The 57,099-nt window shown below is 69.0% G+C and carries 54 protein-coding genes and 1 tRNA gene (1 of these 55 only partly in view); 30 read left to right on the top strand and 25 right to left on the bottom strand.

Annotated elements, in window-relative coordinates:
* Positions 1 to 50 precede the first annotated feature (50 nt).
* From nirB to AC1DWT_RS15295, 4 genes are all read left to right on the top strand, one after another.
* Positions 51 to 2,546: a nitrite reductase large subunit NirB gene (gene nirB, locus AC1DWT_RS15280; protein WP_206012602.1), complete on the top strand. Its 2,496-nt coding sequence runs from the start codon at positions 51 to 53 to the stop codon at positions 2,544 to 2,546.
* Entirely contained in the window at positions 2,543 to 2,869 is a 327-nt protein-coding gene (locus tag AC1DWT_RS15285) for a Rieske (2Fe-2S) protein (RefSeq protein WP_072941754.1), read from the top strand. The genes nirB and AC1DWT_RS15285 overlap by 4 nt, the downstream gene beginning before the upstream one ends.
* A 124-nt stretch (positions 2,870 to 2,993) precedes the next feature.
* The gene (locus AC1DWT_RS15290; protein ID WP_072941756.1) at positions 2,994 to 5,180 is read left to right on the top strand and encodes an acyltransferase family protein; all 2,187 of its coding nucleotides are present in this window, start codon (positions 2,994 to 2,996) and stop codon (positions 5,178 to 5,180) included.
* Positions 5,181 to 5,273: 93 nt separating this feature from the next.
* Positions 5,274 to 5,861 (top strand): carboxymuconolactone decarboxylase family protein, encoded by a 588-nt coding sequence (locus tag AC1DWT_RS15295; protein WP_095863675.1) that lies wholly within the window; start codon positions 5,274 to 5,276, stop codon positions 5,859 to 5,861.
* On the opposite strand, the gene AC1DWT_RS15300 is transcribed toward AC1DWT_RS15295, so the two are convergent.
* Positions 5,846 to 6,286 (bottom strand): DUF3224 domain-containing protein, encoded by a 441-nt coding sequence (locus AC1DWT_RS15300; RefSeq protein ID WP_072941759.1) that lies wholly within the window; start codon positions 6,284 to 6,286, stop codon positions 5,846 to 5,848. The two genes, AC1DWT_RS15295 and AC1DWT_RS15300, sit on opposite strands and share 16 nt — an antisense overlap.
* A 65-nt stretch (positions 6,287 to 6,351) precedes the next feature.
* On the opposite strand from AC1DWT_RS15300, the gene AC1DWT_RS15305 reads away from it, so the two are divergent.
* Entirely contained in the window at positions 6,352 to 7,152 is an 801-nt protein-coding gene (locus AC1DWT_RS15305; protein WP_072941761.1) for a helix-turn-helix domain-containing protein, read from the top strand.
* 18 nt (positions 7,153 to 7,170) lie between these two features.
* Here the strand turns inward: AC1DWT_RS15305 and AC1DWT_RS15310 are convergent, their stop codons facing one another.
* Together AC1DWT_RS15310 and AC1DWT_RS15315 are read right to left on the bottom strand one after the other, a co-directional pair.
* Positions 7,171 to 7,383, bottom strand: a complete 213-nt coding sequence (locus AC1DWT_RS15310; RefSeq protein WP_072941763.1) for a helix-hairpin-helix domain-containing protein — start codon at positions 7,381 to 7,383, stop codon at positions 7,171 to 7,173.
* 73 nt (positions 7,384 to 7,456) lie between these two features.
* Positions 7,457 to 8,047, bottom strand: a complete 591-nt coding sequence (locus AC1DWT_RS15315; protein WP_206012603.1) for a helix-turn-helix domain-containing protein — start codon at positions 8,045 to 8,047, stop codon at positions 7,457 to 7,459.
* A 48-nt stretch (positions 8,048 to 8,095) separates the two neighbouring features.
* On the opposite strand from AC1DWT_RS15315, the gene AC1DWT_RS15320 reads away from it, so the two are divergent.
* From AC1DWT_RS15320 to AC1DWT_RS15345, 6 genes are all read left to right on the top strand, one after another.
* Complete coding sequence (locus AC1DWT_RS15320) at positions 8,096 to 8,947, top strand: class I SAM-dependent methyltransferase (protein WP_206012604.1); 852 nt, start codon at positions 8,096 to 8,098, stop codon at positions 8,945 to 8,947.
* A gap of 154 nt (positions 8,948 to 9,101) precedes the next feature.
* A complete protein-coding gene (locus tag AC1DWT_RS15325) occupies positions 9,102 to 10,223 on the top strand; it encodes a helix-turn-helix domain-containing protein (RefSeq protein WP_206012605.1) in 1,122 nt (373 codons plus the stop codon).
* A 182-nt stretch (positions 10,224 to 10,405) separates the two neighbouring features.
* Positions 10,406 to 11,563, top strand: coding sequence for a hypothetical protein (locus AC1DWT_RS15330; protein ID WP_072941771.1), 1,158 nt, complete (start codon positions 10,406 to 10,408; stop codon positions 11,561 to 11,563).
* Positions 11,564 to 11,750: 187 nt separating this feature from the next.
* Positions 11,751 to 13,202, top strand: a complete 1,452-nt coding sequence (locus AC1DWT_RS15335) for a TIGR02677 family protein (protein WP_477921286.1) — start codon at positions 11,751 to 11,753, stop codon at positions 13,200 to 13,202.
* A complete protein-coding gene (locus AC1DWT_RS15340) occupies positions 13,199 to 14,593 on the top strand; it encodes a TIGR02678 family protein (protein ID WP_072941773.1) in 1,395 nt (464 codons plus the stop codon). The genes AC1DWT_RS15335 and AC1DWT_RS15340 overlap by 4 nt, the downstream gene beginning before the upstream one ends.
* Complete coding sequence (locus AC1DWT_RS15345; RefSeq protein WP_477921254.1) at positions 14,590 to 18,747, top strand: TIGR02680 family protein; 4,158 nt, start codon at positions 14,590 to 14,592, stop codon at positions 18,745 to 18,747. The genes AC1DWT_RS15340 and AC1DWT_RS15345 overlap by 4 nt, the downstream gene beginning before the upstream one ends.
* A gap of 39 nt (positions 18,748 to 18,786) precedes the next feature.
* Here AC1DWT_RS15345 and mshC read toward each other — a convergent pair whose 3' ends face one another.
* The 5 genes from mshC to AC1DWT_RS15370 form a co-directional block, all read right to left on the bottom strand.
* Complete coding sequence (gene mshC, locus AC1DWT_RS15350; protein ID WP_095863668.1) at positions 18,787 to 20,034, bottom strand: cysteine--1-D-myo-inosityl 2-amino-2-deoxy-alpha-D-glucopyranoside ligase; 1,248 nt, start codon at positions 20,032 to 20,034, stop codon at positions 18,787 to 18,789.
* Positions 20,035 to 20,106: 72 nt separating this feature from the next.
* Positions 20,107 to 20,910 (bottom strand): SCO1664 family protein, encoded by an 804-nt coding sequence (locus tag AC1DWT_RS15355; RefSeq protein ID WP_072941779.1) that lies wholly within the window; start codon positions 20,908 to 20,910, stop codon positions 20,107 to 20,109.
* 3 nt (positions 20,911 to 20,913) lie between these two features.
* Entirely contained in the window at positions 20,914 to 21,507 is a 594-nt protein-coding gene (locus tag AC1DWT_RS15360) for a DUF3090 domain-containing protein (protein ID WP_072941781.1), read from the bottom strand.
* 128 nt (positions 21,508 to 21,635) lie between these two features.
* Positions 21,636 to 22,334, bottom strand: a complete 699-nt coding sequence (locus tag AC1DWT_RS15365; RefSeq protein ID WP_072941784.1) for a histidine phosphatase family protein — start codon at positions 22,332 to 22,334, stop codon at positions 21,636 to 21,638.
* Between the two features lie 40 nt (positions 22,335 to 22,374).
* Positions 22,375 to 23,220 carry an undecaprenyl-diphosphate phosphatase gene (locus tag AC1DWT_RS15370; protein ID WP_477921258.1) on the bottom strand — a complete coding sequence of 282 codons (846 nt, stop codon included), beginning with the start codon at positions 23,218 to 23,220 and terminating at the stop codon, positions 22,375 to 22,377.
* Between the two features lie 232 nt (positions 23,221 to 23,452).
* On the opposite strand from AC1DWT_RS15370, the gene AC1DWT_RS15375 reads away from it, so the two are divergent.
* The 5 genes from AC1DWT_RS15375 (at position 23,453) to AC1DWT_RS15395 (ending at position 28,138) form a co-directional block, all read left to right on the top strand.
* Complete coding sequence (locus AC1DWT_RS15375) at positions 23,453 to 24,382, top strand: aldo/keto reductase (protein WP_072941788.1); 930 nt, start codon at positions 23,453 to 23,455, stop codon at positions 24,380 to 24,382.
* A gap of 96 nt (positions 24,383 to 24,478) precedes the next feature.
* Entirely contained in the window at positions 24,479 to 25,165 is a 687-nt protein-coding gene (locus tag AC1DWT_RS15380) for a biliverdin-producing heme oxygenase (RefSeq protein ID WP_072941791.1), read from the top strand.
* Positions 25,162 to 26,202, top strand: a complete 1,041-nt coding sequence (locus tag AC1DWT_RS15385; protein WP_206012607.1) for a heme/hemin ABC transporter substrate-binding protein — start codon at positions 25,162 to 25,164, stop codon at positions 26,200 to 26,202. The genes AC1DWT_RS15380 and AC1DWT_RS15385 overlap by 4 nt, the downstream gene beginning before the upstream one ends.
* Positions 26,199 to 27,272 (top strand): FecCD family ABC transporter permease, encoded by a 1,074-nt coding sequence (locus AC1DWT_RS15390; RefSeq protein WP_072941795.1) that lies wholly within the window; start codon positions 26,199 to 26,201, stop codon positions 27,270 to 27,272. The genes AC1DWT_RS15385 and AC1DWT_RS15390 overlap by 4 nt, the downstream gene beginning before the upstream one ends.
* The gene (locus AC1DWT_RS15395) at positions 27,269 to 28,138 is read left to right on the top strand and encodes a heme ABC transporter ATP-binding protein (RefSeq protein WP_072941963.1); all 870 of its coding nucleotides are present in this window, start codon (positions 27,269 to 27,271) and stop codon (positions 28,136 to 28,138) included. Before AC1DWT_RS15390 ends, AC1DWT_RS15395 begins: the two co-directional genes overlap by 4 nt.
* Before the next feature lie 10 nt (positions 28,139 to 28,148).
* Here the strand turns inward: AC1DWT_RS15395 and AC1DWT_RS15400 are convergent, their stop codons facing one another.
* A complete protein-coding gene (locus AC1DWT_RS15400; RefSeq protein ID WP_072941965.1) occupies positions 28,149 to 28,502 on the bottom strand; it encodes a hypothetical protein in 354 nt (117 codons plus the stop codon).
* Between the two features lie 184 nt (positions 28,503 to 28,686).
* Here AC1DWT_RS15400 and AC1DWT_RS15405 point away from each other — a divergent pair, with 184 nt between their 5' ends.
* Genes AC1DWT_RS15405 through AC1DWT_RS15415 form a run of 3 tightly spaced genes read left to right on the top strand, consistent with a single transcriptional unit; the run spans position 28,687 to position 31,018 of the window.
* Positions 28,687 to 29,697: an NHL repeat-containing protein gene (locus tag AC1DWT_RS15405; RefSeq protein WP_095863667.1), complete on the top strand. Its 1,011-nt coding sequence runs from the start codon at positions 28,687 to 28,689 to the stop codon at positions 29,695 to 29,697.
* Positions 29,698 to 29,937 carry a DUF5703 family protein gene (locus AC1DWT_RS15410; protein WP_072941800.1) on the top strand — a complete coding sequence of 80 codons (240 nt, stop codon included), beginning with the start codon at positions 29,698 to 29,700 and terminating at the stop codon, positions 29,935 to 29,937.
* Between the two features lie 10 nt (positions 29,938 to 29,947).
* Entirely contained in the window at positions 29,948 to 31,018 is a 1,071-nt protein-coding gene (locus tag AC1DWT_RS15415) for a quinone-dependent dihydroorotate dehydrogenase (RefSeq protein ID WP_206012608.1), read from the top strand.
* A 76-nt stretch (positions 31,019 to 31,094) separates the two neighbouring features.
* Here the strand turns inward: AC1DWT_RS15415 and AC1DWT_RS15420 are convergent, their stop codons facing one another.
* Together AC1DWT_RS15420 and AC1DWT_RS15425 are read right to left on the bottom strand one after the other, a co-directional pair.
* Positions 31,095 to 31,625: a YbhB/YbcL family Raf kinase inhibitor-like protein gene (locus tag AC1DWT_RS15420; RefSeq protein ID WP_072941804.1), complete on the bottom strand. Its 531-nt coding sequence runs from the start codon at positions 31,623 to 31,625 to the stop codon at positions 31,095 to 31,097.
* Between the two features lie 33 nt (positions 31,626 to 31,658).
* Positions 31,659 to 33,011: a M20/M25/M40 family metallo-hydrolase gene (locus AC1DWT_RS15425; RefSeq protein ID WP_477921263.1), complete on the bottom strand. Its 1,353-nt coding sequence runs from the start codon at positions 33,009 to 33,011 to the stop codon at positions 31,659 to 31,661.
* A 111-nt stretch (positions 33,012 to 33,122) separates the two neighbouring features.
* Here AC1DWT_RS15425 and AC1DWT_RS15430 point away from each other — a divergent pair.
* The 7 genes from AC1DWT_RS15430 (at position 33,123) to AC1DWT_RS15460 (ending at position 40,578) form a co-directional block, all read left to right on the top strand.
* Positions 33,123 to 33,208, top strand: a tRNA-Leu gene (locus AC1DWT_RS15430).
* A gap of 72 nt (positions 33,209 to 33,280) precedes the next feature.
* Positions 33,281 to 34,735: an SDR family oxidoreductase gene (locus AC1DWT_RS15435; protein ID WP_072941810.1), complete on the top strand. Its 1,455-nt coding sequence runs from the start codon at positions 33,281 to 33,283 to the stop codon at positions 34,733 to 34,735.
* Between the two features lie 106 nt (positions 34,736 to 34,841).
* Positions 34,842 to 35,258 (top strand): universal stress protein, encoded by a 417-nt coding sequence (locus AC1DWT_RS15440; RefSeq protein WP_072941812.1) that lies wholly within the window; start codon positions 34,842 to 34,844, stop codon positions 35,256 to 35,258.
* 87 nt (positions 35,259 to 35,345) lie between these two features.
* The gene (locus AC1DWT_RS15445; protein ID WP_072941814.1) at positions 35,346 to 35,756 is read left to right on the top strand and encodes a DUF2784 domain-containing protein; all 411 of its coding nucleotides are present in this window, start codon (positions 35,346 to 35,348) and stop codon (positions 35,754 to 35,756) included.
* A gap of 35 nt (positions 35,757 to 35,791) precedes the next feature.
* Positions 35,792 to 37,036 carry a saccharopine dehydrogenase family protein gene (locus AC1DWT_RS15450; protein WP_095863664.1) on the top strand — a complete coding sequence of 415 codons (1,245 nt, stop codon included), beginning with the start codon at positions 35,792 to 35,794 and terminating at the stop codon, positions 37,034 to 37,036.
* Positions 37,037 to 37,298: 262 nt separating this feature from the next.
* A complete protein-coding gene (locus AC1DWT_RS15455; RefSeq protein WP_072941819.1) occupies positions 37,299 to 38,264 on the top strand; it encodes a sulfite exporter TauE/SafE family protein in 966 nt (321 codons plus the stop codon).
* Between the two features lie 133 nt (positions 38,265 to 38,397).
* Positions 38,398 to 40,578 (top strand): malate synthase G, encoded by a 2,181-nt coding sequence (locus tag AC1DWT_RS15460; protein ID WP_477921267.1) that lies wholly within the window; start codon positions 38,398 to 38,400, stop codon positions 40,576 to 40,578.
* 50 nt (positions 40,579 to 40,628) lie between these two features.
* Here the strand turns inward: AC1DWT_RS15460 and AC1DWT_RS15465 are convergent, their stop codons facing one another.
* From AC1DWT_RS15465 to AC1DWT_RS15505, 9 genes are all read right to left on the bottom strand, one after another.
* Positions 40,629 to 41,366, bottom strand: a complete 738-nt coding sequence (locus tag AC1DWT_RS15465) for an anti-sigma factor (RefSeq protein WP_206013481.1) — start codon at positions 41,364 to 41,366, stop codon at positions 40,629 to 40,631.
* Positions 41,359 to 41,937, bottom strand: a complete 579-nt coding sequence (locus AC1DWT_RS15470; protein WP_124393860.1) for a sigma-70 family RNA polymerase sigma factor — start codon at positions 41,935 to 41,937, stop codon at positions 41,359 to 41,361. Before AC1DWT_RS15470 ends, AC1DWT_RS15465 begins: the two co-directional genes overlap by 8 nt.
* Positions 41,938 to 42,035: 98 nt before the next feature.
* Positions 42,036 to 42,836, bottom strand: a complete 801-nt coding sequence (locus AC1DWT_RS15475) for a DUF1295 domain-containing protein (protein WP_206013480.1) — start codon at positions 42,834 to 42,836, stop codon at positions 42,036 to 42,038.
* Positions 42,833 to 44,137, bottom strand: coding sequence for an SAM-dependent methyltransferase (locus tag AC1DWT_RS15480; RefSeq protein ID WP_206013479.1), 1,305 nt, complete (start codon positions 44,135 to 44,137; stop codon positions 42,833 to 42,835). The genes AC1DWT_RS15475 and AC1DWT_RS15480 overlap by 4 nt, the downstream gene beginning before the upstream one ends.
* Positions 44,134 to 45,537, bottom strand: coding sequence for a class I SAM-dependent methyltransferase (locus AC1DWT_RS15485; RefSeq protein ID WP_206013478.1), 1,404 nt, complete (start codon positions 45,535 to 45,537; stop codon positions 44,134 to 44,136). The genes AC1DWT_RS15480 and AC1DWT_RS15485 overlap by 4 nt, the downstream gene beginning before the upstream one ends.
* Entirely contained in the window at positions 45,534 to 46,274 is a 741-nt protein-coding gene (locus AC1DWT_RS15490; RefSeq protein WP_206013477.1) for a DUF1365 domain-containing protein, read from the bottom strand. The genes AC1DWT_RS15485 and AC1DWT_RS15490 overlap by 4 nt, the downstream gene beginning before the upstream one ends.
* On the bottom strand, positions 46,271 to 47,611 hold the full coding sequence (locus tag AC1DWT_RS15495) for an NAD(P)/FAD-dependent oxidoreductase (protein ID WP_206013476.1): 1,341 nt from the start codon (positions 47,609 to 47,611) through the stop codon (positions 46,271 to 46,273). Before AC1DWT_RS15495 ends, AC1DWT_RS15490 begins: the two co-directional genes overlap by 4 nt.
* The gene (locus AC1DWT_RS15500; protein ID WP_206013475.1) at positions 47,604 to 48,251 is read right to left on the bottom strand and encodes an alpha/beta fold hydrolase; all 648 of its coding nucleotides are present in this window, start codon (positions 48,249 to 48,251) and stop codon (positions 47,604 to 47,606) included. Before AC1DWT_RS15500 ends, AC1DWT_RS15495 begins: the two co-directional genes overlap by 8 nt.
* Positions 48,252 to 48,356: 105 nt before the next feature.
* Positions 48,357 to 49,022 carry a fasciclin domain-containing protein gene (locus AC1DWT_RS15505; RefSeq protein ID WP_072948122.1) on the bottom strand — a complete coding sequence of 222 codons (666 nt, stop codon included), beginning with the start codon at positions 49,020 to 49,022 and terminating at the stop codon, positions 48,357 to 48,359.
* Positions 49,023 to 49,229: 207 nt separating this feature from the next.
* Here AC1DWT_RS15505 and AC1DWT_RS15510 point away from each other — a divergent pair, with 207 nt between their 5' ends.
* Positions 49,230 to 49,832: a lipocalin family protein gene (locus AC1DWT_RS15510; protein ID WP_477921271.1), complete on the top strand. Its 603-nt coding sequence runs from the start codon at positions 49,230 to 49,232 to the stop codon at positions 49,830 to 49,832.
* Here the strand turns inward: AC1DWT_RS15510 and AC1DWT_RS15515 are convergent.
* Complete coding sequence (locus tag AC1DWT_RS15515) at positions 49,811 to 51,292, bottom strand: SDR family oxidoreductase (protein WP_206013473.1); 1,482 nt, start codon at positions 51,290 to 51,292, stop codon at positions 49,811 to 49,813. The two genes, AC1DWT_RS15510 and AC1DWT_RS15515, sit on opposite strands and share 22 nt — an antisense overlap.
* 59 nt (positions 51,293 to 51,351) lie before the next feature.
* On the opposite strand from AC1DWT_RS15515, the gene AC1DWT_RS15520 reads away from it, so the two are divergent.
* Positions 51,352 to 52,704, top strand: coding sequence for a TIGR01777 family oxidoreductase (locus tag AC1DWT_RS15520; protein WP_206013472.1), 1,353 nt, complete (start codon positions 51,352 to 51,354; stop codon positions 52,702 to 52,704).
* On the opposite strand, the gene AC1DWT_RS15525 is transcribed toward AC1DWT_RS15520, so the two are convergent.
* From AC1DWT_RS15525 to AC1DWT_RS15535, 3 genes are all read right to left on the bottom strand, one after another.
* Positions 52,685 to 53,053, bottom strand: coding sequence for an MmcQ/YjbR family DNA-binding protein (locus AC1DWT_RS15525; protein WP_206013471.1), 369 nt, complete (start codon positions 53,051 to 53,053; stop codon positions 52,685 to 52,687). The genes AC1DWT_RS15520 and AC1DWT_RS15525 overlap by 20 nt on opposite strands.
* Before the next feature lie 77 nt (positions 53,054 to 53,130).
* Positions 53,131 to 53,958 carry an acyl-CoA dehydrogenase family protein gene (locus tag AC1DWT_RS15530; protein WP_241031334.1) on the bottom strand — a complete coding sequence of 276 codons (828 nt, stop codon included), beginning with the start codon at positions 53,956 to 53,958 and terminating at the stop codon, positions 53,131 to 53,133.
* Between the two features lie 259 nt (positions 53,959 to 54,217).
* On the bottom strand, positions 54,218 to 55,378 hold the full coding sequence (locus tag AC1DWT_RS15535; protein WP_206013470.1) for an RNA-guided endonuclease InsQ/TnpB family protein: 1,161 nt from the start codon (positions 55,376 to 55,378) through the stop codon (positions 54,218 to 54,220).
* Between the two features lie 233 nt (positions 55,379 to 55,611).
* On the opposite strand from AC1DWT_RS15535, the gene AC1DWT_RS15540 reads away from it, so the two are divergent.
* On the top strand, positions 55,612 to 56,352 hold the full coding sequence (locus AC1DWT_RS15540) for an alpha/beta hydrolase (RefSeq protein ID WP_241031333.1): 741 nt from the start codon (positions 55,612 to 55,614) through the stop codon (positions 56,350 to 56,352).
* A 43-nt stretch (positions 56,353 to 56,395) separates the two neighbouring features.
* Positions 56,396 to 56,815: a carboxymuconolactone decarboxylase family protein gene (locus tag AC1DWT_RS15545; RefSeq protein ID WP_095862716.1), complete on the top strand. Its 420-nt coding sequence runs from the start codon at positions 56,396 to 56,398 to the stop codon at positions 56,813 to 56,815.
* Positions 56,816 to 56,824: 9 nt separating this feature from the next.
* On the opposite strand, the gene aztD is transcribed toward AC1DWT_RS15545, so the two are convergent.
* Positions 56,825 to 57,099 carry the 3' end of a zinc metallochaperone AztD gene (gene aztD, locus AC1DWT_RS15550; RefSeq protein ID WP_206013469.1) on the bottom strand. Its footprint extends 913 nt past the window's final position, so 275 of the gene's 1,188 nt are visible here — the last part of the coding sequence; its start codon lies beyond the right edge, outside the window; it ends in the stop codon at positions 56,825 to 56,827.

Consider the following 57,099-nt stretch of genomic DNA (forward strand, 5'->3'; position numbering starts at 1 on the left):
CGTAACGTGCGCGCAGCCGTTACGACACTCCCGGGGCGCAGCCTCTGTGCATGGCCCACACACCGAGTTCGAGCAAGCTGCTGGTCGTCGGCAACGGTATGGCCGGCGCACGCACCGTCGAGGAGATCCTCAACCGTAGCGGGCGTGAGCGTTTCGAGATCACCATGATCGGCGACGAGCCCTACGGCAACTACAACCGCATCATGCTCTCGCACGTCCTGTCCGGGGAGGCGGCTGTCGACGACGAGGACCTGATCCTCAACCCGATGGGCTGGTACACCGCCAACGGCGTCAAACTCCACGCCGGCGACCGCGCGCTGGCGCTCGACCGGTTCGCGAAGACCGTGACGTGCGAGAGCGGCCGCGTCGTCGACTACGACGTGCTCATCATCGCCACGGGAAGCAATACGTTCTTCCCCAACATGGACGGACTGCGGGAGCACGACGGGCGCCTGGCCCGCGGGGTGTTCGGATTCCGGAACATCGCCGACACCAACGGCATGCTGCAGATGGCGCAGGCCCGCGACGACGTGTCCGCGGTGGTCATCGGCGGCGGTCTGCTCGGCCTCGAGGCCGCGTACGGGCTGCGCACCCAGGGCCTCACCGTCAACGTCGTGCACTCCCCGGGGCACCTGATGAACCAGCAGCTCGACGAACGCGGCGGCAGCGTCCTGCGCGCCGAGATCGAGAAACTCGGCGTCGGCGTCCACACCTCGATGCGGACCACCGCCGTGCTGCGCGACGAGGCGGGCCTGGTGACCGGGGTGTCGTTCGTCGACGGCTCCACCCTGGCCGCCGACATGGTCGTCGTCACCGCCGGAATCCGGCCCAACACCGAACTCGCGCGGGCCGCCGGGCTGGTGGTCGAACGCGGCGTCGTGGTGGACGACCAGATGCGCTGCGAGGACGAGGGTTCCGTGTACGCCGTCGGCGAGTGCGCACAGCACCGTGGGGAGACCTACGGCCTCGTCGCCCCGGTGTGGGAGCAGTCGGTCATCCTCGCCGAAGTCCTCACCGGCTCCAATCCCGAAGCGGCGTACGTCGGTACACGCACCACTACGAAACTGAAGGTCGCCGGTGTCGACGTGGCCGCGATGGGCGTCAAGGGACCCGAGACGGCGGACGACGAGTTCATCCAGTACTACGAACCGCGCAGCGGCACGTACAAGAGCCTCGTCGTCCGCGACGGCAAGCTGATCGGCGCCACGCTGATGGGCGACATCAGCAAGGCGGGTTTCCTCACGCAGGCGTTCGACGGCAAGGTTCCGCTGCCCGAGGAGCGGATCGGCATGCTCTTCGACGTCGGAGCCCCGAGCGCCGCGACGAGTGTCGCCGACCTCCCCGACGACCTGCAGGTGTGCAACTGCAACGGCGTGAGCAAGGGCGATCTGGTGGCGTGCGTCCATTCCGGCGCCAAGACGCTCACCGACGTCTGCGCCCAGACCCGGGCAGGCAAGGGCTGCGGCTCGTGCAAGGGACTCGTCGCCGACATCGTGGCCTGCGCCGCAGGCGGCGAACTCGAAGCCGACCCCTCCGCCGACTGGTACGTGCCCTGCATTCCGATGACGAAGCCCGAACTCATCGCGACCATCCGGGAACGCGATCTCCGCGCCGTGTCACAGGTGTTCGTCGAGCTCGCGGTGGACGCGAAGGAGGAGTCGTCCGCGAAGATGCCCCTGGCCTCGCTGCTTCGCACCATCTGGGGTCCCGACTGGGTGGACGAGCGCGGCGCGCTGTTCATCAACGACCGCGTGCACGCCAATATTCAGCGCGACGGCACGTTCTCGGTGGTCCCGCAGATGAAGGGCGGTGTCACCACGCCGGAGCAACTCCGCAAGATCGCCGACGTGGCGGACAAGTACGGCGTGCCGCTCGTAAAGGTCACCGGCGGGCAGCGCATCGACCTGCTCGGCATCAAGAAGGAGGATCTCCCCAAGGTGTGGGGTGACCTCGACATGCCGTCCGGGTTCGCCTACGGCAAGAGCATGCGCACGGTGAAGACGTGCGTCGGAACCGACTTCTGCCGCTACGGTCTCGGTGATTCGACGAGCCTCGGCATCGCTCTCGAGGAGCGGTTCCAGGGCCTGGAGACGCCCGCGAAGCTGAAACTCGCGGTCGCCGGATGCCCACGGAACTGCTCGGAGGCCCTGTGCAAGGACTTCGGTGTGGTCGCGGTCGGCGACGGTCGATGGGAAATCTACGTCGGCGGCGCCGCCGGAGCGCATATCCGCAAGGGCGACCTGCTGGCCACGGTCGAATCACCGGACGCCGTGATCGAACTCGGCGGGCGATTCATCCAGTACTACCGCGAGAACGCGAAATGGCTCGAACGCACGTACGACTTCGTGCCGCGGGTAGGACTCGAACATCTTCAGGCGCTACTGGTCCGAGACGAGGAGGACATCGTGACCGGATTGGACGAGCGGATCCAGACGGCGGTGGACGGCTACCGGGATCCCTGGAAGGAGCGCAGCGCGCCGAAATCGCCCGCACAGTTCGCTCCCTCGCTGCCGCTGCTGCCGCTCCCCCAGGTGCCGGTCCGATGACCGCCCTGATCGAGGGTCCCGCCGAGGTCGCGGTGGGACCGGTCAGCGACCTGACACCGGGCGAAGGCCGGACGTACGTCGTGCAGAACCGTCAGGTGGCCGTATTCCTGCTGTCGGACGGCACCGTTCGGGCGATGGATGCGGTGTGCCCGCACAAGGGTGGTCCCCTCGCCGACGGGCAGATCGACGCCACCGGCGTGACGTGCCCGCTCCACCAGTACGCGTTCGCCTTCGACACGGGCGCCTGCGGATCCGAGGGTGTGGGCTCGGTCCGCACGTACCCCGCGTCGGTCCGCGACGGGTCGGTCGTCGTGCACGTGTGAGTGTTCGCCCGATTGTGCTCTGCCCTGGTACGGCGTGCCTTTCGGGAAAACTGCGGCACCGCTGTCATCATGAGGCCAGTGCTGCAGCTGAAGGGGCTCGTCGCATGGACAGATCGCTGATCGAGTGAGTACCGTCGCCAGTTCGGAACGACGGGGCCGATCCGGTAACCGCCCTCAGGCCGGTGACCGGACCGTGGGAACCGTGTTCCGTACGGACATCGAGGGTCTGCGGGCCGTCGCGGTGCTGGCCGTGGTGTTCTTTCACGCGGGTGTGCCCGGGATCGACGGCGGATTCGCCGGTGTCGACATCTTCTTCGTCGTCTCGGGGTTTCTCATCACCGGGCTGCTGTGGCGGGACGTGGCTGCCACCGGCCGCGTGGGACTGGCCGAGTTCTACGGCGCCCGTGCCCGGCGACTGCTGCCCGCCGGGTGCGTCGTGCTGGTGGCCACCGCGATCGGCGCGGCCCTACTCCTTCCTCCGTTGCAGGCCCGCGCGGTCCTCGGTGACGGGATCGCGAGCGCGCTCTACGTCGGCAACTACCGACTGGCGCTGCACGGCACCGACTACCTGGCCGCGGACACGCCCCCGTCACCGTTCCAGCACTACTGGTCGCTCGGCGTCGAAGAGCAGTTCTACCTGCTGTGGCCTGCGCTGATCATCGGGGTCGCCTGGCTCGTGCGGCGCAGAACACGACGCCAGGGCCCGGACCACGCACCGTCGACGACCCCGTATCTGGTGGTCCTCGCGGTGGTCGCGGCGGTGTCGTTCGCGGTCTCGCTCGACTGGACCCGCACGCTGCCGCCGTGGGCGTTCTTCTCGCTGCCCGCCCGCGCCTGGGAGCTGGCCGCCGGTGGGTTGGTCGCGCTGTCGGTTCGGCACTGGCGGCGGCTGCCGCCTGCGGTCGCCGCGGCCGCCGGTTGGGCAGGCCTCGCACTGATCGTCTTCGCCTGTCTTCGGCTGGGCGAGAAGACACCCTACCCCGGCACCGCCGCGCTGCTGCCGGTGCTCGGCACGGTGCTGGTGATCGGAGCGGGCTGTGCCGCACCGCGGCTGGGGGTCGGCCGGGGCCTGTCCCTGCCGCCGATGCGGGCGGTCGGGCGGGTGTCCTATTCCTGGTATCTCTGGCACTGGCCGGTACTGCTGCTCGCGCCGATCGTGCTCGGCCGCTCTCTCGATCTGACCGATCGGCTGGCGATGGTCATGGTGTCCGCAGGTCTGGCCGGACTCACACTGGCCCTGGTCGAGAACCCGGTTCGCTTCGCGGCTCCGCTACGTCTCTCGGCCTCACGCAGCCTCGTCCTCGGCGGAGCCGTCACCGCCGTCGCCGTCTGTGCGGCGCTGGTTCTGCTGGTGGCGCGGCCGGTCCCGGTCGGACACGGCGCCGCCGCAGCAGCCCTCACCGTCTCGGCACCGGTCGAATCGGCCACTCCCGCAATCGATCCGCGTGACGCGGCGGTGAACGACATGACCGCTCAGGTGCAGGCGGCGGTCGCGGCGGCTGCTGGGCTGCAGTCGGTCCCGTCGAATCTGTCGCCACCGCTCGCCGACGCACCGGCAGACAAGCCTGCGGTGTTCGTCAACGGCTGCGTGCGGTCGTGGCTCGAGGTGGGGCAGGACGAGTGCGCATCGGGTGACGTGACGTCGGCGACGACGGTTGCGCTGGTCGGGGATTCGCATGCCGCGATGTGGGCCCCGGCGTTCGAAGCGGCCTCCGAGCAGCATCATTGGCGGCTGGAGACGATGGGCAAGGTCACCTGCCCACTCCTCGACCTTCCCCTCACCAGCCCCTACCTCGGGCGGGAATACACCGAGTGCGAGCAGTGGCGCGGCGAGATCGTCGACCGGCTGCGGGCCGAGCGGCCCCGGTTGGTCGTGCTGAGCATGTCCCGGCGGTACGGCGCCGATTTCGGTTTCAGCGTCTATGCCCGGCCCTGGCTCGACAGCCTGACGCGGCTGGTCACGGAACTGCGGGCCACGGGTGCGGCCGTCCTCGTCCTCGGTCCCGTCCCGGATCCGCAGTCGACCGTCCCGACGTGCCTGTCCGCGCACCTCGACGACGCGAGTGCCTGCTCGCCCCCGCGTGCGGTCGCGGTCAACGACGCCGGGGTCGCGGCCGAGGCGACCGCCACCGCGGCAGGCGGCGGCAGGTACGCCGATCTCACCACCCTGTTCTGCACCGCCGAGCGCTGCCCGGTCGTCGTCGGCAACGACCTCGTGTACCGCGACGACAACCATCTGACCCTCGAACACGCGCAGGCGCTCTCACCCGTGATCGCCGCGCTGGCCGACCGCGCACTCGCGCAGGGCTGAGGGGCGGCCGGCGAAAAAGATCCGGTTCGGATGTCACATTCGGCTCGTGGCCGGTGTCTCTATGCCGAGAACATTCCAACCGGAGGAGGAATCATGACCAGGATCCCGCAGGCAGAGCTGACCGGCATCTACGGTGCGGTCGTCAAGCGGATGTCCCGCAAGATGCTCGGCGACGTACCCGACGGGGTGGGGGTCGTGTGGCACAACCGCAAGGTGCTGAACTTCAGCTTCAGCGTGGGCCGCAAGGTACAGAAGTGGGACCGGTGTGACGAGAATCTGAAATCGTTCGCCCACATGGCGGTGGCGAGCATGGTCGGCTGCGGCTTCTGCCTGGACTACGGYTACTTCCAAGCCCACAACAAGGGACTGGACGAGACGAAGGCACGCGAGGTGCCTCGGTGGCGCGAGTCGGACGTCTTCACCCCGTTGGAGCGGGACGCGCTGGAGTATGCCGAGGCGATGACGCTGACCCCGCCGACGGTCACCGACGAACTGTCGGCCAGGCTACTGAAGGCACTCGGCCCGGCCGCGATGGTGGAACTGACCGCGTTCATCGCACTGACGAACTTCATGACCCGCTCCAACACCGCGTTCGGCATCGAGTCGCAGGGCCTCGCGGCGTCGTGTGGCCTGAAGCCGCTGAGCGCACGCTCGACGACCCGTACTCAGCCGATGTCGTAGGACAGGACGAATTCGTAGCCGCCCTCGCCGGGTCCGGCGATGGACAGGTCCGCGCTGCCACGCAGGTCGGTCAGACCGCCGGTGCCCATACCCGGCACCACCTCGATCCGTGCCGACACGGAACCCTGGTCCTGGCTGCCGAGGTGCTGGAACACGCACGTTCCGTCGTGCCCGCCGATCGAGCCCTCGAAGCGCTCGAGGCCGAGCACCGGGGCGGCATCGGCCTTGTACGCGATCAGGTAGGTCACGGTGCTCGTTCCCTCGATGTCGCCGGAGTACGAATATTCGACGGCCGCTCGCGTGGCGCCGCGTGCGGGGTAGTAGGTGTCGCCGGCGGTCGTACCTTCGCCGTCGATGTCGGTGATCAGCGATTCCGACCACGCGGCGATGGTGAATTTGCTTCGTGCAGTGTGTGAGTAGCTCATGTCAGGAGACTCTAGGTACGCGGCAGCGTGGCGCTCTTGAACATTCGCGACACTAGGATGAGCGAGTGCCGAATGTGCCAGGACATCCCGAGGCGATCGTCCGCCCGACCGCCGACGCACCCGGTTTCGAGGTCGAACGAGTCGCTCCCCGAGCAGATTTGGCCGAGTTCGTCGACTACCACTGGCTGGTGAGGTGGTCGGTGCCGAAGCCCCATCGGCAGCAGGTGGTTCCTCAGCCGCGCGTTCACGTCGCCGCCGAGGACGGACAGTTGCTGGTGCACGGGATCTCCCGGTCGCCGTTCTCCCGAACGTTGACGGGACACGGCCACGTGCTGGGTGCCGCCTTCCACGCCGGCGGGTTCCGGCCTCTGCTGAAGAGCAGTCTCGGCGCGATCTCGGGAACCGTCCAGCCCGGACGGGATCTGCTGTCCGGTGACGATCGCCCCGTCGCGGAACGGATCCTCGCAGGCACGGACAGCGCGGAGATGATCGACACCTTCGAGCGGTATCTTCTGCGCAGCGATCCCGTTCCGGATCCTACGGGACGGGAGGTCACGGCCCTGGTCGGCGACGCCCAGCGCCGCCGGGACTTCGTCCGCGCAGACCAGCTCGCCGCGCACGCCGGCTGCAGCCTGCGTACCCTGCAACGGCTGTTCACCGAATACGTCGGCATCGGCCCGAAGTGGGTGATCCAGCGGTTTCGCATCCTCGACGCGGCCGCCGCCGCCCACTCGGGCGAGAGGATCGACTGGTCTGCGCTCGCCTACGAATTGGGGTTCAGCGACCAGGCCCACCTGACCCGGGTCTTCACCCAGGTCGTCGGCACACCGCCTGCCACCTACCAGCGCGCGAACGGCCTGCTGTAGCGCGTCCGGCTCCGCCGCTCAGCCGGCGAAGCCGAGTCCCCGCTCGGCGAGTTCCTCCTCGAGGATCCGGATCGCTTTCGGTCCGACGCCGTGGATCTTCAACAGCTCCTTGGCGGTGACCGTCGTCAGTTGATCGAAGCGCGTGTAGCCGTGGGACGCGAGCTCACGACGGGAGACCTTCCCCATACTCGCCGGGAATTCCGTCTCGCCTGCGGTGTCGGAAGACGACATATCCGTCCTTTCTTCTCGGCGTGCGCCGATGCCGCCCACATCGTATGGGCCGTGCACCGTAGGCGTGCGTTCGTCACGCCGGCGGAGCGTCGTCCGCGGCGTGCAGGTGTGCCCGCTCCCCGTCGTGGTCGAAGATCGTGAGGATCTCCACCGGACCGTCGTGGGCGCCGATGGAGTGCGGCACCATGGTCGAGAACTCCGCTGCGGCACCGGCTTCGATCAGGATGGTCCGCTCCCCCAGTTGCAGGCGGGCCGTCCCCGACAGGACGGTGAACCACTCGTGACCGGGGTGCACACAGACGTGCTCCGGGCCGGCCGTCCGTTCGGGGGTGATGCGCATCTTCGCCACGGTTGCGCCGTGGAGGGCGCGTTCGCGGGACAGGAGCCAGGTCGTGAGGCCTCGCGTGTGTTCGGGCATCGGCCGGATCACCACGTCCTCGTCGTCGACGGACTCGACGAGCTGATCGAGCGTGGTGCCGAGAGCCCGCGCGATCGGAACCAGTTGGTCGAGGGCGATCCTGCGGTGGCCCGTCTCGATGCGGCTCAGCGTAGACGGACTGAGGAAGCAGCGGGCGGCGAGCGCGTCGAGGGACCAGCCGCGGGCCAGCCGTAGGCCCCGGATGCGCTGCCGGATCACACCGTCCAATCCGAGTTCTTGCGTCATACGCAAGAGTGTATGCGTATAGAGCAGAACGTGACTAGCCTTGGAGTCATGACACAGCATTCGCATCACCACGCCCACCACCACGGCGAGCACACACTCGCCCACGAAGCCGCTCTGCCGGATCTCCTCGACCTGGACGCCGAGATCTTCGGCTCCTACCTGGATCAGGTGGCCGAGTGGGCCGAACGGCGCGTCGGGGAGACGCCGCGCCGGGTCGTCGACGTGGGCGCGGGAACGGGCGTCGGCAGCCTGACGCTGGCTCGGCGGTTCCCCGCGGCCGAGGTGGTCGCGATCGACAGGTCGGAGGTGATGCTCGAGCGCGTCCGCACAGCCGCGCGCGGGCAGGGCCTGGCCGACCGGGTGAGCGTCGTGCACGCCGATCTGGATGCCGGCTGGCCCGCAGTCGAGGCCACCGACGTCGTGTGGGCGGCCTCTTCGTTGCACGAGGTCGCCGACCCCGACCGGGTGCTGCGCGACATGTACGCCGCGCTGAACTCCGACGGCGTGCTGGTGGTCGTCGAGATGGACGCCCTGCCCCGCCTCCTGCCGGACGACCTGGGCATGGGCCGCCCGGGCCTGGAGTCGCGCTGCCACGAGGCCTTGGCGCGGATGGACTGGAACGCTCACCCGAACTGGCGGGACCACGTGGAGAGAGCTGGTTTCGTGGACGTCGAGGAGCGCAATTTCACCAGTGAGGCAACCCCCGCCCCGCCCAGCACCGGACGCTACGCACATACCTTTCTGAGCCGTGTTCGCTCCGCCCTCGACGGACAACTGGCCGCCGACGACCGCGACACTCTCGATCGTCTTCTCTCGGAAGACAACCCGGACAGCGTCCTGCACCGCGGGGACCTGACGGTCCGCGGCAGCAGGACCGCCTGGACCGCCCGACGCCCCTGAAATCGTGTGCGTGCCCTTGTCCGAGCTTTCGGAACGGGTGTTGTGCGGTGGTGAGGATCGGCGGGATCTGCATACTCGGTGACGTACGGAACGGAATCTCAGAATTCGGTCTTTTACGCGGTTCCGTCTCGGACCGAGTGAGTAGACTGGCGAAGTGCCGAATCAGGAGAACCCCGAATTCGCCGGGAGCGAGCCCAAGGTCCCGTTCCCCAAGCCGGAACGCGACATCGATCTCTACCGCCGGGCGATCGCGACCCTCCAGGCCGCACTCCCCCACGGCTGGTCGCTGACGTCCGGAAAGTCCCGCTCCCTCGCCGACGCACCGGAACGGTTGCTGGTCGGTGCCCCGGGCGGCGAGGTGGCGTCCTTCTCCGTCATCCCCGCCCGCGGGGTGCTCGCGGGGGACGCCGCCCGGTTCGCCGACGGACTGTCCGGATCCGATCGCGGATTCGTCTGCGCCCGTTATCTTTCCGAACCCGTTCGCCGCCAACTCGACGCCAGGGGTCTGTCGTACGCGGACGCGACGGGCAACACCTCTCTGTCGGCGGACCGGCCCGCCATCTGGGTGCGAGACCGGGGCGCGGACGCCGACCCGTGGCGTGGGCCCGGCCGTCCGGCCGCCCAGCTGACCGGCGATCCCGCCGCGCGGGTCGTGCGTGCCCTCGCCGATCACTCGGGTCAGCTGACGGTCCCGGAACTCGTCCGGCTGTCCGGCGCGTCCACCGGCGCGACCTATCGGGTGGTGGAGACCCTGGAGGAACGCGATCTCCTCGAGCGACTCCCCCGCGGCCCCATCACCAGTGTTCGGTGGCAGCAGATGCTGCGCGCCTGGAGCAGCGACTCCAGCTTCAAGGACTGCCCCACCGTCGGCTACTTCGCACCCGAGGGAGTGCAGTCGTTCGTCGCGAAACTCGGGAAGGTCTCCGACCATCTCTACGCGGTGACAGGCTCGCACGCCGCAGCAGCGTTCGTCGAGTACGCACCGACGCACCACGTGCAGATCTACGCCGACAACGCCGAGGCGCTGGCAGGCGCTCTCGAACTACGTTCCGTCGATCAGGGTGCCAACGTCCTCGTCGCCACTCCCCGATCGGCCGCGGTCTTCGAACGCACCCTGTTCCGCGACAACGTCCGCCTGGTCGCCCCGGCACAGGCCTTCGCGGATCTCCTCGCCGGCACCGGCCGCCATCCGCAGGAAGCGGAGCATCTCCTCAGCTGGATGACCGAGAACGTGACCGAGTGGAGAACGGCCCTCGGCGCACCCACGGTGACCTGACCGATCACTCGTCGCAGGCGCAAACTCCCCGAGTGTGTGCAATACGACCACGCCACGCCGCGCGTGATGGCGCGCACAAGCACCCTCGGGTAGCAGGATGTACATCTTGTGGCCTCACCGACCGAGTCGGGCGGGCCTGACGGAAGTCGCAATCCGTTCGCAACACGAATAGGGGTTCTTGCATGTCCATGGGAGTCGGGCTCAGGATCGGCAGTGTCGTGTCCACCGCGGTGGTGGCGTCGAACGATCCAGGATCCCCCGATCCGATCGTCATCGTCCGCGACACCGTCTTGCACATGTGCCCGGACGGCACCGCAATTCTCGGCGGATCGGCGCCGCACACGATCGGAGATACCCACACCGTGTCGGGGTTCCTTCCCCGTGTCGGCGACCCCGCCGGCGTCGCGGTGGGCGACGGATCGCGGTACCGCGCAGAAGACCTGGTCGCGGGTGCGATGCGATGCCTGCTCCGCGAGTGCGAACCTCTGCCCGACCACGGCGGCCGAACGGGTGGCGCCCCCGACATCATGGCCACCTATCCGACCCGCTGGGACTCGGCCGCGGTCGCAGCGCTCCGCGACGCGCTCGACTACGCCGACATGTCGTATCTGTCCCTGGTCTCGGACGCCGAAGCCGCCGCGGCCTGGTTCGAATCCGAGATCGCCGAGCGCCCCGGGCAGTTGGTCGGCATCTATCACGTCGACGACACCGGATCGACGGTCGCGCTGATTCGCTCGGGTGTCGAGGCAGGCAAGGCGTTCCGGTTCTCCTCGGGGGGCTCCCCGACGGCCCAGATCGCGACCGCACTCGGTGCGTTCGGCTGGCTGCCCAGCAACCTCGACGCCGTGGTCGTCACGGGCGACGGTCTGATCGCGAGGGACTCCGCGGCCGTTCACGGATTCGCGGCCACGATCGGCGAGAAGTTCGATGTCCGGTGCGTCGTCGGCCCGGGCCCCGAGCAGACCTCGGCGCTCGGTGCCGCCATCCGCGCCGCCGGGTTCAATCCGACCACCCACAGGGTGACCCCGATCGGCCTGCCACCGTCGTACGACGTCACCGAGGTGATCGACGCCGTCGTCGGCGAGCCCGTGCCGTCGACGTCCGCAACCCCGAACCGGGCCGCCACACGCACGCAGAACCCCGCGTCCGCCGCAGCGGTGGGCGCCTCCCCCGCGCGAGTGTCGGGCGGAACGGCAGTCGCGACGCCGCCGGAACCGCGCGCCGTCGTGCAGTCCGGGGAAGATTCCGACAGTGCCTCCCGGGCGTCCTGGCTCGTCGCCGCAGCGGTCGGGCTGGCGCTCGTGCTGGTCGCGATCGTCTTCGTGCTGTTCGTCCTCTGATTGCCCCGCCTCCCTTTCGTCGGTGTCGTGGTGGGGTGAGGGGTGCAGGTCGGCACGGCGTTCGCTCGACCGCTGCACGACCGCATAACCTGTCACGGTGAGTGAATCAGGCAGCGATCCAGGTCGGTCCCCGTCGGGGCTGCGCGCCGGGCGTCCGGCGGTCGCTCCCCCGCTCCGGGACGACCGGCTGAAACTGTTCTCCTTCGCCACCGCGGAGAAGCGGGCGGAGTATCTGTGGGTGCTGCGGGCCTTCGATCACGCCCGCGCCAACTACATCGTGCTGCTCCACGCCGGCGACGTCGCCCGCATCCTGGACGGCCTCGCCGGCGACGACCCGGCCGGGCAACTCGGCGCCGGAGACGTCACTCCCCTGCTCGAGCAACTCCACGTCTGGGAAGTGCTCGAACGCAGTTACGACGGAACGCGCGCCGCGACACTCGCCGAATATCGGAACCGGCACTTCGTGTACCAGTTCAGTCAGGCCGGCTACCAGGTGTTCCGGGCCGTCGAGGACGCACTCGCGGCCCGGCTCGACGACGCGTCGCTGTCCCGGCTGGCGCTCCCCGACCTTCTCGCCGACATGAACGACCTGGCCGCGGCGAATCRCGCCGCCGACAACGACCTGGTGTACCGGAAACTCAACCGACTCGATGCGACGCTGTCCGACATGGCCGGACGCGCGGCCCAGTTCTATCTGACCCTGGGCGATCTCGTCCGCACCACGGAGATCACCCCGGAGACGTTCATGTCCCACAAGGACGCTCTCCTCACCCACATGCGCGAGTTCAGCTCCGACCTGTCGCGGTATGCGCCGAAACTCGCCGCGGCCATCGCGCTCGTGGAAGACACCGGTGTCGAGGCGATGGTGGCGCGGGCCGCCGCCAGCGACGAGCGGGTGTTCCTCGATGTCGAAGAGCGCGAAGCCGATTGGCGCGCCCGGTGGACCGGTTTGACGCACTGGTTCGTCGGGAGCGAGGCGGGTCCGAGCGAGTCGGAACGCCTGCGCGAGGGCACGATGAGCGCCATCGCCGCCGTCCTGTCGCTGTTGCGCCGCGTCACCGAGACCCGCAAGGGCGGCGTCAGCAGGGAGAGCCAATTGCGCCACCTTGCAGGCTGGTTCGCCGCGACTCCGAACGAGGACGCCGCGCACGCGCTGTTCCAGGCGGTGTTCGACCTCGGGCGTCCGCGCCACCTCTCGATGGTGCACCCGGACGCCGACATCATCCCCGACACCCGGTCGTGGTGGGAGGCGCAGCCCGTGGAGATCTCCCGCACGCTGGCCGAGACCGGACGTCCGCCGTCCCCCGGCCTGCCCGCGCGGGTGCAGCGCAACGAGGGCAGCGTGCGCCGCCTGCGTGAGGAACAGCTGACCGCACAACGAAATCGCGCGGCCGCCGCCCAGTCGCTGGCCCGGGGCGGAGTCTACGAGCGGGAACTCGACGAGGCCGAAACCGACGTGCTGCTGAGCCTGCTCAATGCCGCACTGACGGCCCGGGTACCGGTCAGCGGCCGCGTCACGAGCAGCACCGGATCGGAGAACGGCGTGAAGCTCACCCTCAGCCCGCACAGCGAATCGACGGTGGTGCGCACCGCCCGAGGACGACTGCACCTCGACGGACTGCAGGTGAGCGTTCGGTGAAGGCACGGGAGATCTCACCGCTCGCCCTCGATTCGTATCAGCGCGCCGCCCGCGTCATCCTGTCGAATCATCTGGTGACGCAGACCTATCCGGATCGCATCGCGCTTCCCCTGCTCCGCCGGTGGGCCACCGAACTGCGCGACGATCTGATGACGCTCTTCGGGTACCGGCTCGAGGTCACCGAGACGACCGCCCGACTGTTCACGGTCAGCGACCGACTCGACGCCGGGACCCCGGCCAAGACGGCCACCGACCGCACGTTCGACCGGTACCGCTACGCCTACCTCGCGTTGGCGCTGGCCGCATTGGGTCGCGCCGGCAACCAGATCACCCTGTCCGAACTCGCCGATCACGTCGCCGCCGACGCCGCGCAGGTCGACGGGGTGGACCTGTCCACCGAACGCGCGTCCGACCGGGACGCGTTCGTCGACGCCGTCGGCTGGCTCGCGGCCCGCGGCGCGATCGCCCTCGCCGACGGTGACGCGGGCGGCTGGGCCGCCAATCCCGATGCGGGCGAAGCGCTCTACGACATCGACCGGTCCGTCGTCATCGCCCTGTTCCGGCCGCCGCGCGCACTGCAGCATCTCCGCTCCATCCGCGGTCTGCTCGCCGGCGCGGACTCGATGACCGACGACGACGCCGCGGAGTTCGGGACGTCCCGGACGGTCGACGTGAAAGAGACGGCGCGGCGGGTCCGGCGCGCTCTCGTCGAACGGCCCGTCGTCTACGCCGCCGACCTGGACGATCACGAACTGGTGCAGCTCGCGCTCCCCCGCACCGCAGCCGATGTCGAGTTGCTCACCGGACTGGTCGCGGAACGGCGCGAGGAGGGCGTCGCGATGATCGACTCCTCCGGACGGCTCTCCGACGTCCGGTTCCCCGGGACGGGAACGGTCGCACAGGTCGCGCTGCTGCTCGCGGGGGAGATCGCCGATCGTGTCCTGGATCCCGACACGCCGGAGACGGCCCGGATGCCGCTGCCGCGGGGCCGGTCCGAGGACCTGGTCGAACAGGTCGACAGCGCGATTCCGCAGTCCGGGATCTTCGACAGCCTGGCAGGCCACGACGGGGTCGAACCCGAGGAGCCCGCCCCCGCCGACCGGCTCTTCCCGGTCGTCGAGGACCAGTGGATTACCGACACCGTCCGGACCCTGACCGACAGATTCGGGCGCACGTTCGCCGCCGGGTGGCAGGCCGACCCCGACGGTCTGGGACGCGCCGCTCTGGCGCTGCTCGAGCGGCTGCGCCTCACCGCCGCGGTGCCGGGCGGCGTGCTCGCGCTCCCGGCGCTCGCCCGCTACCGCGGTGTGGTGGTCACGATCCGCGACCGCACACCGGAGATCGACCTGTTCCAGAGCTCAGCGAACGACAGCGAGGACATCACAGCATGACGAGTGCGCGTTTCCGGCCCACCCGAGCCGGGATCATCAACCTCTGGGACTACCGGGATCAGGAGTTCTCCTTCGCCGATGGCCGCCTCGTTCTTCGTGGCCCCAACGGTTCCGGCAAGACCAAGGCGCTCGAAGTGCTGTTCCCGTTCGTCTTCGACGGCAGGATCGAACCGCGGCGTCTCAACCCGTTCGCCGGCGAGGAACGGACCATGAAGTCGAACCTCCTGTACCGCGGGCAGGAGAGCGCGTACTCGTACGTCTGGATGGAGTTCTGCCGCGGCGCGAAGGACGACCCCGAGGCCGTCACCGTGGGCATCGGCATGCGGGCCTCCCGCACCAACGACAAGGTCACGCGCTGGTACTTCGTGGCCGACGGCCGGGTCGGCGTCGACTTCTCCCTGCTCGGCACCGACGACCGTCCGCTCACGAAGAAGCAACTCGGCGAGCAGATCGGCACCGACTCCATCACCGACCGGCCGCTCGACTACCGCGCCGCCATCGACGCCCGGATGTTCGGGCTCGGTGTCCAGCGCTACGACCAGCTGATCAACCTCATCCTCACGCTGCGCCGCCCCCAGCTCGCGAAGAACCTCGACCCCAAGGGACTGTCGCAGGCGCTCACCGACGGTCTGCGACCCCTCGACGAACAGCTCGTCCTCGAGGCGGCGCGCTCGTTCAGCGACATGGAAGAGGTCGGCCGGGCGCTCGAGGGGCTGGCGGCGGCGGATCAGGCGGCGCAGAGCTTCGTCGGTGTGTACGCGAAATACCTTCGCCAGCAGGCGCGTACGGACGTCGACCAACTCGCAACCCGTCTCGACGCGGTGCGATCCGGCATCACCGCCCTCCACGGGGCGGCAGCCGACCGGGCGCGCAGCCAGGCGAGCCGGGAGGCCGCCGAGGAACGCTTCACCGCCGCCGACCGCGCACTCGACCAGGCCAACGCCACCCTGGACGCACTGAAACGGTCGACCGCCTACGAGGGGCGGACTCAACTCGACGACCTTGCGCAGGCCGTGTCGACGCTGGAGAAGTCGACGGAACTGCAGGCCGAGAAGGCACGCAAGGCCAAGGCGACCCTCGAACAGCGGTCCGAGGAGCACGAGAAGGCGGGCGACGCCGTCACCCGCGCCGTCGAGGCGCTCGCCCACGCCGAAGACGAACTTCACGTCGCCGCCGAGGACGCCGGAATCACCTGGACCGCACTCCCCGGCGACGCGCGCGCCGACCAGTTGACCGCGGCGCTGCGCGGGCACGCCGAGGAACGCGACGGCGACCTGCGCGCGGTCCGGGCCGCGCTCGCCACCGTCGAGAAGGCCGCCACCGAGCGGACCCGCGCCGACGACGCGGCACGTCGTGGCCAGGAACAACTCGACACCGCGACGGTGGCCGTCCTCGAAGCCGAGACCGCGGTCGAATCGGCCCGCAGCCGATGCGCCACCGAACTCCGCTCCTGGTGGACGGAACAGTCGTCCCTCTACGCCGAGATCGAGGCGCCCGCTGCGCTGTTCGACGCACTGGACGGCGCCCTCCGCGGGATCGGCGACGACGACGCCGCCACCCTGTCGGAGACGCTGACAGAGCAGACCACGGACGCCGTCGACGCACTCCGGCTGCGTCGTCAGCAGTACGACCGGGACGCCGCCGCCGCGGCCGAGGCGATCGCCGAATACGAATCGGCGCGCGCGGCAATCGAATCCGAGCACGACGACGCCCCACCGCTCCCGGCAGGCAGGCACGACGCGCGGTCCGGGCTGACCGGTGCGCCGCTCTGGCGTCTGGTCCGGTTCGCCGACGGCGTCGACGCCGCGGTCGCGGCGGGAATCGAGGCCGCACTGGAGGCCGCGAATCTCCTCGACGGCTGGGTCACCGTCGACGACGCGCTYCCCGACGTCGAATCCGAACAATTCCTCGTGGCTCTTCCCGCCGAGGATCGGCCCACCGGCAGGACCCTCGCCGACGTCCTCGACGTCGAGCAGGACACCGGTGTCCCCGACGATCGTGTGCGCGCAATCCTCGAATCCATCGCCCTCGAATCCCTCGACCTCGCCGAGGGTYCGGTGGGCGTCGCCGGGGACGGGGCCTACCGCCAGGGGATCCAGCGGGGACGGCACACGAAATCGGATGCGGAGTACATCGGAACCACCGCGCGGGCCCGCAGGCGCGCCGCCCGACTCACCGAACTCGACCGGACGCTCGAGGAAACCCGGGCGCGGCTCGACGACACCCGGGCGTCCGCGGATACGGCGGCAGCGTTGCTGACGCGGACGACCGCGGCGGCACAAGCCCTGCCCCGCACCGGATCGATCCTCACCGCGCTGAAGAAGGTCACCGAATCGGCAGGCGCGCTCCGCAGCCGCACCGACACCGCGACCGCCGTCGGCCGCGAACTCGACCAGGCCATCGCCGACCTGTCCGCGAAGGAAAAGCAACTCCGGGCCACCGCATCCACGCACCGGACTCCCCACGTCGCCCGCGAGATCGACTCGCTCGCCGCGGCCGTGCGGCATTTCGAGAAGCAGGGCGAGATGGTGCAGCGGTGCAGGCGCGAACACGGCAAGGAGGTGGAGCACACGCGCCAGTCCGAGGACCGGCTGCACGAGGCGCGCGGCAACGCGGAGGAATTCGCGGAGGAGGCCGCCGTCGCCGAAGAGGTGCTCGCGCAACAGATCCAGCGTCTCGAGACGCTCCGCGACACACTGGGCGCCGGGGCCGAACAACTGGACCGGCAACTCGAGGAGGCGCACGCGCGGATCGAGGCGTGCAAGAAGGAGCAGCGCGACGCCCGCAAGGCGGACAAGGATGCGGGCGAGGCCATCGGTAAAGCCGAGGGCGCGTACAACACCGCCGTCCAGACGCTCCGGCTGGCGCTCACCGAAACCCACGCCGACGCCGCCCACCTCGCGCCGTACGCCCGGCGCGACCTGCTCGAACTCCTCGGCGTCGACGGCGGCCACACCTGGCCGGCCAGTACGGCGGCGTGGATGAGCGCCGAACAGCTGGTGTACCGCATCCAGAACGCCGACCAGGACACTCCGATCCTGCCCCCCGAGGCGGATGCGCTGTTCCGCGCACTGGACGGCGCCACCGAATCGGTGCGGGTCAGCGACTCGGCACGCAAGTCGACGCGGACGGCGCTCACCACCGCGCTGCAGGACTTCGACGCGCAACTCGCGGCCGCCGGCCAGGACTACCGGCTGCAGTGGGACGCGCCCGACGGCCTGACGGTCGTGCAGGTGCAGGACGACGAGGGTTACTCGTCGATCGGCGAGTTCGCCGCCCGTATCGCGTCCGCGCGCTCCGATCAGGAACTGCTGCTCACCGAATCCGAGCGCCGCATCCTGGAGGACGCGCTGCTCACCGGTCTCGCCCAGCAGATCCACGAACGCACCGTCGACGCCCGCGAACTCATCGCCCGGATGGGCACCGAGATGCGGGAGCGGCGGATGTCGTCCGGCAACACTATCGGCGTCCACTGGGTGCTCGCCGACAACCTCGACGACAGCGCGAAGGCCATCTCCAAACTGCTCGAGCGCGACACCTCGGCGCTGGGCCCAGACGAACTCGCCACGATGCGCGCCCACTTCGCCCACCAGATCAGGACAGCCCGCGCTGCCCACCCGGAACGGTCGTACCCGGAGATCCTGGCGTCCGCCCTCGACTACCGGCGGTGGCGGGTGTTCTCGTTCACCCTGATCAGCGGGAACGGCAACGAGGACAGGCTGACGGTCGCCCGGCACAGCGCACTCTCCGGTGGCGAGCAGTCCGTCTCACTGCACCTGCCGCTGTTCGCCGCGGCGCACGTCATGCTCGACTCCGCCGACCCGCACGCCCCGCGACTGCTGGCGCTGGACGAGGCGTTCGCCGGCGTCGACGACAACGGCCGGGCCGAACTGCTCGGTCTCAGCGTGCAATTCGACCTCGACCTGTTCATGACCGGGTTCGACCTGTGGATCACGTACGGCGGCGTGCCGGGCTGCGCGCACTACGATCTGGCGCACTCGACGGCCGAGCAGAGCGTCAGCGCCACCCTGCTCGTGTGGTCCGACGGTGAGCTACTCGCCGAACACGACGGCACCGACCTGGCGCAGGCGCTCGGTTCGCCCCTGCGCCGGCGCGTCCCGACGCCCGCGGAGGGTGCCCTCGAGTTCGCCTGACCCGTGAGTACTTGTTAACCGCGGGCGGTTAACAAGTACTCACGGGCGGCGAAGCCGCACACCGAGAAGGGCATCCACAGCCGCGGCGAATTCGCTCGGCGCGTTCGTGTCGGAACCACCGTTGTCGAGGGCGCGGCGGGCCCAGCCGTCGAGGGCGTCGAGCGCCTTCGGGGTGTCGAGGTCGTCCGCGAGATGCTGGCGCAGCCGGGCAATCGTGTCGGTGGCGGACTGCGCTGACTCGAGTGCGGCGGCATCTTTCCACAACTGGAGCCGGGTATGGGCGTCGGCGAGAACCTGCTCGGTCCACGGACGGTCCTGCCGGTAGTGCCCGGACAGCAGTCCGAGGCGGATGGCGGTCGGGTCGACGCCCTCGCCGCGCAGTTTCGACACGAACACGAGGTTGCCGCGGCTCTTCGACATCTTCTCGCCGTCGAGACCGATCATGCCGGTGTGCACGTAGTGGCGCGCGAAGCGGCGATCCCCGGTAGCCGACTCGGCGTGCGCCGCGGAGTACTCGTGGTGCGGGAAGATCAGGTCGCTGCCGCCGCCCTGGACGTCGAAACCCGAGCCGATGCGGTTGAGGGCGATGGCCGAGCACTCGATGTGCCAGCCGGGACGCCCGGGACCGAACGGCGACGGCCAGGACGGCTCGCCCGGCCGGGCCGCACGCCACACCAGCGCGTCGAGGGGATTCTGCTTGCCGGGGCGGTCCGGGTCGCCGCCGCGTTCGGCGAAGAACTTGTCCATCGTCGCGCGGTCGTAGCCGGATTCGTACCCGAACTGCTCCGTCGCGTCCGCGCGGAAGTACACGTCTGGGAATTCGGCGTCGTCGACGACGTAGGCGGCGCCGGACGCGACGAACTTCTCGACCATCTCGATCACTTCGCCGATCGATTCCACCGCGCCGATGTAGTCGCGCGGGGGAATCACCCGGAGGGCTTCCATGTCTTCGCGGAACAGAGCCGTCTCGCGCATGCCGAGGACGACCCAGTCCTCGCCGTCGCGGTTGGCGCGCTCGAACAGCGGGTCGTCCACGTCGGTGACGTTCTGGACGTAGTGCACGTCGTGCCCGGCGTCACGCCAGATCCGGTTCACCAGATCGAACGTCAGGTACGTGGCGGCGTGACCGAGGTGGGTCGCGTCGTAGGGGGTGATACCGCACACGTACATCGTGGCCGTGCGTCCGGGAGTGACGGGGCGCACCTGCCGGTCGGCGGTGTCGAACAACCGCAGCGGAGGCCCCTGGCCTGGAACGGACGGGACAGCGGTTTCGGACCAAGACTGCATGACAGCGAGCCTAATGGACCCGCGTTTCCGCCTCGGAGGGAGCCGCCGCCCGCCGGGCTCCGAACGGGTCGCTCAGAACGCGGGCCACGGGATGGGCCGGTGACCGTTCGGCCGGGGCATCACGGGTGCGGCGAGAAGGTCCACGGCGCGCTCGTACAGCGCGGCCACCTCGCCGGACGTGATGTGCTCGCCGAGCCGCGCGCCGAAGTCGCCCTCGAGTGAGGAGATCAGTTCGGCGATGTCGACGACGAGGGCGCCCGGCACCTCCGTCCCGGCCCACCCCCACAGCACGGTCCGCAATTTGTTCTCCGTGTGCAGGCAGATGCCGTGGTCGACGCCGTAGACGGAACCGTCGAGACCCTCGAGCGCGTGGCCGCCCTTGCGGTCGGCGTTGTTGATCAGCACGTCGAGAACGGCCATCCGCTGCAGCCGCGGGTCGTCCGCGTGGATCAGTGCGACCGGTTCGCCGTCCATGTCGGTGGCGCGCAAGATCTCGAACCACCCCTCGGGGACGGCGTCGGGCGCGCAGATGTCGACCAGGTCGAGACCGCCGGTGTCGTCGGCGTGCCGGTCCGGGGTGTCGACCCACCGCTGCACCATCCCCGGGCCGAACGGACCGTCCCGCAGGAGAGTGCGGGGAATCACACCCCACCCGAGCTGCTCGGACACGAGATACGACGCGTACTCCCGTCCGGCGAGCGTGCCGTCCGGGAAGTCCCACAGCGGGCGTTCCCCGCGGACCGGTTTGTACACGCAGCGGACGGTGTTCTCACCCGCGGCCGCGTCGCAGACCAGGGTGGCGTTACTGGCGTGGGTGATCTGGCCGATGAGGGTCAGCTCGCCGGACTCCAGGGGATCGGACTCCTCGGCAGGCAACCGTCAGTCCTCCTCGTCCATTTCCGGGGTGAGTCCGAAGCTCTGGCCGCGGCGGTACCCGTTGGTGCGGATGCAGATGTGTCCCTCCGGGGCGAGCGGCTCGCCGCACAGCGGGCACGGTGCGCGACCGGCGGCGATGACCCGCTCGGACCGCAGGGAGAAGTCCCTCGCCTGCAGCGGGGTGAGGAAGACGCGCACGGCGTCCGGTCCGTCGTCGGAGTCGTCGAGGACGACGGACTCGTCGAATTCCGTCTCGCTGACGGCGAGCAGTTCCACGACGACGGCTCCGGCGTCCGCGTCCCAGCCCAGGCCCATCGTGCCGACCCTGAACTCGGCGTCGATCGGGGTGACGAGTGGGCTCGAGTCGTCGAGTTCGGCCCCTTCCGGGGGAACCTCCGTGCCGAACCTGCGGTGCACTTCCTCGAGGAGAAGTCCCATCCGGTCGGCCAGGACCTGTACCTGCTGTTTCTCCAGTAGGACGCTGATCACTCGCGCCTCGTGTACTGCCTGGAGATAGAACGACCTGTCGCCGGGTTCGCCCACCGTCCCGGCAATGAATCGGTCAGGAGTGCGGAATACGTGAATTGCGCGTGACATTGCACCTCCTTCAGCTGGAGCCGGGCCCTACTGCGGCGCTGCCCACTCGTTGTTCCGTCTCGGACTGTTCCTCGCAGCATGCTGCGTTCATTATCCGTCAATCGTTACCGGCGGTGTCCGCCCAATCATCACAACCGGACCTCCCCGCCCGGCACCGATCCGGATACTTCGGCCCGGGCGCCGTCTCCCGACGCCGGTGGCACGTTCACCCCCGACAGATCGGCCCCGGTGTCGTTCATCTTCAGCACGTAGGGGCGGGTGGAGGTGTACCGGACGACGCTGATGGAGGCGGGTTCCGCGACGATCCGCTGGAATCCGTCGAGGTGCGCGCCGAGGGCGTCCGCGAGGACCGACTTGATGACGTCACCGTGCGAGCAGGCCACCCACACGACGTCGCGGCCGTGGAGTTCCGCGAGCCGGGCGTCGTGCTCCCGGACCGCGGCGACGGCCCGCGCCTGGACCTGGGCGAGCCCTTCTCCGCCGGGGAACACGGCGGCGGACGCGTGCTGCTGCACGATCTTCCACAGCGGCTCCTCGAGCAGGACCTTCAGCTCGCGACCCGTCCACTCGCCGTAGTCGACCTCGACCAGCCGATGTTCCACCACCGGGGTCAGGCCCCGTGCTCGGGCGAGCGGTGCCACCGTCTGCTCGCACCGCAGAAGCGGTGAGTGCACGATCTCCTCGATCACCACGTCGGCGAGCCGGGCCACGATCGCCTGCGCCTGCTCGCGGCCGCGGTCGTCGAGTTCGACTCCCGGTGACCGGCCGGCGAGCGTGTGTGCAGTGTTCGAGGTCGACCGCCCGTGGCGCAGCAGCACAACTGTCATTGGCCCAGCCTAGTGTCGCGCACTCCCCGACCGCCCGATCTCAGGTGGCCGACACGACGCCGGTCGCGAGAAGCGACAGGACGATGACGCCGAGGATTATGCGGTAGCCGACGAACCAGTACATGGAGTGGTCGACGACGAAACGCAGCAGCCACGCGATCGACGCGTAACCGATGGCGAWGGCGATCGCGGTCGCGACGAGGAGCTGCGGACCGCTCGCGTTGAGACCCTCACCGGCCGGTTCGAATGCGTCCGGCAGGCTGAACAGCCCGGATGCGACGACCGCGGGGATGGCGAGGAGGAACGAATAGCGGGCCGCGGCTTCGCGGGTGAGTCCGAGGAAGAGGCCGGCGCTGATCGTGCCGCCCGACCGCGAGACTCCCGGGATCAGGGCGAGCGCCTGGGCCGAGCCCATGATGATGCCGTCCTTGGCGCGCAGGTCCTCGACGGGACGCACCTTCCGCCCGTAGTACTCGGCCGCCGCGATGACGAACGCGAACACGATCAACATGGTGGCGATCAGCCACAGGTTGCGGGCTCCGGTGCGGATCTGGTCCTTGAACAGGAACCCGAGCACACCCACCGGAATCGTGCCGATGATCACATACCAGCCCATCCGGTAATCGAGGTCACTGCGATGCTCGGCATGAAACAGTCCCCGGAACCAGCCGGCGATAATCCGTCCGATGTCCCGGGCGAAGTAGATGAGCACCGCGGCCTCGGTGCCGAGCTGGGTGACGGCGGTGAACGAGGCACCGGCGTCGTCACCGAAGAAGACCTCCGACACGATCCGGAGATGGCCCGACGAGGAGATGGGCAGGAACTCGGTCAATCCCTGGACGGCACCGAGGACAATCGCCTGGAGCCAGGTCATCGCCTCGCCCATCACTCACCGGTCCCGAGGCCGAATGTGCCGCTCTGACGCCAATTTCCCATGTCGCGTTCGTAATTCACCGGCGCCACGGTACCGGTGGGGGTGACCTCCGGCAGAATCCGGCGTGGCAGGACCCCTGCCACGCGATACCCCACTACTCTGCTCCTGTGGTGGCCGGTCCCGGGGGCACCAGCATCTTCGGGGGATGCCCGGGTTGCAGCTACGGTACGAGACGCAGGCGGTTATGGAACAGAGATCGGTCGGAGCAAGCGGGTTGCGAGTGTCACGTCTCGGCCTGGGCACGCTCACCTGGGGTCGGGACACCGACGGCGACGAAGCCGCCGCGCAGATCGCGGCGTTCGTCGATGCGGGCGGAACCCTCGTCGACACCTCCCCCGCATACGGCGACGGTGCGGCGCAGCGGATCCTGGCGGAACTGCTCGACGACGTGGTGCCGCGCACGGAACTCGTCCTGAGCTCGAGTTCGGGCATCAACCCGGCGGGACCCTCGCGAATCGACTGCTCGCGACGGGGACTCGTCGCCCAGCTCGACGCGACCCTGCGCGAGCTCGGCACCGACTACCTGGACATGTGGCAGGTCGCCACGTGGGATCCGTTCACGCCGGTCGACGAGGTCGCCGCCACACTCGATTTCGCGGTGTCCAGCGGCCGGGTCCGGTACGTCGGGGCGAGGGGCTACCTGGGCTGGCAGCTGGCGACCGCGGCAGGCGCGTCCCGGGGCACCACGCTCGTCGCCACGCAGGTGGAGTACTCGCTCCTCGCCCGGGGCGTCGAGGAAGAGCTCGTTCCGGCAGCCGCCCATCACGGCGTCGGGATGTTCGCGGCCGTGCCGCTGGCCCGCGGGGTGCTCACCGGCAAATACCGCAACGGCATCCCCGTCGATTCACGCGGGGCCGACGAAGCGCACGCGCAGGACGTCCAGAGTTACCTCACCGACTCGTCCGTGCGGGTGGTGGACGCGGTCGTGACCGCCGCCGACGGTCTCGGCACGTCCCCGCTGGCGGTCGCACTCGCCTGGGCACGCGACCGTCCCGGGGTCGCGAGCGCGGTCGTCGGGGCCAGGGACATCGCCCAGCTGACCGGAGTGCTCGTCGCCGAGGAGCTGGAATTGCCCGCAGCGATCGCGGCCGCGCTCGACGACGTCAGCGCGTAGCGCGGGCGGGCAGGCGGACGTGCACCTGCAGTTCACGTGCAGGGCAGGCTAACCTGGTGCTCACCGGCCGACGTCCGTAGATCCGCAGGAGAGTCCATGACCACGCTGAACGAGGCCGACGCGGCCGACCGCGGAACCGTCGGCTTCGCCGAGCGCATCAAGGCGGGCACGGACGCCGCTCACCGGGAGACCGAGCAGTCCCGCTTCGTCGGGGCCCTGCTCGCCGGTGAGCTCACCTCGGACGGCTACGCCGAACTGCTCGCGCAGACGTACCTCGTCTACCGCGAACTCGAGGACGCCGGGCGCGCCCACACCGGCAGCCCCGTCGTGTCGCCGTTTCTCCACGACGAGCTGTTGCGGGTTCCGTCGCTGGAAGCGGATCTCGAGTTCCTGCGCGGGCCGTCGTGGCGGGACACCGTCTCCGCGCTGCCCGCCACCACCCGGTACGTGGAACGGCTCCGCGAGGTGGCGTACGAATGGCCCGCCGGTTTCGTTGCGCACCACTACATCCGGTACATGGGCGACCTGTCGGGCGGGCAGATCATCCGGCGCATGCTCGAGCGCGCCTACGGGTACAGCACCGAGGGCCTGCAGTTCTACACCTTCGACGAGATCCCGAAACCGAAGGTGTTCAAGGATACCTACCGCGCGACACTCGACGCGGCGCCGCTGTCTCCGGAGGACCAGCAGCGGGTGATCGACGAGGTCAACCTCGCCTACCGCCTCAACGGCGCCCTCTTCGCCGACCTCGAAGCCGGCATCGACCGGTATCGCGCACGATGAGGCTGGTGTCCCGTACCCGCGCAGACAGGTCGCTGTTCGCCGTTCTCGTCCTGCTCCTGGTGGCCGCGGTGGCCGTGTCGGCGTGCAGTTCCGGTACCGGCGACAGCGCGGGCGGTACCGGCGGCGCGCGCACGGCGGTCCTCGACGACCTGAATCCGGAGCCTCTCGCGTCCCCGGCGACACCGGCGCTGCCCGTCACGGTCCGCAGTTTCGACGGGGTGGACGTGACGATCACGGACGCGAGCCGGATCGTGACCGCGGACCGCTACGGAACGCTCACCGAGACGGTGTTCGCGCTCGGGCTCGGCGACAACGTGGTGGGCCGGGACATCGCGTCCGAGTTCCCGGCCGCGCAGGACGTGCCGGTGGTCACACCGGGTGGGCAGTCCCTCAATGCCGAGGCCATCCTCGACCTGGCGCCGACGGTGATCCTCACCGACACCAGCATCGGACCGCAGGCGGTGCAGGATCAGCTGCGGGCCGCCGGGGTGCCGGTGGTCTATTTCGATCCGACGCGCACCCTCGACGGCGTGCCCGGCCAGATCACCGCGGTGGCGGATGCGCTCGGGGTGCCGGAGCAGGGCCGGGAACTCGCGGCCCGCACGGAGAGCGAGATCGCGGCGGCCCGCAGTCGCGCGCCCCAGGGCGAGAATCTGCTGAAGATCGCGTTCCTCTATCTGCGCGGCACCGCGATCACCATGATCGGCGGCCCGGGATCGGGGGCCGACTCCCTGATCGACGCGCTCGGCGCCGTCGACGCCGGTACCGCCTCGGGGATCACCCAGCAGTTCGCCCCGATCACCAGCGAGGCACTGATCGCCGCCGCCCCCGACGTGCTTCTCATGATGACCGGTGGACTCGAATCGATCGGCGGGATCGAGGGCCTGGAGAAGGTCCCCGGGGTGGCGCAGACACCGGCGGGCAGGAACCAGCGGGTCGTGGACATGCAGGACGGGGTGCTGTTGAGCTTCGGCCCCAACACCGGTCGCGTCCTCGGCGCTCTGGCCGACGCCGTCTACCCGGCCGCCACTCCATGACGGTCGAAGACCTCGACGCTCCTGGTAAGCCCTCGTCACGCACCCGGACCGGTGCCGTTCTCGGCGGTCTGCTGATCGCCCTCGCCGTCGCCGCCGTGTTCTCGGCCTGCATCGGTCAGGTGCCGACCGGCCCCGGGGAGGTCGTCGGAAGCATCCTGCACCGCGTCGGACTGGATCTCGGGCCGATGCCCGCGCACCCCAGCGGTGAAGTGACGCTGTGGGAGGTCCGGTTCCCCCGCGTGATCCTCGCGATCCTGGTCGGGGCGGCACTGGGATGCGCGGGAGCGCTGCTGCAGGGTGTGTTCGCCAACCCGCTCGCCGAACCCGGCGTCATCGGGGTGTCCGCGGGCGCCGCGGTCGGCGCCAGCGCCGCGATCGTCGTCGGCGGCGCGTTCGCGGCCGGGTGGACGGTGGCCGCGGCCGCCTTCGTCGCCGGACTGGTCACGACCGTCGCCGTGTATCTCCTCGCCCGGCACGAGGGCCGCACCGAGGTCGTCACCCTCGTCCTGACCGGTGTCGCGGTCAACGCGTTCGCCGGCGGACTCATCGCCTTCTTCACGTTCGTCGCGTCCCCTGCGGCGCGCGATCAGATCGTCTTCTGGCAACTGGGCAGCCTCAACGGGGCCACCTGGAGCGCGGTCGCGGTGGTGGCGCCGATGACGGTCGCCGGGATCGCCGCCACGATGACGATCGCCGGGAAACTCGACCTGCTCTCGCTCGGCGAGAACGCGGCACGTCACCTCGGCCTCGACGTCGAACGGCTGCGTCAGATCGCGGTGCTGATCGTCGCCCTGCTCGTCTCGTCCAGCGTGGCCTTCACCGGCATCATCCTGTTCGTCGGGCTGGTGGTCCCGCACCTGATGCGGATCGCCGTCGGTCCGGGCCACCGAGCCCTGATTCCGGCGAGCGCGCTGTGCGGTTCCCTCGTGCTGCTGCTCGCCGACCTGGGCGCCCGGTCGCTCGTGGCCAACGCGGACCTCCCCCTCGGCATGCTCACGGCCCTCGTCGGCGGGCCCTTCTTCTTCTGGTTGCTGCGCCGCACCCGGGCCAGTCAGGGCGGATGGGCATGAATCCGTCGTTCCGCACCCGCGTCGGCGAGGCCCTCGAGCAGAACCTGTTCCGGCGGACCGATCCGGTGCCCCCGCCGCGACCCTCGGGGGCCGTGACGCTGCGCGCGGACGGCATCGCCGTCACCCGCGGCGGCAGACCCGTCCTCGACGACGTGTCCGTGGACGTGCGGATCGGGGAGGTCCTCGTTCTCGTCGGCCCCAACGGGGCGGGCAAGTCGACGCTTCTCGCGGCGCTGTCGGGTGATCAGGACGTCCACGCGGGCAGCGTGCACCTCGACGACCGGGACCTCGGCGAGTGGACGGCGCTCGAGATGGCCCAGCGACGGGCGGTCCTCCCCCAGCAGAACACGGTCGGATTCTCGTTCACCGCACGTCAGGTGATCACGATGGGCCGGTCCCCGTGGGCGCGCACACCCCGCACCGACGACGACGCCGCCGCGATCGCCGAGGCCATGCGGATCTGCGACGTGGTGGCGTTCGCCGACCGGCCGTTCACCGCGCTGTCGGGTGGCGAACGCGCCCGCGTGGCGCTGGCCCGGGTGCTGGCGCAGCGGACCGAGACGATCCTGCTGGACGAGCCCACCGCCGCCCTCGACCTCGGCCATCAGGAGACGGTGATGCGTCTCGCCCGCTCCCGCGCGGAACGGGGCACCGCGGTGGTGGTCGTGCTCCACGACCTCGCACTCGCCGCCGCGTACGCGGACCGGATCGTGGTCCTCGAGCAGGGCCGCGTCGCGGCCGACGGGCCTCCCCGCGACGTCCTGTCCGAGGACCTGCTGACCCGGGTGTACGGGCACCCCGTCGAGGTCATCGCGCACCCGGTGACCGGCGCGACCCTCGTCCTCCCCCGCCGCGACCACCGCTAGCGGCCGGCGGTCACAGTCCGTCGATGACCGCGCCCAGGCGGCTGAGGACCGCACGCACGGTGATGCCGTCCTCCGTCCCCACCACCAGGGAATCGGGATCGGACACGGCGTCCCGCACGACGGCGACGATGCTGCGCTCGTCGGTCAGGTCGATCTCCCGGACCGAGCGCCGCGCCGACGCCACGATGTCGTCCGGGTCCGGGACCTCGGTTTCCACGTCGGCGCGGTAGACCTCGACGTGCATCGTGCTCTTGCGCACGCGGAATGCGTAGGAGTTGCCTTCGGCGGTCCGGCCGAAGCCGTGCGCGTGCGGTCCGACCGAGATGTCTTCGACGGTGAACGTCGGCGTTTCGGGTGTTTCCACGGTCTGCTCCTCGATGACCTGGGCCGGCGGTCGGGAAACCACCGGGCGCGGGGTCGATGTTTCTCACGGTATCGCCTCGGCACCCGCTCGGCACCGACCGAATTCGTGGGCGTTTCGCGGATCAGGGATGCTAGTGGACAGTTGTGCAGGTGTAGGTCGTTGAGAGAACCCCGAGGAGCAGCACATGGGTAGACCGGGAGCGCGCGTCGTCGCCTCGTGTATCGGAGCGGCATTTCTACTGGTCACGGGTTGTTCGTCGAACTCCGACGAGGATCAGGCGATCACGATCGCGCCCGCGACTGCCGCGCAGTCCCCGGCGCAGAGCACCGCGCCCGCGGGTGTCGTCCACCCCGTCGGCGTGCCGATCGATTCGACCACCTTCGACCCCGAGACCCGCACGACCGTCGTCCTCGGCGGCGAAGGCAACGAGATCCTGCTGTTCCCGGCCGGCGATTTCACGGCGGCTCCGCGCACGATTCCGCTCGACGGGGCCGTCGCCCAGGTCTCCCTCGCTCCCGGCGGCGTGGCCCTTCTCGCGATGAACACGCAGGTAGGACGGCTCGACCTGCGCACGGGCGAGGTGACGTTCGTCCCCGCCGACGGCGACGTCCGTTCGGTCGCGCAGTTGCCCGACGGCCGGCTGGCGATGGGCCTGGGCAATGGCGAGATTCACATCGTGAACACCGAGACGAACGAGTCACAGGTGATCGACGGCCTCACCTCCGTCGACGGGCTGGCCGTCGTCGGCGACTCGCTGACCGCCCTCGACCGCGGTCAGACGTCCGTCACCGCCGTCGACGTCCCGGGTTCCGCGCTCGGCGTCGCGCTGCGCGCCGGTGAAGGTGCGACGCAACTCACCACCGACCACTACGGGCGCATCCTCGTCACCGACACCACCGGCGACGAACTGCTCGCCTACACCACCGACACACTGATGCTCCGTCAGCGGTTCCCAGCCGGACTTGCGCCGTACGCCGTCGCCTACGACGACTCCGCCGACCGGGCGTGGGTCACGCTGACCGGAACCAACGAGGTGGTCGGATTCGACCTGTCCAGCGGTGTCGGCGTGGAAACGGCCCGGTATCCCACCGTCCGGCAGCCGAACTCTGTCAGTGTGGATACCGTGAACGGTGACCTCCTGATCGGTTCCGCGACGGGAGACGGCTTGCAGCAGATCCCGACGAGGAGTTCGTAGATGGCATCGCATTCACGTCGACTCCCCTCCGGGTGGGAGATCGAATCCGAGGACTACGAGTACGTGCCGCTTCGGCTGCCGCCCGACGTCACCCGCGTCAGCGCATCGATGCGCTTGGCCATCCAGGCGGAATTCGGCGGCTGGGAGCTGTCGCGGGTCCGTCTGTACTCCGACGGAAGCCGCCGAGTTCTGCTCAAACGAAGGAAGACCGCTCACCATGTCCCCGACCCCGCAATCTAGGGAGACCTCCTTGTACCACCTGCTCTTACGGGTGATGTTCTGCCTTCCTCCGGAGCGAATTCATCACCTGGCCTTCGCTGCGATGCGCCTGGTCACGCGGTTCTCGCCGCTGCGCCAACTCGTCGCCAGGGTTCTCGTGGTGGACGATCCGATACTGCGGAACACAGTGTTCGGACTCGACTTCCCGGCGCCGCTCGGGCTGGCCGCCGGGTTCGACAAGGACGCCACCGGTGTCGACGCGTGGGGTCCTCTCGGATTCGGGTTCGCCGAAGTGGGCACCGTCACCGCCCAGGCGCAGCCCGGCAACCCGGCTCCCCGCCTGTTCCGGCTGCCCGCGGACCGTGCCCTGATCAACCGGATGGGGTTCAACAACCACGGCGCAGGCAACGCGGCCAATCACCTGCGTCAGCGCCGGGCCGGCGTCCCGATCGGCGCGAACATCGGCAAGACCAAAATCGTGGACGCCGCGGACGCCCCTGCCGATTACACAGCGAGCGCGCAACTGCTCGGCCCGCTCGCCGATTTCATGGTGGTCAACGTCAGCTCACCGAACACCCCGGGACTGCGCGACCTGCAGGCCGTCGAATCCCTCCGGCCGCTGCTGCGTGCGGTACTCGACACCGTGACCGTGCCCGTGCTGGTGAAGATCGCCCCGGACCTGTCCGACGACGACGTCGACGCGGTCGCGGATCTCGCCCTCGAACTCGGCCTCGCCGGCATCGTCGCGACCAACACCACCATCCGGCGAGACGGCCTGAACACCCCGGACGACGAGGTGACGGCGATCGGCGCGGGCGGGTTGTCCGGCCCTCCGGTCGCCGAACGATCCCTCGAGGTCCTGAACCGCCTGCACGCACGGGTCGGGGATCGCCTGGTGCTGATCTCCGTCGGCGGCATCGAGACGCTCGACCAGGCGTGGGAACGCATCCTGGCCGGGGCGTCCCTCGTGCAGGGGTACACCGGCTTCATCTACGGCGGCCCGTTCTGGGCTCGCCGCATCCACAAGGGCCTGGCCCGGAAGGTGCGCGAGGCCGGCTACTCCTCGATCGCCGATGCGGTCGGCGCCGGCGCCGTGCGCTGACGCAACCCGCACCGAGACCGGTGGCCGGAGAATCCCGAGGATTCGCCGGCCACCGGTGTTTCCGGAACTACCGGAGTTACTGCTCGTACGTCCCCTGGATCTTCGCGCGGGCGATCGCGTGGGAGAACAGGTTGAACCCCAGGAACGCGGGCGTCGACTCGGCCGTGACGCCGTCGAGGGTCTCCACGTCGACCGCGTGGACCACAATGATGTAGCGGTGCGGCCCGTGACCTGCCGGCGGGGCGGCGCCGAGGAAACGACTCAGTCCGGCGTCGTTCTTCAGCGTGATCGCACCGGTCGGGAGCCCGGTTCCCTCGTCGTCGCCTGCGCCGCTCACCAGCGTGGTCGTGTCGGCCGGGATGTTCGCGACCGCCCAGTGCCAGAACCCGGACACCGTCGGCGCGTCGGGGTCGTACACCGTCACCGCGAAGCTCTTGGTCTCGGCGGGGAACCCCGACCACGACAGCTGCGGTGAGTTGTCGTGGCCGCCGGCGCCGAAGATTCCGCTGACCTGTTCCTTGTTCAGCGGCTGCCCGTCGGTGACGTCGGTGGAGGTCAGCTCGAAACTCGGCAGGTCGGGAAGTGCCTCGTACGGATCGTGTGACATGCGGTTCCTCTCTTGTCGCGTATCGGTTTTCGATCAGCTGTGGAGCAGAAAATGTTCCAGCACGCGTGTACCGAACAGTAGTGCGTCCACGGGTACCCGTTCGTCGACGCCGTGGAACAGCGCACCGAAATCCAGGTCCGCAGGCAACTGCAGCGGTGCGAATCCGAAGCACCGGATGCCGAGCTTCGCGAACGCCTTGGCGTCGGTTCCGCCCGACAGCATGTACGGCACGGTGCGGGCGCCGGGGTCGTGGGCAAGGATGGCGTCGTTCATGGCGTCGACCAGATGCCCGTCGAACGTGGTCTCGTAGGAGTCGAGCTTCGTGATCCATTCGCGCTGGACGTCCGGTCCGATGAGTTCGTCGATCGTCGCCTCGAACTCGGCCTGCCTGCCGGGCAGGATCCGGCAGTCGACGACGGCCTCCGCGGTCTGCGGGATGACGTTGGCCTTGTAGCCGGCGGACAGCATGGTCGGGTTCGCGGTGTCACGGAGCGTGGCACCGAGGATGTTGGCGATGGAGCCGAGTTTCGCGAGGGTGCCGTCGAGGTCGGGCGACGTCGGGTCGAAGTCGAGTCCGGTCTCCTCGCCTGCCGCTTCGAGAAATTCGGCCACAGAATCGGAGATGACCAGCGGGAACGTGTGTGCCCCCAGCCGGGCGACCGCCTGCGCCAGGATGGTGACGGCGTTGTCGCCGTGCAGGAACGAACCGTGTCCGGCCCGGCCCTTCGCGGTCAGCCGCATCCATCCGAGACCCTTCTCCGCCGTCTCGACGAGATAGAGCCTGCGGTCCGTGCCGTCCGGGCGGGCAACGGTCAGGGAGAAGCCGCCGACCTCGCCGACGGCCTCCGTAACCCCCTCGAACAGATCGGGACGATTCTCGACCAGCCACTGGCAGCCGTACTTGCCACCGGCCTCCTCGTCGGCGACGAACGCGAACACGAGGTCGCGGGGCGGAACGATGCCCTCCGCCTTGAACTGGCGGGCGACCGCCAGGATCATCCCGACCATGTCCTTCATGTCGACGGCGCCGCGACCCCACACGTACCCGTCCTCGACGGCTCCGGAGAACGGGTGGACGCGCCAATCGGCCGGTTCGGCGGGTACGACGTCGAGGTGACCGTGCAGCAACAGCGCGCCGCGGTCGGGGTCCGAACCCTTCAGCCGCGCGAACACGTTGCCGCGACCCGGTGCGCCCGACTCCACGTATTCGGTCTCATAGCCCACTTCCTGCAGCTGGGACGCCACCCACTCCGCACACTCGCGCTCGCCCTTCGTCGTCGCGAGCTCTCCGGTGTTGGACGTGTCGAAGCGGATCAGTGAACTGACGAGATCCACGACTTCGGCTTCGGCGCGACCCTGGCCTGGGGTTTCCTGTGTAGTTGACACTCCACTTTCCTACCATCGGGCAGGCGGAAACGCTCAGGTGAGAGGGGCGATTTGGGCCGTGGCGGTTCATCGGTTAATCTTTTGCAGCACCCAGGAAATGGGGGCAGGCAAGTCCGAGTGGCGGAATGGCAGACGCGCTAGCTTGAGGTGCTAGTGTCCTATTAACGGACGTGGGGGTTCAAGTCCCCCCTCGGACACTCTGAGTTGAGACAGACGAAAAGGCCCCGGTTCACTGAACCGGGGCTTTCTTCGTGAGAGGGCGAAGTTCGATGGGTGAAACAACGACGACGATCGATCCGGCGGATCTCGAGATCTGCCTGAAAGTTCTCGATCTGGCGGCAGACCTCGACGACGCGGATCCCGATTCCGTCACGGTCCAGCGTGCTGTCGGTCACCTTTTCAAGAAGTTGAAGAAGCGCAGGCGGATCGCGGCCCGCGACGCCGTCTCCGAGGCCGACCGTAAGATCGTCGCCGCCACCGCGACGGGTTCCCCCGACCGGATCGACGACGAGACCGCGGGCATCCTGCTGACGTCGAACGCCGACGGCGCGTCCGCGGGCACCCTGATCCGGCCCCGCCCGTGCTACATCTGCAAGCAGCGCTACACCCGGGTCGATGCGTTCTACCACCAGTTGTGCCCCGAGTGCGCGACGAAGAGCCGCGCCAAGAGGGACGCGCGCGCCGACCTCACCGGACGCCGGGCGCTGCTGACCGGTGGTCGCGCCAAGATCGGCATGTACATCGCGCTGCGGTTGCTCCGCGACGGCGCCCACACCACCATCACGACCCGTTTCCCCAACGACGCCATCCGCCGCTTCAAGGCGATGGAGGACAGCAGCGAGTGGATCCACCGGCTGCGGGTGGTCGGTATCGATCTGCGTGACCCGGCGCAGGTCGTCGCGCTCGCCGACTCCGTCGCCGCGCAGGGCCCGCTGGACATCCTGATCAACAATGCCGCGCAGACGGTGCGACGCTCGCCCGGCGCCTACAGCGCGCTGGCGGACGCCGAATCCGGTGCGCTTCCCTCCGGCGACCTTCCCGACGTCCTGACGTTCGGCAAGACGAGCGACGCCCACCCGGCGGCGCTCGCCGGGTCGCTGTCCGACGTGTCCGTGATGGCGGGCGCCGCGCTGTCCCCCGACGCGGTGAGTTCGCTCGCGCTGGTCGCGAAGTCGGCGTCTCCCGATCGGATCGATCAGGGTCTCGCGATCGACGCCGGCGGTCTGCTGCCCGATCTGGCGCACTCGAACAGCTGGGTCCAGACGGTCGAGGAAGTCGACCCGATCGAGCTGCTCGAGGTGCAGTTGTGCAACTCGGTCGCCCCGTTCATCCTCGTGTCCCGGCTGCGGCCCGCGATGGCGGCGGCAGGTGCGCGCCGCAAGTACGTGGTGAACGTCTCCGCGATGGAAGGCCAGTTCAGCCGCGCGTACAAGGGTCCCGGGCATCCGCACACCAACATGGCGAAGGCCGCGCTGAACATGCTCACCCGCACCAGCGCGAAGGAGATGCTCGAGGACGGCATCCTCATGACCGCGGTGGACACCGGGTGGATCACCGACGAGCGACCGCACTACACCAAGATGCGCCTGGCAGACGAGGGTTTCCACGCCCCCCTCGACCTCGTCGACGGCGCCGCCCGCGTCTACGACCCCATCGTCCAGGGCGAGCAGGGCGTCGATCTGCACGGCTGCTTCCTGAAGGACTACGAGCCCTCACCCTGGTGATCGAGCACCACACAAACCCCCGTTTCGAGAGCATCGACACAGCCGGAGCACTGTCCGGCGTGGGGATAATGGACGTGGTACCGATCCCTGAATATGGAGGCGCTTCATGGCGATAGCCGTTGTCCACCGAGACAGCCCGGAAGGCCGGGCGGCCATCGTCCACGCCGCCCGCGAGGCTGTGCAACGACGGGAACAGCTACTCGTCCTCCACGTCCTCGACGACGACCCCGGACAGGATGCGGAGTCCGACCGGTCCGCTCTGCGCGCCGAGATCCAGGCGACGCTCGAGAGCGGCGGGGTCGGCGAGTCGTCGTGGGAACTGCGCACCAGCGAACACGACGGCGATCAGGTGAGCGCACTGCGCACGCTGGTCGACAGCAGCGGCGCGGACCTGCTCGTCGTGGGCACCCGGCGCATGTCCCCGGTCGGCAAGTTCCTCCTGGAACGATGGCTGCAACGCCTCCTGCTCGAGGTCGATATTCCGATCCTGGTGGTCAAGGAAGAGGCGCGCGGCCCCGCCTGATTTCGTTCCGAGCCCGTTCCCCCGTGGACCCGGCAGCCCGCGCCTACGATGGCGTAGGGGGACGCTTCGGAGGTCAGGGGTGCATCGATGGGGAGCGTGGTCTTCTACGAAGTCGTCGCCGACGCGACGGTCGTCGCACACCTGATCTTCATCCTCTACGTCGTGTGCGGTGGTTTTCTCGCCTGGCGGTGGCCGCGGACCATCGCCCTCCACCTGGCGGCGGTTGCCTGGGGGTTCACCGGCCTGATCGTCGGCATCGACTGCCCGCTGACGCATCTGGAGAGTTGGGCCCGCGTCCGCGCCGGGCAGGACCCGCTCCCCTCGTCCGGGTTCATCGCCCACTACCTCACCGGCGTGGTCTACCCGGAATCCGCCGCGGGAGCGATCCAAACCCTCGTGGCGCTGGGCGTCGTCACGTCGTGGGCCGGTTATGTCGTCCTGCGGGTCCGCACCCGTGCACCCCTCACACCGACCCGCCCCGGCGGCGCCGGACTCTGACCTCACCCTTCCCTACCGACGAGTAGGGTCGTGTCATGACAGACAGCACACGTGAATTGGATCTCGTCGTGTACGGGGCCACCGGCTTCGTCGGCAAACTCCTCGCCGACTATCTCGCACAGCACGCCCCGGAYGGTGTCCGGATCGCGCTCGCGGGGCGGACGGCCGCCAAACTGGAAGCGGTGCGGTCCGCGCTCGGTCCGCGCGCGGCGGACTGGCCCCTCATCGTCGCGAATTCCGACGACGCCGCGTCGCTCGCCGCCCTGGCGGGACGCACCCGCGTGGTCGCGACGACGGTCGGCCCCTACGCCAAATACGGACACGCACTCGCGGCGGCCTGCGCCGAGGCGGGCACCGACTACGTCGACCTCACCGGAGAGGTGCTGTTCGCCCGCGAGAGCATCGACGCCAACCACGAACGGGCCCGCGAGACCGGCGCCCGGATCGTCCATTCCTGCGGTTTCGACTCCATTCCGTCCGACCTCGGGGTGCACGTCCTGCACGCGAAGGTCCGTGAGGACGGCGCGGGTGAACTCACCGACACCACCCTGGTGGTCACGTCGCTGCGCGGCGGCGTCAGCGGCGGCACGATCGATTCGCTCCGCACCCAGGTGGACGTGTCCAAGAAGGACGCGGCGTCGCGCCGTCTCGCGGCCTCGCCGTACTCGCTGAGCCCCGACCGGTCGAAGGAACCGGATCTCGGCAAGCAGTCCGACATGGGTGTGGTCGACGGCAAGACCATCGCGCCCGGGGTCAAGGGCTGGAAGGCGCCGTTCTTCATGGGCCCCTACAACACGCGGGTCGTGCGGCGCAGCAACGCGCTCCGCGATTGGGCGTACGGCCGGGAATTCAAGTACCGCGAGGTCATGAGTGTCGGCAGTTCCCCGATCACGCCGGTGATCGCGGGTGCGGTGACGGTCGGCCTCGGCGCGTTGATCGCCGGCATGGCCCTCCCTCCCACCCGGTACGTCCTCGACCGCGTTCTGCCCTCACCGGGCGACGGTCCCAGCGAGGAGGCGCAACGCAACGGCCACTTCACCGTCGACCTGTACACGACCACCACCACGGGCGCGCACTACACGTCGCGGGTGAAGGCGAAGGGCGACCCCGGCTACCGCGCCACCGCGGTGATGCTCGGCGAATCCGCGTTGAGTCTCGCCCTCGGCGGCGACGCGCTCCCGGACGCGGCAGGTGTCCTCACTCCGGCGACGGCACTCGGCGACGTGCTGGTCGCACGGCTGCGCGACGCGGGCATGGAGATCTCCGCGCGAAAGCTGTGAACGGGTGGGCGCGTGTGAAGATGACACGCGCCCACCCCTCCCGCTAATGTCGATCCTTGTGCGCGGATGGCTGTGCACACGACGCGAGACACGGGAGTTCGAGTGAACGGCACGAGCGCGCAGGCAGGCCCCGCGGCCTCGCTCGCCCTCATGCCCTTCTGGCCCTCCCGCCGAGGCCATGCCTTCGACCAGGGATGTTGCTGACCAGCCTGCTCGCTGGTCTTTGCTGCCCTGACGGTTCGCTCTCTCGGTCGGAGTCTCGATGTTCAAGCTCTTGATTTTCACGCTGGTCGGCGTGGGTGCCCAGCTGGTCGACGGCGCCCTCGGCATGGCGTTCGGCGTGACTGCGACCACCCTGCTCGTGTTCAGCGGCGTCGGGCCCGCCCACGCCAGCGCGGCGGTGCACTTCGCCGAGGTCGGCACGACGCTCGCCTCCGGGGCGTCGCACTGGCGGTTCCGCAACATCGACTGGCCCCTCGTGCTCCGCCTGGGCGTCCCCGGCGCCATCGGCGCGTTCCTCGGCGCGACGGTGCTGTCGCAGTTGTCGACGGCCGCCGCCGTCCCCGTGACGTCTACGATCCTGCTCGCGATCGGCGTGTACGTCCTCCTCCGCTTCTCGATCCGTCCTCCCGCCGTCAACGACGCGCGGACGTCGCCGCACACGGCGAAGTTCCTCTCACCGCTCGGACTGTTCGGTGGATTCATCGACGCGAGCGGTGGCGGCGGCTGGGGGCCGATCACCACCAGCACGCTGCTCTCGCGAGGCAAGACCGCGCCGCGCACGGTCATCGGCTCGGTCAGCGCGTCGGAGTTCCTGGTGTCCGCCGCGGCCAGCATCGGATTCATCTTCGGGCTCGGCAGCGACTTCTTCGACAACATCCCCATCATCGCGGGTCTGGCGCTCGGCGGAATCATCGCCGCACCGGTCGCCGCGTGGCTCGTCAGCCGGGTGCCTGCGACCCTTCTGGGCACCGGTGTCGGCGGCATCATCATCATCACCAACGCGCAGAAGCTGTTCAAGACGTTCGACGTGACCGGCGTCCCCGCCGCCCTCGGCTACATCGCCCTCGTGGCGGGGTGGGCCGGACTGCTCGTGGTTGCGTGGCGCCGCTCGCGTCTCAGCGCCGCGGAGGCCGCGGGCGATCTGCACCGGATCGACACCGAGATCGACACGCTCGGTGAGCCGGAAGCGCAGTCCCTGGAGCCGTCCACCGGCGACAAGGCCTGAGCTCACCTCACACCTCCGCCCGGATCGAGAAGCCGCCGGACATCTGCCACACCGCATCCTTACCAGCGGGTAACATTGGTCGCGGTTCATGGCACCCGTCCGGTGCTCCGATAGCGGAACAGTGAGGCTTTTCATGACTGAGCGTGTTGAGGTCGGCGGTCTGCAGGTCGCGAAGGTGCTCTACGACTTCGTGAACGAGGAGGCGTTGCCGGGGACCGGGATCGACGTCGACGGKTTCTGGTCGGGTGCGGTGAAGGTGATCGAGGACCTGGCRCCGAAGAACCGGGCCCTGCTCGCCACCCGCGACGATCTGCAGGCGCRGATCGACCGGTGGCACCGCGACCACACCGGCACCCCCGACCCGGCCGAGTACCAGCAGTTCCTGACCTCGATCGGCTACCTGGTGCCGGCGCCGGCCCCGTTCRCGGTGTCCACGGCGAACGTGGACGCCGAGATCACCTCGACCGCCGGCCCGCAGCTGGTGGTCCCGGTCCTCAACGCCCGCTTCGCCCTGAACGCCTCCAACGCCCGCTGGGGGTCGCTGTACGACGCCCTGTACGGCACCAACGCCATCCCCGASGACGGCGGCGCCGAGCCGGGCRMCTCCTACAACACGGTCCGCGGCGACCGGGTCATCGCCTGGGCCCGCACGTTCCTCGACACCGCCGCCCCCCTCACCGAGGGCTCGCACGCCGACRCCRYCSGCTACACCGTCGACGGGGACACCCTGCGGGTGGAGTTGGCGGACGGCACGATCACCGGGCTGGCCGAACCGGGCAAGTTCGTCGGCTACCTCGGYRMCCCGGCCACCCCGWCSKSGRTSCTGCTGCGCAACCACGGCCTGCACGCCGAAATCCAGATCGACCCSACCTCCCCGATCGGGTCCACCGACSSSGCCGGGATCAAGGACGTGGTGCTCGAGTCCGCGGTCACCACCATCATGGACTTCGAGGACTCCGTCGCCGCCGTCGACGCCGACGACAAGGTCATCGGCTACCGCAACTGGCTCGGYCTSAACCGSGGTGATCTGACCGAGGAGATGACCAAGGGCGGSAMSKCGTTCACCCGCCGGCTGAACCCGGACCGCACCTACACCGCCCCCGACGGCACSSACCTCACSYTGCACGGGCGGTCGCTGCTGTTCGTCCGCAACGTCGGGCACCTGATGACCACCCCGGCGATCCTGCACCCGGACGGCACCGAAATCCCSGAGGGCATCCTCGACGCCCTGCTCACCTCCCTCTGCGCCGTCCACGGGCTGTCCCGCTCGGAGGCGTCGGGGCCGCTGGTCAACTCCCGCACCGGGTCGATCTACATCGTCAAACCCAARCAGCACGGCCCCGACGAGGTCGCGTTCACCACCGAMCTGTTCGGCCGCGTCGAACAGGTCCTGAACCTGCCCGCCAACACGTTGAAGGTGGGGATCATGGACGAGGAGCGGCGCACCACCGTCAACCTCGCCGCCTGCATCCACGARGCCCGCGAGCGGGTGGTGTTCATCAACACCGGGTTCCTCGACCGCACCGGCGACGAGATCCACACCTCGATGGAGGCCGGGCCGATGATCCGCAAGGCCGAGATGAAGCAGCAGACCTGGATCACCGCCTACGAGGACTGGAACGTCGAYRYCGGYYTGGCCGCCGGCCTGCAGGGCAAGGCGCAGATCGGCAAGGGCATGTGGGCGATGACCGAACTGATGGCCGAGATGCTCGAGCAGAAGATCGGCCACCCGAAGGCSGGCGCGAACACCGCGTGGGTGCCGTCGCCGACCGGGGCCACCCTGCACGCCACCCACTACCACCAGGTCGACGTGTTCGCCGTCCAGGACCGGTTGAAGGGGGCCCCGCGGGCCACCCTCGAGCAGATCCTCACCATCCCCCTSGCCSMGRACACCGACTGGACCGCGGAGCAGAAGCAGCAGGAACTCGACAACAACTGCCAGTCCATCCTCGGSTACGTGGTCCGGTGGATCGACGCCGGCGTCGGCTGCTCCAAGGTCCCCGACATCCACGACGTCGCCCTGATGGAGGACCGCGCCACCCTCCGCATCTCCAGCCARYTGCTGGCGAACTGGATCCGGCACGGCGTCGTCACCGCCGACCAGGTCGTGGCCTCGCTGCAACGGATGGCGCCGGTGGTGGACCGGCAGAACCAGGACGACCCSACSTAYCGGCCGCTGGCCCCGGACTTCGACACCAACATCGCGTTCCAGGCCGCCAAGGAACTCATCCTCGACGGCACCGCSCAGCCSTCSGGCTACACCGAACCGATCCTGCACCGCCGCCGCCGCGAATACAAAGCCGCCAACGCCTGACCCCCACGTGAGCGGCRAAGCGTGCTCGCGCACGCTTTGCCGCTCACGTGTCAGGTGAGGTTCACCGTCGCGAAGATGTCGCCGGTGGGCTGGGTGGAACCGCCGGGCGGTTCCACACTGAATCCGAGTGCCGTGGACTGGTCGATGTCGTTCACGACCGCGGTCGTCGACGGTGACACGTCGTCGGCCTCCATGATCCCGGCGGACACCGGTTCGTGCGACGGCCCGAGCAGCCACATCTGATAGACCGAACCGGGCTCGGGCGGTGGGACGTCGTTCATGACCAGCAGTCCGGCGTCGACGTCCTTGGAGTACACGACGGTGGCCGAACCGCCACCGGCGATCGGTGCTGCCGCGGTGCGGACGTCGTCGGCCGCGAGGATCTGCGCGGGAACGGGTTGGGTTTCGTCGCTCTGCAACTGCTGGGCGACGGTGATGCCACCGACGGCGAGGACGACCACGGCGGCCGCCGCACCCAGAGCGCCGAGGAGACGCCTGCGCCGGCGCGCACGAACCTCGTCCAGCGCCACCGGCGCGGGTGCCGAGGCAGTACCGGGCAGGGCATCGCGGATGCGCCCGAGCAGGTAGTCGGGCGGTTCGACCGCGGTGGACGCGGACTGGGCGGCCATCGTCTCGCGCACCCCGCGCACCGCGTTGTCGAACTGCAGGCGAACGTGTGGCGGTGCGCCCTGGAGCGCGGTGTCGATCTCTCGGCGCTGCTGATCGTCGACGGCGTCGAGTGCATACACCTGAGCGAGGTCGAGGATGTCGTGCTGGGACTCATCCATCGAACTGCACCCCCAGACATTGCTTGAGCCTGATCAATCCGTCTCGAATTCGTGATTTCACCGTGGGAAGCGCCACGGACAACCGCTCCGACACTTCCCGGTAGGTCAGCCCCCCGTAATACGCGAGGACCACGGTTCGCTGCTGGACTTCGGTGAGCGTGCCGAGGCAGTCGACGACGTCGCTGGTGTCGCCCCGCCGGGTGACTTCCTCCGACACCGCGTCGAACGGTCCGTACCAACTCGAGGCGCCGTAGGCGGCTTCCCGTTCGGATCCGGACTGCTCGGACCGCACCCGGTCGACGGCGCGGCGGTGGGCGAGGGTGATCAGCCACGACAGCGGCGACCCCTGCTTCGGATCGAATTTCGCCGCGTTGTTCCAAACCTGCAGGTACACCTCTTGGGTGGTTTCCTCGCTGTATCCGGGATCGCGCAGCACGCGCAGCACCATGCCGTACACCCGCGCGCTGGTGCGTTCGTAGAAGTCGCTGAACGCATCCCGCTCGCCGCGCGAGATACGCGCCAGCAACGCCGTCAGCGTCACGTTCTCCGTGTCCCTGTCGACGCCGGTCATCGGCCCATTCCGTTCATCGATCCACAGCCTAATAGCAGGTTGCGGCCGGTGTGACCAGGACAGGACCTGGGGAGGGGGGAGCGATGCCGGCACGGTGCTCACCGCTTCGGTGGCAGGGGAAGGAAGTAACTGGTTCGCTGCTGGTATTCGGGGTAGCCGGGACGCTGTGACATCGACTTCTCGAGCAGCCTCGCCCCCGTCGCGAACACCAGGAAATACGTCATGACCACGGGGGCCAGCACGGTGACGGCGCCGGGCCACACGCTTGCCGCGATCAGCCACAGCCCCCACCACACGCAGGAGTCGCCGAAGTAGTTCGGGTGCCGCGTCCACGCCCACAGGCCGACGTCCATGATCTCGCCCTTGTGGGACGGGTCGGCCTTGAACGTCTTCAACTGGTGGTCGCCGACCGATTCGAACACGACGCCGATCACCCACAGGAGGACACCGAGCACCACCGCCACCGCGCCGACTCCGGATGCCGGACCGAGCACGGCCGACACCTGCAGCGGCAGGGAGACGAACCACTGCGCGAATCCCTGGGTGAGGAAGATCTTCCTGATGACGACGCCCGGCGAGTCGCCGCCGGCCCGGTCGAGCATCTCCTCGTACCGCGGGTCCTCGCCCTTCCCGGCGGACTTCGTGTACATGTGCCAGGTCAGCCGCAGACCCCACACCGCGACGAGCACGAACACCAGCCACCGGCGCAGCGCGTCGCCGTCGCCGAGGACGGCGGCCACGAACGCCACCAGGACGAAACCGAGGCCCCACGTCACGTCGACGACGTTGTAGCGCCCGATCCGGCGGCCGACGAGGAACGTCGCGGCCTGCAGGATTGCGAGCACCAGCAGGCTCGCCGCGGTGACGGCGCCGAAATCCGACCAGTCGAACCCGTTCATCGGAGCACGCCGGAACCTGTGGAATCGGCCCGCACCGCGGGCATCAGTGACTGGCCCGCCGCGGTCGGTTTCACGGCCAGGATCTGATCGACGCCCATGCGGCCCTGCGCGAAGCTCATCCCGCCGCCGACGAGGTACAGCCGCCACACCCGGGCCATCTCCAGCCCGACCATCGCGACGACGTCGTCCCAGCGGGACTCGAACTGCTCCAGCCACGCGTCGACGGTCCAGACGTAGTGCTCGCGAAGGCCATGCACGTCGCGCACCTCGAGCCCGGCTCGTTCGAGGTACGCGACGCTCTCGCCGACCGGACGCATGGTCATGTCGGGAGCTATGAACGACTCGATGAACGGGCCGCCGCCGGGATGACGTCCGGTGCGCGACATCTGCTGGATCAGCACCCGCGCACCGGGCTTCGCGTTGTCGTAGAGGGCCTGCGCGTACCGGGCGTAGTTCTTCTCGCCCACGTGCTCACCCATTTCGAGGGAGGCGACGGCGTCGAACGGCCCGTTGGGGACCTCCCGGTAGTCCTGGAGTCGGATCTCGACGTGGTCCTGCAACCCGCGTTCGGCGATCCGCTCGTCGATAAAGGCCTTCTGCTCCCGGGAGATCGTGACCCCGACGACCCGGGCGCCGTACGCGGATGCGGCGTGCAGGCTCAGCGACCCCCATCCGCAGCCGACGTCGAGCAACCGCATGCCGGGTTCGAGCCCGATCTTGCGGCACACCAGGTCCAGCTTGTCCCGCTGTGCGTCCTCGAGCCGGTAGTCCGGATCCTGCGGTGCGCCCGGCGCATTCCGGGTGAAGTACGCGCAGGAGTAGGCCATCTGCGGGTCCAGGATCAACGAGTAGAAATCGTTGGAGAGGTCGTAGTGGTGGCTGATCGCTGCGCGGTCGCGCAGCAGGCTGTGCAGCCGGCCGCGGATGTTCGCCTGCGTGGCGGGTGCGGGGAGGGGGCCGCCCACGACACCCAGTTTCGCGGCGACGCGCAGCACCTTCGCGATCGTCGACGGGCTCGGCCGCACTCCGCTCAGCCCGCGCTCGCGGGCCACCGCCCACACGTGTGCCAGGGCCTCGCTCAGGTCGCCCTCGACGTCGATCTCACCCGTCACGTAGGCCTGCGCTGCCCCGAGTTCGCCCGGGTTCCACAGCAATCGGCGCAGGGCGTCGGGACTGCGCAGCACCACCTTCGGCGCCGTCGCCGGGCCGGCGGTGCTGCCGTCCCACGCGGTCAGGTGCACGGGCAGTTCGCCGCGGACGAGCGGACGCAACGCCTTGTCGAGTTCGGCGGCCACGGTCACGGTCGTGCTCCCGTCTTGTCGAGGACGAGCTGCTGGACGTCGATGTAGCCGGAGCGGAACCCGGCTTCTGAGTAGCAGAGGTAGAAATGCCACATCCGGCGGAACGTCTCGTCGAATCCGAGTTCCTCCGCCTGCGTGCTGTGCGCGGCGAACCGCTCGTTCCACAGCCGCAGCGTCTCCGCGTAGTGCTGTCCCATACTCAGGCGTTCCCGCACCCGCAGCCCGGTGTGTTCGGCGGTGACGGATTCGATCGCCTCGGTCGACGGGAGGAACCCGCCGGGGAAGATGTACTTGTGCACCCAGGTGTAGGTGTTGCGGGTCTGCAGCATCCGATCGTGCGGCATGGTGATCGCCTGCAGCGCAACCCTTCCTCCCGAGGCGAGGAGCTTGTCGAGTACCCGGAAGTAGGTGGCCCAGTACTGGTGCCCGACGGCTTCGATCATCTCGACGGAGACGATGGCGTCGTATTCGCCGTCGACGTTGCGGTAGTCGAGCAGGTCGATCTGCACGACGTCCGAGTGTCCGGCCTCGGCGACGCGCAGGCGGGCCAGGCTCTGCTGTTCGCTGGACAGCGTCACGGAGCGGACCACGGCGCCGCGTTCCGCCGCCCGGATGCACAACTCTCCCCAGCCGGTCCCGATCTCGAGCAACCGGGTGCCCGCGCCGACACCGGCCTCGTCGAGCAGCCGATCGATCTTGCGGCGCTGCGCGTCCGCGAAGTCGTCCCACTTCGGGGTGACCTGCGGGACGGGTGCCCGCAGGACGGTCACGTCCCGGACCTGCCCCACACGCGTCGGCGTCGACGAGAACAGCGCGCTCGAGTACGTCAGCGTCTCGTCGAGGAACGTCTCGAACATCTCGTTGGACAGGTCGTAGTGCCGGGAGATATTGGAGCGGGTGTTCTGCTCGGTGTTACGTTCCTGCGCCGGGTGTTTGGCGACATACAGTGCGCGCAACCGCTGCAGTGGGCGAGGAATGAGCGTCGCCATCCGGGAGGCGAACACGCTGAGCACCGCGGCGAGATCCGGTGACGTCCAGTCGCCGGCCATGTAGGACTCGCCGAATCCGATCAGTCCCCCCGTCCCGACCCGCCGGGCGAATGCGTCGGGATTGCGGATGATCATGCGGGGCAGGATCTCCTGCTCCCGGCGTGCCCCCACCAGGGTGCCGTCGGGATACTCGATGCGGACGTCGAGGTCGGCGGCCGCGCGGCGGAACAGGCGGTCGGCGACCTTCGCCGACGCCGCGGCACGCACACCGGTCGGCACGTCGGCCAGCCCGGGCCAGATCCGGTTGTCGATCCGCGGGTTCTCGCCGGTGAACTCCTCGTCGACGAACCCCTCACCGGCCGTGCTCACGGCAGGCGACCCGTCCGTGTCGGTGTCCTTGTTCCTTCTCACTGAACTGTCTCCTTCTGACGGCCGTCGGGCCGGGCCATGACGGGAAGTCCACGGGCCCACAACGTGATTCCCTGGATGCGGATACGAGCCGACACCACGAGAGGTGCCAGGGGAGTGCGCAGTTGAGTCCTCAGAACCGTCCGGCTCGTGGCCGGTTGCCGCGTCCCCCGCACCGTCGCGGTGAACGGTCCGTGCCCGTCGCGGTGGAGAACCACGTTCAGGGAGAGGGTGTCGCCGGGTTCGGGGAACCGCATGTCGTAACGACCGCTCACGTCGTTGAACGGTGAGACGTAGAACTGCTTGTCCACCTCGGCGCGGTCGTCGCCGTCGGGCCGGATCAGATAGCTGTGCCGCTGACCGTACGTGTTGTGCACCTCGGCGATCGCGCATCTCAGGGTGCCGTCGACGTCGTGGCACCAGTACACGCTGAGCGGGTTGAACACGTAGCCGAGCACCCGCGCGTTGAGAAGGGCCGTCACCCGGCCCCCGCAGAGGTCGACTCCCTGTCCGGCGAGGAACGCATCCACCCTGCTGCGCAGCGTGTCCGTGGCGGCGGCCGGATCCGGTTCGAGGTGGTCCCCGGCGCGGAAGCGGGCGAACGGTCCGAGCCACCGCGGGAGGCGAGGAAGGGCGTCCACGTCGACGTACCAGCTGTAGCTCGTGTACTCGAAGCTGTTGCGGACCGGTTCGATGCGCGCGTGCCGGATCCTCGTCGAGTAGATCGCGGGCGCGGTCACGACACCGTCTCCCGTTCGTGGGGTCGTGCGGCCTGCGCATCCCACGAGCGGCCGACGCGTTCGGCGGCGCGCAGTCCCGAGAGCGCCCCGTCCTCGTGGAACCCCCAGCCGTGGTAGGCGCCGGCGAAAGCGAACGTGCCGGAACCGAGTTCGTGCAACCGCGACTGCGCCGCGACGGAATCGGGGGTGTAGACGGGATGTTCGTACGTCATCTCCGCGACGACCTTCGACGGGTCGACGAGGTGCTTCCCGCCGAGCGTGACGAGGAACCGCCGGTCGCGCACCGTGTCGAGGCGCATGAGCCGGGTCATGTCGTAGGTGACGACGACGCCCGCCGCGTCCTTGTCGTCGGCGGGAGTCAGGTAGTTCCAGGAGGCCCGGGCGTGCTCGGCGCGGGGCAGCATCGACACGTCGGTGTGCAACTGCGCGTGGTTCACCGAATACGGCATGGCGCCCAGGATCTCCGCCTCGAGATCGGAGGCGTCGCCGAGCATGGCGAGCGCCTGACGGGGGTGAACGGCGATCACCACGGCGTCGAAGTACCGGACGTCGCCGCGGCCGTCGACGACGCACGTGCCGCCGTCCGGGGTGCGCTCCACCTGCTGCACCGGGGTTTCGAGAAGAATCTCGTCGACGTGTGCCGCCACCTTCTCGACGTAGCGGGCGGACCCGCCGGTCACGGTGCGCCAGGTGGGTGAGCCGAAGACGGTGAGCATTCCGTGGTGGTCGAGGAAGGTGAACAGGTAGCGGGCCGGGTAGCGCGCGGCGGTCGCGGGATCGCACGACCACACGGCCGCGACGAGCGGGGTCATGAAGTTTTCGACGAAGTACGGGCTGAAACCGTTGCGGGCCAGGAATTCGCCCAGCGGTTCCTGCGCGCCGGACTCGCCGGCCGGGGTGTCGAGCACGGTCCGGGCACGGCGGTGGAACCGGAGCACCTCGCCGAGCATGCGCCAGTAACGTGGCCGGGCCAGGTTGCGGGCGGTCGGGAACAGTCCGCGGAGGCCCTTCGCGCCCGCGTACTCGAGCCCGCTCGCATCGGATCGGATCGACATCGACATGTCGGAATCCTGGGTGGCCACGTCGAGTTCGGCGAACAGGCGCAGCAGGGTGGGGTAGGTGCGGTCGTTGTGCACGATGAAGCCGGTGTCGACGTCCACCTCCACACCCGAGTCCAGCGTCAGGTGGTGAGTGTGGGCGTGGCCGCCGAGACGGGCGTCGGACTCGTAGAGGGTGACGCGGTCGTGGCGGGACAGAACGTAGGCGGCGGTCAACCCCGCGACGCCGCTGCCGATCACGGCGACGTTCCTGCGTCCGAGCTTCTCCGAATCATGCATGGCGACCTGCCTTCCGGTCTGTCGGTGCGGGGACGACGCCTTCCGCGGCGAAGGCGTCGAGAACGAAATCGGCGATGATGCGATGCCACCACCACGGCCGGGTGAGCATGAAATGGCCGGCTCCGGAGAGCGGATGCCAGGAGGCGTTCACTCCGCGCGCCAGTGCCTGTTCGGTCTGGATCCGGGAGGCGACGGGGTCCGTCCAGCGGTCGGCGGTTCCGTGCGCGACCATCAGGCTGCGGTCGGCAGGCACCAGATCGGCGTCGGATTCGGGCCACCAGGGTGCGAGGGCGGCGATCGCCCGGACGTTGTCGAGGTCGGCGAGGTGCGCGGCGACGCGGCCGCCCATCGAATGCCCGACGACGGCGACGGGGACGTCCCCGAACCGCAGTCGGGCCCGCTCGAGGGCCATCCGGGCGTCGTGCACCGGGCTGGCCTCGGGGGCGTTCCATCCGCGGACCCGGTACTGCAGCCGCTGCACGGCGATGCCGTGGGGTCCGAGCGTCGACCTCAGGGACCGGGCCAACCAGATCATGCGCAGGTTCGACAGGTGCCAGCAGCGTGACGGGTCCTGACTGCGTGGTTTGCCGCCGGGCAGCACGAGCACGTACGCCGGGGCGGTGGGTGAGCCTCTCTCCATATCAATTATTCGGAGCTGACTGTGCATCGGATGGGCGGACCCCACACCCGCACGTGAGTGGGAAAGCGTGCCGGACCACGCTTTCCCACTCACGTGGGGGGATGCCTACTGGGGCATCAGGACGGAGTCGACCAGGTACACCGTGGCGTTGGCGGTCTGGACGCCGCCGCAGATGACGCCTGCGTCGTTGACCTTCAGGTCGTCACCCGAACCGGTGACGGTGACCGTGCCGCCCTCGACGGTCGTGTGCTCGCCGGCGATGTCACTCGGCGCGATCTGGCCGGGGACCACGTGGTACGTCAGGACCTTGGTGAGCAGGGCCGGGTCGGTCTTGAGGGTCTCGATCGTGGCCGGGTCGACCTTCGCGAACGCGGCATCCACCGGCGCGAAGACCGTGAACTGCCCGCTGTTCAGCGTGTCGACGAGGTTGACCTGCGGGTTGAGCTGACCGGACACGGCGGCGGTGAGCGTGGTGAGCAGCGGGTTGTTGGATGCGGCCGTCGCAACCGGATCCTGCGCCATGCCACTGACCGAACCTGCGCCGTCCGGAACCGTCTTCGCGTACTCGGCGCAGCCCGGGCCGACCAGGTTGGCGGCGGGATCGGCCATCGCGGACGAGGTCATCGAACCGGACGACATCGACTCGGACGTCATCGCCTCCGAAGCGGAGCCGCTGCTGGACGAGCCGCTGTCGTCCGACGAACACGCCGAGCCCAGCAGGGCCAGGGACGTGCTCGCGGCGACTGCCAGGACTCGTGTGGTGATCTTCATCAGAAATTGCCTCTCTCCGGTGTGAGTGCGGGGGAGCACCATCGACAGGCATTCGGAGCGGTCTTCGGAACGGATGGGTCGAAAGTTCTCTCGCAGCGACCCATCCGATCCGGAATGGGCATCGAATACCCCGAGAGAGGGTGCTGCGCCGGCCCTCTGTTTCGGCTGCCCGTTTTCGTCGACCGCATGATGTTGAAAGGATTCGAGATGACACCGTCGAAGGTCCGTGGGATCGCCGCCGCGCTGTCGGCCGCCGCCGCGGCTGTACTGCTGGCGGCCGGCCCTGCACACGCTCAACCGGGTGCGCTCGCCCCCGTACCATCCCTCGACGTCCAGAGGTACCTGGGCACGTGGTATCAGTTGGCCGCTGTGCCACAGCCGTTCAATCTCGACTGCGCGCGGGACACGAGGGCGACGTACGGACTGATCGACCCGTCGAACGTCAGCGTCGCCAACAGGTGCACCACGTGGGCGGGTGGGACGAACGGGATAAGGGGCAACGCGCGCGTCAACGATCCGGTGACCAACGCGCAGCTCCACGTGAGTTTCCCGGACGTGCCGTTCCAGAGTGCGGCGGACGGTCCCACCAATTATGTGGTCACCTACATCGCCGACGACTATTCGTGGGCGCTGGTCGGTGACCCGGCACGGGTGTCGGGTTTCGTGCTCTCCCGCACTCCGGCGGTCGACGACGCGGGGTGGAAGCAGATCCGGCAGGTGGTGGAATCGCGGGGCTACAACTCGTGCCTGTTGCTGACGTCCCCGACCACCRGTGGCAGAGAGGGGATTCAGCCGCTCTGCACGGTCTGACGGGCCGCCGACCCGGTGATGTTCTCCATCATGCCTTTGAAGATGATTCCGTGGAACGGCAGGATGGAATACCAGTACAGCCGCCCGGCCAACCCTTTCGGGAAGAAGATGGCGCGCTGATCGAGCCGGGACCGGTCGGGATCGACACTGTGGACGGTCCATTCGAGCCACGCCCCGCCCGGTGCCCGCATCTCGGCGCGCAGCCGGAGCAGCGACCCCCGGTCGATGCGTTCGACCCGCCAGAAGTCCAGGGGGTCACCGGTGTTGAGCTGCTTCGGGTTCCGGCGTCCCCGCGTGAGCCCGACGCCGCCGACGACGCGGTCGAGCCAGCCGCGCACGGACCACGCGAGTGGGAAGGAGTACCAGCCGTTCTCGCCGCCGATGCTCTCGACGACGGTCCACAGCGTTGCGGCGTCGGCGTCGCAGCCCTTGGTGCGTTCGTCGGTGTAGACGACCTCACCGGCCCAGTCGGGATCGGACGGCAACGGATCGGAGGGGGCGCCGACCGGGGACGCACTGGCCCACGTCGTCTCCACCTCGCCGTTGTCGATGCGCCGCAACGCCAATCGGACAGCGTCCCGGTACGTCGTCAGGCCGGCCTTCGGCGGCGGGATCACGTCGTCGATGTCGTGCTCGCCTGCGACGGCGTCGTTGTGGAGTGATTCGATCAGGGCCCGCCCGAGTGAGCGGGGGATCGGGGTGACCAGACCGATCCACAGGCCCGCGAGTTTCGGGGTCAGCACCGGGAGGACGAGGATGCGACGCTGACGCAAACCGGCGACCTCGGCGTACGTCTGCATCATCTCGCCGTAGCGGAGGACGTCGGGGCCACCGATGTCGAACGTGCGACTGCGCGGCAACGGCGCCTCGGCCGCGGCGACGAGGTAGTGCAGCACGTCGCGGACCGCGATCGGCTGAATCTTGTTGTTCACCCACCGCGGCGTCGTCATCACGGGGAGCCGGTTGGTGAGGTGGCGAATCATCTCGAACGATGCCGAACCGGAGCCGATGACCACCCCGGCCTGCAGAACCATTGTGGGGACACCGGAGTCGACGAGTATCCGTCCCACCTGGGTGCGGGACCGCAGGTGCGGCGAGAGATCCGCCGAATCGGGATGCAGTCCGCCGAGGTAGACGATCCGGCCGACACCTGCCGTGCGGGCCGCCTCGGCCACGTTCTCCGCGCTGATGCGTTCGGCCTTCTCGAACTCGTCCGACCCTCCCATCGAGTGCACGAGGTAGTAGACGACGTCCGTGTCCGCGAAAGCGGCAGAAAGGGATTCGGGGTCACTCAGATCGCCGCGAGCGATTTCGACGTCGGACGCCCACGGAACGTCGGTCAGTTTTTCCGGTGAACGCACCAGTACCCGCACCCGGTGGCCGGCTTCCGCGAGCCGGGGAGCGAGGCGTCCGCCGATGTATCCGGTGGCTCCGGTGACCAGTACACGTAACTGCGTCATTCCCACACGCTACCCGTCGTTGTCACCGCCGCGCGGCCTGTCGCGACTATGGTCGGGTCATGGGCATCGTGCATTCGAGCGTGGTCGAGGCCTCGCGGGACGAGTTGTTCGCCTGGCACACCAGGGCCGGGGCGTTCGCCCGGCTCTCACCGCCGTGGCAGCCGCTCAGTCTCGCGAAGGAATCCGAGTCTCTGGAATCGGGTCGTGCCGAATTGCGCATGCCCGGCGGCCTGACGTGGGTCGCGCAGCACGACGCGAAGGAATACGACCCTCCGCACCGGTTCGTCGACTATTCGGCCGCCCTGCCGCTGCGCCTGCTGGTGCCGTGGCGGCACACGCACACGTTCGACGTGGTGTCCGAGGACCGGACCCGGGTCACCGACCGGGTCGACACCATCGTGCCCGGTCAGTTCCTCCGGTCGACGTTCGTCTACCGGCACCGTCAACTCGCCGACGACGTAGACCGGCACCACTGGGCGTCCACGCTCCTGCCCGGCCCCCTCACGATCGCGGTGACGGGCAGTTCGGGGCTCGTCGGCTCCGCCCTGACGGCGTTCCTGAGCACGGGCGGGCATCGGGTGATCCGTCTCGTGCGCCGCGCTCCCAGCACGCCCGACGAGCGGCGCTGGAATCCGGATGCGCCTGCCGCGGACCTGCTCGACGGCGTCGACGCGGTGATCCACCTGGCAGGCGCGTCCATCGCGGGACGGTTCACCGACGGTCATCGCCGGGCGATCAGGGACAGTCGTATCGAACCCACGCGGCGGCTCGCGGAGGTGGCGGCCGCGTCCGGGCAGGGACCGAAGACGTTCGTCAGTGCGTCGGCGATCGGGTACTACGGGCCCGACCGCGGCGACGAGGTGCTGCACGAGCAGGATGCGCGGGGCGACGGCTTCCTCGCCGACGTCGTGGCGGACTGGGAGGACGCGGCGACGCCGGCAGCGGACGCCGGACTGCGGGTGGTGCAGGTCCGCACGGGGATCGTCCAGTCGCCGAGCGGCGGTGTGCTGCGCCTGCAGCGGCCGCTGTTCGAGGTCGGACTCGGGGGTCGCCTGGGCGCCGGAACGCAGTGGCTGTCGTGGATCGACATCGACGATCTGATCGACGTCTACCACCGCGCCGTCGTGGATTCGGGGTTGAGCGGGCCGGTGAACGCGGTGGCGCCGAATCCTGTTCGTAACGAGGAGTACACCGCGGTCCTGGCGTCGGTGCTGCATCGACCGGCCTTTCTTCCGGTGCCCGATTTCGGTCCGAAACTGCTGCTCGGGGAACAGGGTGCGCGTGAGCTCGCCCTGGCCGATCAGCGGGTCGCCCCCGGCAAGCTCGAGGGTCGCGGCCACCGGTTCCGGCGGCCCGACCTCGACACGGCGCTGCGCCACCAACTCGGCCGGTTCAGGACGGACGAGGGGTAGCGTGCCCCGCGTCGTACGCCGCCACGACCCGCTTCGGGGCGGTGAGACGCCACGCCTCCTCGACGAGTTCGGCCAGTTCTTCGGAGTCGACGCGGTCGAGGACGACGTCGATCCAGCCCCACCGTCCGAAGAACGGTGCGACCAGGAACACGTCGGGATCCTCCTGCAGCAGCGCGGCCTGCGTTTCCTTCGTCGCCTTGAGGCAGACGGTGGGCGCGCCGTACCCGACGAGGCCGAACATCTTCTTGCGCACCCGGAACGTCGGTTGGTCGCCCCAGTTCGCGATCACCACCTCGTGCGCTTCCGGCAACGCCAGCATCATCGCGCGCACGTCGTGTTCGGTGGGCATCACAGCTCCTGGGCAGGCGGTCGGTGGTTCGCAGACCTTTATAGCCCCGATCACCGACAGCCCGGACCGCGGCACGCTCAGACGAAGGCGAACTCGTCGCCGGCGTGGAACTTGGCGAGCGATTCGGAGACCGACCGCCGCGACGGCGGATGGAAGGCGAACGCGTGCACGGCGGCGGTGAGGTAACCGATGTCGGAGGACTTGATGAACGCGATCCCGCCGAGCGATTCGACGGCCGCCGAGGACGCGCGGACCAGCGCGTCGCGAATCGCGATGCGCGAGAAGAGGAGACGCACCGAGATGTCCTGCCCGCGTTCGCCCTCGTCCACCGCGCGGGCGATGTTCTCGACGGCGCCCATGGCGTTCTCGATATCGGCGGCGGCGCGCACATAACCCTCGTAGTCGTCCTTGCCTGCGGCCAGCAGTCGTTCGAGTAGCGCGCTCGCCGCACCCAGGTAGTTGGCGGTGACGAGCATCCCGAACCACAGATATCCGGTCATCTCGTGTTGCCCCTCCGGGTCGTCGGCACCGTTGAGGAGGACGAGGTCGGCCGGTATCTCGACGTCCTCGAGGTGTACCTCGTCGCTTTCGGCACCGGCGAGGATCGGTCCTCGTCCATTGCTTCCTGCGCGAACCGTTGAGGGTGGCGAGCGACACATGGTGCATGGTGGTGGCCGCGCCCAATGAGGGTGACCCTGCTCCCGATCGCCCGCTGCACTCGCACGGCCCCAGCCCGCCGGATTCTTTGGAGATGGCCAGTGCGGTGCCGCCTGAGCCCCGAAGCGACCGATCGCTCCGCTGTCTCTGCTGTCGAGGGTGAGCAGGTGTGACTCGTCAAGGTAGGTGGCGAGGTCGAGCAGAAAGGACGTCAGCGCTGCGTGTTCACGGGCCATCAATGCGGTCATGACACTCCTCGAATTGTTTTCAATCCGGATATTCCGAAATATCCACAGGGGCACGAGCGATGGCCTATCAGACCTGCCTGGTCGGCGTCGGTCACCAAATCGGATCGGCGACGCTCCGGACCAATGGAGGTATCCCGATCGTGCACACCGCGAGGAGATTGGTATCGATGGCTATCAACGTATCCGGCCCTGCCGGGCCGGATTTGCCAGTCGCGCCCCTGACTGGCTGTCAGGGACCCGCCGACTGTAGGCCGGTTGATTAGACGGCCCGATGACTTCGCGTCGTAATCGTGTACTGGACATACCCGCGGTAGGCGATGTTCAACGCGGCATTGTGATCTGCCTGATCGGCATGCCCGCACATCCGGCACACGAACCGATCCTGTGTGGTCCGGTTCGCCTTGTCGACGTGTCCGCACGGATAGCACGTCCGCGAGGTGTTACGTGGATCGATCACCACCAGGGGAACGCCCGCCGACACGGCTTTGTAGGTCACGAAGTCCCGCAACTGTGCATACGCCCACGAGTGCAGTTGTTGCCGCTGAGCCTTGGCCAGCCGTACCCGCTCGCGGATCCCGGAAAGGTCTTCCAGGACAATCCCACGACCGGTGCGTTGCGCCTGAGCAACAATGGTCTTCGAAATCTGATGGTTGATATCGGTGGCGTACCGATGCTCCTTGTCACGACGCCGTCGCAGCTTCCGCTTCGCCGACTTCGACCCGACCTTCTGCAGGGCCCGCCGGGTCCGCGCGTACTTGGTGCGGCGCGCCGTGACCGCCCCACCGGACCAGTCCGCCGACGCCGCAGTGTCATCGGAGGTCACCGCGAGATTTACGATCCCCAGATCGACGCCGAGGAACTCCTGGACCACCACCGGTTCGGGTGTCGGGACGTCGACAGCCGCGTAGAGGAACCACATGTTGTCGCGGAACACGAGATCTGTTTCACCGCAACGGTGCTCCAGCAGTTCGCGCTGCCACGGCGCGCACACGTACCGCACCGCCTTGAGTCGGCCTTCGCTCGTCCAGATACTGATCGTCGAATCCTGCTGTTGCCAGGAGAGGCACCGATCATCGAACGGTTGCGCCGCCAACGCGCGGAACCCGATCGCCGTGGCGGCGATATCCGTGGCGCGCTTGCCGCCACGCGGGCCGTAATTCCCGGCTGCGAGGTTCGCGGCTCGCGTCGCGTAGGCGTCCGCGACCTTCTTGATCGTGCGGACCGCTGGTTGCGCCGACAGCCCCAACGCCTTCAACTGGTGGTAGACGGTCTTCTGCAGGGCGAACGCACGGCGATCCTCGACCGCCTGCGCGACTCGCGACACCACGTCGGCGGCGGTGTTACACAACACCAGAGTCTCGTGCAGGGCACGCGCCTGCGTGTCGGTGGGTGCGAGTTTGATCTTCACCACCCGTTTCACACCCGCACCCCCCTTCACCGCGCGCCGGGTCGAATATTTTGTGGTCCAAAGAGTATCGGCGAGGCGCTCTGATCCGATGCTCACTCACTGTGAGGAGATCATGGCAGAGGGGTGTGACAAGTTCGGTGTGACCGCTGAGCGAGTGCAACGGCGACGCCGATCACGTACATCTGCTGATCCACCACCAACCAGCCAGTCAACGGTGTCTCTGCGATATCTACTCCGGACAGTGGGTGACGGCGGGCGAGACCGTCGTCGATTCGACGCGCCTCACCGAGGCGACCGGCTGGGCGCCGACGCTGACTGCCCGGGAGTCGGCGGCCGTCATGATCCTGCTGCAGGGGAAACCCCTGTTGCGCAGAGAGGATGCCCTGGAACGCCGCATCGCCTGCGAGGCCGCGCTGGAGCCGGCGTCCGAATTCGTCGGAGTCGACGGCCGCGGCCTCGAACACGTCCAGATTCCCGCGGCCACCGGAGCCGTGCACGCCGAGGTCCACGCGGCACGGTCGGGCGGCGCAGCCACCGTGGTGTCGAGCGGCGCAGCCACCGTGGTGCTGCCCGCGCCGCCCGGACTCCACGCGCGGTATCTCACTCCGCTCGCCGTGGAGTTGGCGGAGAACGGCGTGAACGTCGTCGTCGCGGATCTCCCCGGGCACGGGCTGAGCACCGGGAAGCGCGGTCTTGCGACGGCGGCCGGGGTGCACGACGCCCTGGCAGTCGCGCTCGGCTATGCGCGGATCCGGTTCGGCGGCACGCCGCACGTGGTCAGGGTGGGTGACGCGACCGCGCCCGTGTCGCGGCCCGGACGCCGGCGGTCGTGGGTCGCCGGATCGCGGACTCGCGCGACCGTCAACCCCGCCGACGGACTCCTGCCGCGCAGACTGCGGTACGAGGGTGGGCTCGAGCACCTCCCGCACGCGTACTCCGCCCGCGGCGTCACCTCGGTCGTCCACTCCGATCGAGTCGACTCGTAGAGTGACCCCTGAATACGCGGACGCCGTGAACAGGAGTGAACCCATGACCAGTGAAGAAACCGGCAAGCGGAGCCCGGCCGTCGAGGCGGGTCTGACGGTGCGGCGTGAGGTGATGGGTCACGACTTCGTCGAGCGGGCGCTCACCCGGACCGCGGGGACCGACAGTGAGCAGTTGCAGGAATTCGTCACCGAGCACGTCTGGGACGCCGTGTGGAATCGGCCGGGGCTGGACCGTCGCAGCCGCAGCCTCCTCAACCTCGGCATGCTCATCGCGCTGCGGGCGCACGGTGAGCTGAAGGGCCACGTGCGGGGTGCACTGCGCAACGGTCTGACCCGCACCGAGATCGTCGAAGCGGTGATCCACGCGAGCGCCTACTGCGGGGCCCCCGCCGGTCTGTCGGCGATGGCCGTAGTGCAGGAGGCGCTCGACGCGGAACTGGGACCGCTCGAATCCCAGGACTGACGACCCGACTCAGCCTGTCACACCGGTGATCTCGTTCGGGGTCTCCGGCAGATCGGCGTGTCCGGACACGGACCAGGTGTCGAGGTCGATCGTGTGGATCTTCTTGTTCGCGGGATCGGTCACGTAGGCCGTGTGGTCCTGCACGTACAGCGCGGGACGCGGCGACTGCCACTGGTCTGGCTCGGTCCACGGCTCGAGGATGTCGACGGTGCGGCTCACGGCCTTGGTGTTCGGGTCGATCACGTGCAGGGCGCCGTCGGTGCCGAGGACGAGGGCCTCACCGT

The organism is Rhodococcus sp. P4_B6 (genome assembly GCF_056402215.1).

Coding starts and splice junctions, on each gene's coding strand:
- nirB (WP_206012602.1), top strand. CDS start 51: ATGGCCCACACACCGAGTTCGAGCAAGCTGCTGGTCGTCGGCAACGGT.
- AC1DWT_RS15285 (WP_072941754.1), top strand. CDS start 2,543: ATGACCGCCCTGATCGAGGGTCCCGCCGAGGTCGCGGTGGGACCGGTC.
- AC1DWT_RS15300 (WP_072941759.1), bottom strand. CDS start 6,286: ATGAGCTACTCACACACTGCACGAAGCAAATTCACCATCGCCGCGTGG.
- AC1DWT_RS15310 (WP_072941763.1), bottom strand. CDS start 7,383: ATGTCGTCTTCCGACACCGCAGGCGAGACGGAATTCCCGGCGAGTATG.
- AC1DWT_RS15315 (WP_206012603.1), bottom strand. CDS start 8,047: ATGACGCAAGAACTCGGATTGGACGGTGTGATCCGGCAGCGCATCCGG.
- AC1DWT_RS15320 (WP_206012604.1), top strand. CDS start 8,096: ATGACACAGCATTCGCATCACCACGCCCACCACCACGGCGAGCACACA.
- AC1DWT_RS15330 (WP_072941771.1), top strand. CDS start 10,406: ATGTCCATGGGAGTCGGGCTCAGGATCGGCAGTGTCGTGTCCACCGCG.
- mshC (WP_095863668.1), bottom strand. CDS start 20,034: ATGCAGTCTTGGTCCGAAACCGCTGTCCCGTCCGTTCCAGGCCAGGGG.
- AC1DWT_RS15360 (WP_072941781.1), bottom strand. CDS start 21,507: ATGTCACGCGCAATTCACGTATTCCGCACTCCTGACCGATTCATTGCC.
- AC1DWT_RS15365 (WP_072941784.1), bottom strand. CDS start 22,334: ATGACAGTTGTGCTGCTGCGCCACGGGCGGTCGACCTCGAACACTGCA.
- AC1DWT_RS15375 (WP_072941788.1), top strand. CDS start 23,453: ATGGAACAGAGATCGGTCGGAGCAAGCGGGTTGCGAGTGTCACGTCTC.
- AC1DWT_RS15380 (WP_072941791.1), top strand. CDS start 24,479: ATGACCACGCTGAACGAGGCCGACGCGGCCGACCGCGGAACCGTCGGC.
- AC1DWT_RS15385 (WP_206012607.1), top strand. CDS start 25,162: ATGAGGCTGGTGTCCCGTACCCGCGCAGACAGGTCGCTGTTCGCCGTT.
- AC1DWT_RS15390 (WP_072941795.1), top strand. CDS start 26,199: ATGACGGTCGAAGACCTCGACGCTCCTGGTAAGCCCTCGTCACGCACC.
- AC1DWT_RS15395 (WP_072941963.1), top strand. CDS start 27,269: ATGAATCCGTCGTTCCGCACCCGCGTCGGCGAGGCCCTCGAGCAGAAC.
- AC1DWT_RS15405 (WP_095863667.1), top strand. CDS start 28,687: ATGGGTAGACCGGGAGCGCGCGTCGTCGCCTCGTGTATCGGAGCGGCA.
- AC1DWT_RS15410 (WP_072941800.1), top strand. CDS start 29,698: ATGGCATCGCATTCACGTCGACTCCCCTCCGGGTGGGAGATCGAATCC.
- AC1DWT_RS15420 (WP_072941804.1), bottom strand. CDS start 31,625: ATGTCACACGATCCGTACGAGGCACTTCCCGACCTGCCGAGTTTCGAG.
- AC1DWT_RS15435 (WP_072941810.1), top strand. CDS start 33,281: ATGGGTGAAACAACGACGACGATCGATCCGGCGGATCTCGAGATCTGC.
- AC1DWT_RS15440 (WP_072941812.1), top strand. CDS start 34,842: ATGGCGATAGCCGTTGTCCACCGAGACAGCCCGGAAGGCCGGGCGGCC.
- AC1DWT_RS15445 (WP_072941814.1), top strand. CDS start 35,346: ATGGGGAGCGTGGTCTTCTACGAAGTCGTCGCCGACGCGACGGTCGTC.
- AC1DWT_RS15455 (WP_072941819.1), top strand. CDS start 37,299: ATGTTCAAGCTCTTGATTTTCACGCTGGTCGGCGTGGGTGCCCAGCTG.
- AC1DWT_RS15465 (WP_206013481.1), bottom strand. CDS start 41,366: ATGGATGAGTCCCAGCACGACATCCTCGACCTCGCTCAGGTGTATGCA.
- AC1DWT_RS15470 (WP_124393860.1), bottom strand. CDS start 41,937: ATGACCGGCGTCGACAGGGACACGGAGAACGTGACGCTGACGGCGTTG.
- AC1DWT_RS15475 (WP_206013480.1), bottom strand. CDS start 42,836: ATGAACGGGTTCGACTGGTCGGATTTCGGCGCCGTCACCGCGGCGAGC.
- AC1DWT_RS15495 (WP_206013476.1), bottom strand. CDS start 47,611: ATGCATGATTCGGAGAAGCTCGGACGCAGGAACGTCGCCGTGATCGGC.
- AC1DWT_RS15500 (WP_206013475.1), bottom strand. CDS start 48,251: ATGGAGAGAGGCTCACCCACCGCCCCGGCGTACGTGCTCGTGCTGCCC.
- AC1DWT_RS15505 (WP_072948122.1), bottom strand. CDS start 49,022: ATGAAGATCACCACACGAGTCCTGGCAGTCGCCGCGAGCACGTCCCTG.
- AC1DWT_RS15515 (WP_206013473.1), bottom strand. CDS start 51,292: ATGACGCAGTTACGTGTACTGGTCACCGGAGCCACCGGATACATCGGC.
- AC1DWT_RS15520 (WP_206013472.1), top strand. CDS start 51,352: ATGGGCATCGTGCATTCGAGCGTGGTCGAGGCCTCGCGGGACGAGTTG.
- AC1DWT_RS15525 (WP_206013471.1), bottom strand. CDS start 53,053: ATGCCCACCGAACACGACGTGCGCGCGATGATGCTGGCGTTGCCGGAA.
- AC1DWT_RS15530 (WP_241031334.1), bottom strand. CDS start 53,958: ATGACCGCATTGATGGCCCGTGAACACGCAGCGCTGACGTCCTTTCTG.
- AC1DWT_RS15545 (WP_095862716.1), top strand. CDS start 56,396: ATGACCAGTGAAGAAACCGGCAAGCGGAGCCCGGCCGTCGAGGCGGGT.